Below are 51,719 nucleotides of genomic sequence, written 5' to 3'. Positions count from 1 at the left end.
TCGGCACAGGATTTTTTCTTCACCGTCATGCGGCTCCTTTTTTGACCTTCCGTCGGTCCGGTTCTGTACCGGCTGTGCGGAAGGAGAAACGTATGTATTTTGACGCAAAAGAGTTTGGTAAGAGACTTCACGATGTTCGCACTTCCCGTGGCATTACGCAGGAGGAACTGGCGGTTCGCCTGGGCCTGGCAAGCAAGCAGCATGTCAGCCGCATGGAGAACGGTGAACGCAGCTGCTCTATTGACTTGCTGATTGAACTGTCCTGCATCCTCCATGTCAGCACGGATTATCTTCTGATGGGCAGCGAGCCAAGCAAAGAGGAAGTCAAAAATGATCTTCTTAGTATTATTTCGGAGCTGTCTACGATTGCGAAGAAAATCTAAAAAGCATTAGGCGCAATATAACTGCTGACGGCGTAGAATCATGGTGGCTATCTTGGTGGATACCTTGATGGGTGTCATCCTCTAAGTTATCATGGGTTGCGTCATAGGACTTATCATTGGCTGTACCCATGATAGAGTGAGCATGAGTGATTTGAGCACCCTCACTGCCGTGGGCAATAAGGTGGATACAAAGATTCACAACTGTGTGTGGGATGTCCGGCGATTTATCTTGCTCACTAACTTGGTCATTGACTAAGTTTTTCTGACTAAGTTGGTAATTTACATTTTTCAAGATGACTCTGAAATCTGTTGCCGTTGAGAAAATTTTCGGATTATATGCCGCTGTATATCCAGGCGGCTTTTCGGTTTCCCTGACGATTTTGCGTAGGCCGCTTCCATGACGCTCCATGTATTTCATGCGGTGGAACGGGTCAGCAATCACAGGGCTTGCCATATTGAACGGATACTTTTTAGTGTCAAAAACAAATCAGAAAATAAAAACGGAAAATCCGTTGATATTTTCTTATTTGCGGCGTATAATAAGATTATAAGAAAATAAAAACGAAAAAACTGTTTTTAGAGGAGGACTACCTATGAAAATACTCCGCATCACCGCACAAGGACTCCCATTATTCAAAAAAGACTTGGATATTTGCTTTTATACGCAGCAACGTGTTTGCGAAGAGGACAAAGATAGTCTTTACCGTTTGACGGATAACTACTATCTCCACTCTGCCTGTGCTTTCATTGGAATTAACGCATCTGGCAAGACCTCGGTATTAAAGGTCATTAGCTTGGCCTTAAATATTGTGAAAAATGAGCCCATCAATCATGTGGAGGCAAAAAGCATTCTTGGCGGAGCGAAGAATGTTACAATCCGCACATATTTTTATGATAAGCGTAGCTACGTCTGCTGCTTGGAAACTGTAATTGCGGCAAAGAAGTCGAAAACAGGGGAATATGTGTATTCGATTCTGTCTGAAAGCCTTTGGGAAAAACCGATTGCAACCGTTAAGTCGAAAAAGTATCTGACAGATTTTACAGGAATGAAGCCTGTAGAGCAGCGCAATAGCGATGAAGCATACCTTTCTGATGATGTCAGCTTTGTCATTGCACATAATAAAAAAGCGAATGATACAGTGGAAATATTCAGCCTGCTTTCCTATACGAATGTGAATGTGCTTCCATTTACCGAAGATATTCCATTGGAGGTAATTGCATTTCTCGATCCGACCATTGAGAAATTGTGTTTTGAGCAGACAGAGGGAAAAACATTTATCCACTTGAAGTTTAAGGATGAAGAAGAGATTATCCTGAATAATCCGGCAGACCTTGAGCAGTATCTGTCCTCTGGTACGATTAAGGGTATTATTACATTCTCGATGGTAAAGGAAGTTCTTCATTCAGGTGGTTATCTTCTGGTAGATGAAATAGAGAATCATTTCAACAAGGAAATTGTAACGACCTTAATGCGCTTCTTTATGGACAGCCGACTGAACAAAAATGGCGGAACGCTTATTTTCACTACGCATTATCCGGAACTGCTGGACGAATATGACCGAAATGACGGGATTTGTATCGTTAGAAACCGTAATGGCATTACAGCAGAAAATTTGAGCTATATATTGAAACGTAATGATATTAAAAAGAGTGATGCTTACCAGAGCGGCTTCCTTGAGGGAACAACGCCAGCATATGAAGCGTATATGCGCTTGAAGAAAAGCCTGGCTGCTTCAATCAATTAAGGAGGCGGCAGAATGGAATTAGCAAAATACAAGGCGTGTATATGTGAAGGCTCTGCCGAAGAAGCTATTATCGACATACTGGTTGATAATGATCTTCTGATTTTCAACAGAGAAGAAATGTTGGAAGAACGTGTCATCCGTTGCAGAAGTGCTAAACGATTCGAGGAGCGATACTTACGGAAAGGATTCGATGAGCAGATTTCTGTGATACGGATTTTGGATTCTCGCAGAGAGGAATTTCGATTGAGTAAAGCATATGAGCAGAAAATTGACGTGGTAAATGTCATTACTGCTCCAGAAATTGAAATGCTGATTATTCATGCGGAAGGAGCATATGATCAGTTTAAGCGTTCTGGAAAAAAACCAAGCGAATTTTGTAAAATAAATCTTCGGATGCATGATGTGAAGTCGTATGATTTTGTGAAGCAGTATTTCAGTAATCCTCAGCTCTTGGTGAAAGCCATAAAAGAGTATCGCAGAACAGCAAATATCCCCAAAGGAGAATACAGCTTGTCTGATTTGCTGAGATGAGCGTTGCTTTTTTGATACATTGGCCGTGACTCAAATGGTCACCAGGAGATAAACGGGTACCAGTTTATAGAAAACAGAATAGAATCGTCTTTGATGCCTCGTTGGGAAACCAACGGGGTATTTTTTTGCCTCAATCCGGCTGTATAGAACACTGAAAAAGTCAAAACGAACCGTATGTAGTCCTGCAAGGACAACCAAAGTGCGCCTACGAGGCCAACGCGAAACCGGAGGATTCTTGTTAAACTTACTTTGTAAGGACGAAAGTCCGGATGTCCCTTGAAAACTGAATACTCATTCTTCAGGTACATTCCTGTTTGGTCGAGCCTTCGACTGCACGCCATGAAGCCCATCGGGGCGATAGCGGTTTCGCAGAAGCAAATGCCGGATTGCAACCGGCGGCGGTGTTAAAGCCGGACAGGGACAATGATACTTCCGTAATTCGCGGTCCGGCCATAAGGAAGGCGGGATGGTTAAATTCCAATGGAGCAGTGAAGCACACTGCCGCCTGTGAGAAATCCTACATCTCTGGGGTGATAAGAAAAAGTACAGAGAAACCATATTTTCAGAAAGCGCTGCCGGGTGCTGTATCAGCATGATACCTGGCAGGCTTTATCCATATCAGTGTATGGAGATTGGAGACAACAGCATATGAAAGAAAACTGGGTTTATCGGCGAGGTGATTTATATCTCGCCAATCTCGGTGTTCCGGTCGGATCAAAGCAGGGCGGTGTTCGTCCTGTTGTGGTTCTTCAGAATGATGTCGGCAATTATTATGCGCCGACGATCACGATTGCTCCGCTGACATCGAAAATTGAGAAGAAGCGAAAACAGCCAACGCATTTCTTTCTCCGTAAAGCAAAGGGACTGGCAAAACCGTCTATGGTATTGGCAGAACAGCTCGACACCTGCGACAAGATATGCGTGATTCGCTATCTTGGGCGGGTAAGTAAGGGGCAGATGCGTGGGATTGATGAAGCTGTAAGGATTCAACTTGGATACTACATTCCGGAACAAGCAGAGAAAAAAAGACAGGGCAAATGCCGAAAGGATGGCGAAGAAGGCGATGGATAAACTGATTACAAGGAAAGAAGCAGCCAGTATACTGGGAATCAGCGTAAAAACACTGGATGCTGCAAGAACAGACGGTTTGATCTCCTATGTTCAGTATGTGGAAAACGGCTGCGTTTATTTCACGGAAGTGGGGATTCAGGAGTACATTGCAAAATGTACGCACCGTGCAAAACCGATGGAACATGCTGCGACATATCGCAAACCTCGAAGCTTTCGGCGGTGAAAATCGACATCGTTGAGTATGGACGATGAATCCGCAATAATGAAAGCATCAACAGGATTGGAGGTAATGATATGGCGGCAAGAAGAATGATGCTTCCCGATTATGGTACGGTGAGTATGAAGGGAACGCAATATTATCGAACCCGTGTAACAGATCAGCAGGGACGGCGGGTTTCCTTATATGCAAGAACGAGAGAGGAACTGTACCAGAAGGAACAGGAAGCGATCCAGCAGATTGAGAACAAGACGTATTGCCGCAGTACACCTACAGTGGAGGAGTATTGCGAGAAATGGCTGCTGATGCAGTCGGCACAGATCAGGATGACAACGCTGATTGACTATACATCGAAAGTGAAGAACTACATCATCAAGCCATTGGGCGATATGCATATGGGAGATGTAACAGCAGATGACATTCGCCTGGCACTGTTGGCGGCATCGAAAAAGTCGGCATCCGTGTACAAATCAGTGAACGTTCTATATAAGTGTATTTTCACGGCAGCAATGGAGAGTAAGATCATTGATGAGAATCCGACCATCTATCTGAAGAAGAATGTGGGCGGGATTCCCCAGAAGGACCGCCTCCCGCTTACGGATGAGCAGGTGGATAAGCTGCTGGATGCCATTTACGGCTTACCGCCGTATGTGTTCGTGATGCTGGGGCTGTACGCAGGATTGCGGAGAGAAGAAATCCTCGGACTTCAATGGGATTCGGTGTATCTTGATTGCGAGGCTCCGTACCTTACCGTTCGGAGAGCCTGGCATACGGAGCATAATCGTCCGGTGATTCTGACAGAGCTGAAAACAAAGGCAGCGCATCGGAATGTCCCTCTGCCGGACAATCTTCTGGAATGTCTGAAAGAGGCGAAGAAGACATCGACATCGGATTTTGTGGTTGCAAACCGGGATGGAGACCCGTTGTCCTATACGCAGTTCAAGAGATTATGGCAGTATATCGTAACCCGTACCACCAAGGAACGCTGCTATTACCGCTATGAAGATGGCAAGAGGGTGAAGCATACGGTGAAGCCGGTTCTGGGGGAAAAGGCAGCACACAATGGAAATGTGGTTTACAGTCTGGACTTTGAGGTGACTCCGCATCAGCTGCGGCACACCTACATTACGAATCTGATTCATGCTTCGGTTGATCCGAAGACGGTTCAGTATCTTGCCGGTCATGAAAGCAGCAAGATCACCATGGATATTTACGCCAAGGTGAAATATAATCGCCCAGAGCAGCTCGCAGGAGTGCTGGAAGATGCTTTTGCATCGTGGGATTAAGAGTAAATCAGAAAGAAATTAGGGCAGGGATGGTCAAAAATCCCTGCCCTTTTTACATACATTCGACATCCTTGAAGGAAGTGCTGTACGCCATGATAATAAAAGTGACAACACGCAATGTATGAAGATAGATAGGATGAGAACACATGGCTAAAGGGAAAAAGCGTCCTGCTGAACTTCCGGAATACGGAACAGTGATGATGAAAGGGGTACAGTATTACCGCACCCGGATTACAGATGCAGACGGAAAGAGAGTGGCGATTTATGGGCTGACACGCGAAGAATTGTATGACCGGGTGGAAGATGCCCAGAAGAAAATCGCGGAAGTGGTTTTCCATAGAGAGAATCCGACCGTGGAAGAGTACTGTGAAAAGTGGTTGCTGATGCGGTCTGGAACGGTAAGAACTAATACGTTGGAAGGATACGCACGGATGGTGAATCGGTACATCGTGGGTCCGATTGGACAGATGTATATGGACGAGGTGACCACAGATGACCTGCGGCTGCTGATGGTTCCGTTATCAAAAGGTTCTTCCGGAATGTATGGTCAGCTCAATATGCTGATTAAGAACATTTTTAATTCAGCAGAAGAGAGCAAGGTGATTAAAGAGAATCCATCCAAAACGATTTGCGCAAGAGGCGGAAAGCCAGCGAAACGGCGCGAGGCTTTGACGGATGAACAGACTGCCATTTTGCTGGATAGCATTCGTGAGCTTCCACCGTATGTCTTCGTGATGATCGGTTTGTACGCGGGATTGCGTAGAGAAGAGATCCTTGGATTAAAATGGGACTGCGTATTCCTGGATGAAAAAACGCCGTACATTTCGGTAAGGCGTGCATGGCATGTGGAAGGCGGTGAGCCGGTAGTCAACACGCTATTGAAGACACCGGCAGCAAAACGAGATGTTCCGATTCCAAAATGCCTGGTAGCCTGTCTCAAGGAAGAAAGGGAAAAATCAGAATCGGAATATGTGATCTCGAATTCGAAGGGAACTGTTTTGACGGAAACACAGTTTGTGAGAGTCTGGAAGTACATAACAGTCCGTTCTACTGCAGAACGCTGTTATTACACTTATGTAAATGGACAGTCCATCAAGCATAGAATAAAGCCAAGGCTTGGTGAGCATCAGCCGAATAATCCCAAACTGGTGTATACGATGGACTTCAAGGTGACTCCGCACATGCTGCGGCACACCTACATCACCAATCTGATTTACAAAGGTGTTGATCCTAAGACGGTGCAGTATCTGGCAGGCCATGAGAACAGCAAAACGACTATGGACATCTATGCGAAAGTCAAGTATAATAAACCTGAGGAATTAAGCAGCGTTGTGAATGCTGCATTCGGGTTGCGTTAAACTGCACCAAAAATTTCGCGATTTCGTGGGTTTACCTATGGGTTTACTGAGAGAGGAAAGCCCGAAAAACCGCATGAATACTGGTCTTTTTGGATCAAGGTCAGGTGAGTACGGCCTCAAGGCTGCCCGTCGCGCTCCCCAGTTCAGCAAGCGCTGATTCTTTCCATATGCATCAAATATCCCTGGAGATTTTCGGATTTCCGGGGATATTTTTATATCAAGGCATTCTGATCAAGGAGAAAGCAGCTATGGACTATCATCTTCGCCCGGCGGCACCGGAGGACCATGATTGGATTTATGCTTGCAAGGCAGCGTCGGTCCGGCCCTATGTGGAGCCGGTCTGGGGTTGGGACGAATCCTTTCAGCGGCGGGATTTTGACAGCGACTTTGCGTCTATCGGACAGTTCCGCGTCATCGAAACACCGGAAAAGCCCATCGGATTTTTGCAGATACTGGACGGGAAAGACTATGTGGAGGTGGCAGAACTGCATCTTCAGCCAGACTGTCGGGGGCAGGGAATCGGTTCGTCCATTCTGCGCCGTTTGTTGGCCGATTGCCGGCAACAGGGACGACCCCTTCGACTGGGGTGCTTTAAGGACAATCACCGGGCCAAAGCTCTCTATCAGCGGCTGGGCTTTCGTCAGACTGCGGAAACGGAAACCCACTGCATTCTGGAAGCCTCTCCGGAACAGCGAATGCCGGATTCAGAAGATTGAGCACTGTTTTCCCCAGGTATTCAAAACGCCTCGGAACTGCGTCGGTTCCGGGGCGTTTTCTTATGGTTCAGATGCTGGCTTTGAGCTTCTCCAGCGCTGCGGTAAACACCGGATCGGCAAAGAGCGGGCGGTACTGTTCTTCCTCGGTGATGGCCTTGAGCAGCATCCGGCGCATCGGCTGCAAAGTGGCCTGGACGCCGTCCCGCTTCTGATAGTGCAGCCCCGGCGAGAAGAGCGCCTCGTCGGGGTACGCCACCGGCCCCACAGCAACATCCACATACCGGGCAAAGCAGGCGGCAGCCTCTTTGAGATTCCCCAGATGCAGGTAGACTTCCATCATCGGCGCATCGCTCATATCTTCCAGATGAAAAGCCTGTGCCACGGCACGGTAGGTCGAGCACAGTTTGCGCAGCTGTTCCGGTCCGGCAACCAGTTTGGGGTTCATCATCGTGATCAGACAGGTCTGCACCTGCCTTGCGAGTTTGTACAGTTGCTGCTGTGCCCGTTTGAGAGCTTCCTCGGGCTGGTTGCATTTCAGATCATACAGAACCCAGACCGGAGCCGGATCTCCGACATGATCGGGCAGTTCTTTGAGCAGTGCCGCGCCCTTTTCCGGCTCGTCCTCCGCAATGGCAAGACTCGCCAGCTGGATGGTGGCCACCTGCCAATACGCGGCGTTTCCGGAACAACGCACTTCTTCCAGCAAGGCGCGCTTTCGCGTCTGCCAGCGGGTGCGGGTTTCCTCGTCCGGTTCGGGGCAGAGCATCCGGAATGTGTCGTAGACCACGGCGGCGTTGTATTGCAGGGTTGTGCAGCTGGGATATTGGCGCAGCAGTTCCTGCAGCCGCTGTTCGGCTCCGGCGAGATCCTGCCGGAATGCCTGCTCCGCCACGGCGTTGATCTGTTCGAGGACCTGCTCATCGGACAGGGTCTCTTCAAATTGCAGCAGAGTGTCCACGTTGGTGTCCAAGGCCCGGGCCAGCGGACAGAGCAGGGTGATGTCCGGACAGGAGCTGCCGGTTTCCCACTTGCTGACGGCCGGAGCCGAAATCCCCAGCTTTGCAGCCAGCTGTTCCTGGGTCAGGCCTTTGGCTTTGCGCAGGGCGGCAATGTTGGCACCGAGATGGTTCTGAAGTTGTTCCATGGTGAAAGCCTTCCTTTCCCTGAAGTTCAGCGCTGCGCTTTGCTGTATCTGTATTGTACCGTACCGGCAGCCGCCGCGCAAGCGAGGCGTGGTTAAGCCGCAGGCAAGATTTTGTGAGCGCCGTTCAGATGTCCGTCATTGACGGGAAAACGGCCCCGGGGTATAATCATTTCGGAGAGCGGTGCATGTCCCGGCTGCCATACGCGTGCCGGAAACTGTCCGCCCGGTTGCTGCCGACCCAAGGACAGCAGGAAAGGATGCAGTGTTATGATTTTTTATTTTTCCGGCACCGGCAATTCCCGGTGGGCGGCAAAGCAGATTGCGGCTCTGACCGGGGATGAAGCCCGGGATCTTTCCCGGCTCAGCACGCGCCCCGATCTGACCGGAGAAAGCCGGATCGGCCTGGTGTTTCCCATCTACGCCTGGGGCGTGCCGGAACCGGTGCTTGCCTTTGCCGGATCGCTGGGAAAGCCCGATGCCTTCACCTTTGCGGTCTGCACCTGCGGGGAGGAGGCCGGCTATGCGATGAAAAAGCTGGCCGGGGTTTTTCCGCTGCAAAGCAGTTACAGCCTGGTCATGCCCAACAATTATATCATCGGTGCCGATGTCGATTCGGAACAGACGGCCCGCCGCAAGATCCGGGAAGCCGCTCAGGAGATCCGGCAGATTGCCCGGGAGGTCACCGAGTGCAAACCGGTCTATCGCGTGACGGAAGGCTCGCTGGCGGCCCTCAAATCCGGCCCGATCAACACCGGATTCAATCGGTTCGCCCGCAGCACCAAGTCCTTCTACGCCACCGATGCCTGCGTCGGATGCGGCCTCTGTGCCCAGAACTGCCCGGCCGGCACCATCACGCTGGTCAATGGCAGACCGGTCTGGGGCAAACGGTGTTACCAGTGCCTGCGCTGCCTTCATGAATGTCCCCAGCGGGCCATCCAGTACGGCAAGGGGACCGAAAAACGGGGACGCTACACGATCGAACAGTATGAACCGGAAGGCTGATGCCGACTGTTTGGACCCGGAAAATGCCGGAATCGGCCGAACGGGGATGGTATTACAACCTGCAGAATGGAAGAAAAACGCTCCGGGAGGGGTTTGCATGACACAGGAAGCCTATCGGGCCGCTGCCCGCTATTGGGAAGAAAAGGACGCCCACGGCATCAGAATGGAACCGGACGCACTGCACAGGGCGATGGAAGCCTACATTGCCGCCAACAATACCTGTGCCCTTGCGACCGGGGCGGGGGACTTCATCCGCTGCACGCCCATCGAGTACAGCTATCACGACGGCTGCTTCTGGATGTTCTCAGAGGGCGGTAAAAAGTTTGTGGGACTGGAGAAGAACCCGCGGGTCTGTCTGGCGATCTTTGACCACTATACCGGCTTCGGCAGCCTCCATGGCATGCAGGTCACGGGCCGAGCCGAACTTGTCGAGCCGTTCAGTGCGCGGTATTGTGCCCATGCGGAGTACAAGAAGATCCCGCTGGCCGCGCTGAAAAAACTTCCCGCACCGATGCACCTGATCTGTGTACGGCCGGATTGTATCGAATATCTCTGCTCGGATTTCAAGGAACAGGGCTATTCCACCCGCCAGACCTGGGTCCCGGAACGCTGATTTGCGGCCAATGAAGAAAAACGCCTTCCGGCGGAAGCAATCCGCGCCGGAAGGCGTTTTTTGAAACGAGGAATTATTTCAGGGCGGCACCATCCCGGAACGCGTTGCCGACCTTCTCACCCAGTTTGCGGTAGGTACTGTGGATGGGATCAAAGATGATGGGCTGCAGCTTGTCGGGATCAATCTTGCCGTCGGCATCCAGCACCGACTCGTCGGCGCTGACGTTGACGATCTCGCCCACCAGACGGCAGCTCTCGGCGTCATAGCTCACCAGACGGCATTCCACCGTCATCGGCAGTTCTTCAATGACGGGAGCGTCCACAAACTCCGAGCGGGTGGTGTGGAATCCCGCCTTGCTCAGCTTGTCCGGCACCGAGTTGCCCGAGACAATGCCCACATAATCGCAGGGGACAACCTGAGCCGCCGTGGCCATGCTGACCGTGAAAGCCTTGCGGGCCAGAATGTTGGCGGTGGTCTTGTGTCCGGCACTGATGCAGAGGGACAGCTGAGTGTCGTCGCTGATGCCGCCCCAGGCTGCGTTCATGGCATCAGGCGTTCCGTCCTCGCCATAGGTTGCCAGGATAAAAACCGGCTGCGGATAGGTCCAGGGTTTTGCACCAAAGTTCTTGCGCATCGAAATTACCTCCTGTAAATCAGTTCCCGGGTTCGGAACGGCCTGACGCCGCCGAACGGTTTCCGAGTCCATTGTACCATATTTTGCGCCGGATGGGGCAATTTGTGTTCTGTTTTGTTCTGCAAAAAGAAGAAAACGCCGTTCCGCGTCCCCGTTTGCAGAAACACAATGACGGAACACCGTCAAAAATCTTCCATACCTGGGAGAAAATCCAAATTTCTATAGACAACTGCGACAAATTGAAGTATAATAATGTTTAGCTGATTCTGACCAAATGCCGCCGGAGCGTGAAAAAACGTGTTGCAGGCGGGCAGAAAAGGCCATGCTTTCCGATCGGAAGGCGTGCCGAGCTCCCGTGCCGGAACCGCCGCGGAGCCAGGTCCCAGGTCCATTCCAGGTGCCGACCCGTCCGGGCCGGCACTTTTTATGGCCGGGATTGTAAACATTGTAACAGTTAGGAACAAGTATGCTATCCACCAAGACGAAAGAACATATCCGGCGCCGTGCATCCCGGGTGATTCCCCACTGGGGAACGCTGCTGGTCAGCCTGGCGGCCCTGGGAGGCTGTGTGGCCTTTACGGGCAGCGAGATGCGGGTGGTGGAGATCACCGATACCCACGGTGCGCAGGGAATGGCGATCACTTCCGCACAGGAGATCGACGTTCTGATGCAGCAGACCGGCGTGGAAGCACCCTCGACCTCGGATGAACTCGAGATCACCGAGGAGGACGGCCGCGACCGCATCCATATCCTGCGGGCCTATGCCGTGCCGCTGACGGCGGACGGGGAGACCCGCAACGTGGTGGTCACGGGCGGCACCGTGCAGGATCTGCTGAAAAAAGCCAATGTGACGCTGGCGGACACCGATGAGGTCAGTCCGTCGCTGGACACGGCACTGGCCCCCGGGTCCTCCGTGACGGTGCGCCGGATTCGCTATGAAGAGTACGAGCAGGAGGAAGTCATTCCCACCGAGACGATACGGGAAGAATCCAGCCTGTATTACCGCAACCAGAAGACCGAGGACCTGATGCAGCAGGGAAGTGACGGCCTGGACCGTGTGAGCTACCGTGCCACCTATGTGGACGGTGAGCTGACCGACACTGTCGAGACGGGCCGCGAGACCATCACCCCGATGGTTCCCACCATCCTCAAGGGATACGGGGAGGGGGCGCCGGTCTCCAGCTTTACCGGGCCGGAGATCGTGGACGGCAAGCCCTCCGAAGGGGTCGCCGCCGTGTACAGCGGACGGCGCTCCACCGGGTACTCGGCGTCCTCCACGGCGCGGGGCGCTTCGGGACGCCGCCTGACCTACGGTACCGTGGCGGTGGACCCCAGCGTGATTCCCTACGGCAGCCTGCTGTACATTACTTCGGACGACGGACGGTTTGTCTATGGATATGCCTACGCCGCCGATACCGGCACCGCCATGATGACCGGACACGCTTTCATTGACCTGTACTACGAAACCTACATCGAGAGTGTGCGCAACGCCGTCATCTCGGTGACGGTCTATGTGCTGGATGACGCGACCGCCGCCCAGTACAAAGAAGCCAACGACCAGATCCTGAGCGATGCCATCGCCGAAAAGGACGGAACCGGCGAATAAACCAAACACCCCTTCTCCGCAGCAGCGGGGAAGGGGCGTTTTCCTGTCCGGAAGTTATTCAATGCCTTTTTCGGCGGCGTATTCCTCAATCAGTTCCCGCTCCAGGAAGGGCGTCTTGACGCCCTGACGGTCGCGGTAAGCCTCGTGACCCTTGCCGATGACGGCAATCAGGTCGCCTTCCTGGGCATGGTCGATGGCATAGTGCAGCGCATCCAGACGGTCGGGAATCTCCACATACGGGGCATTGGGGTTGCCCTTGGCCATGCCGACCTTGATGTCGGCCAGAATGTCCTCGACCTTTTCAAAGCGGTTGTTGTCCTCGGTCAGAATGCAGAAATCCGCCATTTTCGCGCAGACTTCTCCCATGCCGTACCGGCGCAGCTTGCTTCGGTTTCCGCCGCAGCCGAACACCACCACCATCCGGTGGGGATGGTAGGCGCGCAGCGTCTCCAGCAGGCTTTCGGTGGCGGCCTCGTTGTGGGCATAGTCAATCAGGATGGTGAACCGCCGGCTGATGGGAACCAGCTCCACGCGGCCCTTGACCAGCGCCTTCTGCAGACCCTCGTGGATCGGCGCATCGGGCAGTCCCAGCGCCTTGGCCACGCCGATGGTGGCCAGGGCATTGTAGATGCTGAACAGACCCGGCATACCGACCTGGACATCCATGGAATGGCCGTCCGGTTCGGTCAGACGGAATGCCACGCCCAGCATTTCCTTGGTGCGCAGCAGACGGTATTCGCGGTCGGCGCGGTAATCGGCCGGATGCTCAATGCCGTAGGTGATCAGCTCACAGGTGTGGCCGTCCAGCAGGGCTTCGGTGTTGGGATCGTCGGCATTGACGACGCCCACATCGCAGCGCTTGAACAGCTCGCCCTTCCAGCTGCGGTACTCCTCAAAGGAGGAATGTTCGCCGGGGCCGATGTGATCGGGGTACAGGTTGGTGAAGACACCCACCTTGTAATGGATACCCGCCACACGGTCCATCATGATGCCCTGGCTGGACACTTCCATCACGCAGGTGTCGCACCCGGCATCCACCAGCTGGCGCAGGATCTTCTGCAGCTCGCAGCTCTCCGGCGTCGTGTTGTTCAGATCGTAATGGTGGCCGGGATAGTACACGCCGTTGGTGCCGATCATGCCGACCGAATGCCCGGCGGCTTCCAGAACGGCTTTGATCATGTGGGTGGTGGTCGTCTTGCCCTTGGTGCCGGTGACGCCGATCATCGTCATCTCGCGGGCGGGACGTCCGTAAAAGGCTGTGGAAAGCATGGCCAGGGCATAGCGGGTGCTCTCAAAGCGGAGCACCGTCACCTCCGGCATGGCGGCCAGGACTTCCGCCGGCAGATCATGCTGGATCACCACAACCGAGGCACCGGCCCGGGCAACGTCGGCGGCGTATTCGTGGCTGTCCCGCTGGGTCCCCACGATGCAGACAAACAGCCCGTTGGCCGTCACCTTGCGGGAATCGTAGTAGATGCCGGACACTTCGGTGTGCAGGTCGCCCTGCACCAGGGTAAAGTCAAGACCTTTGGTCAGTTGTTTCAGCAGCATTGTGTTCACCTCAGCGTTTGACAAAGTATTCATCATACCAGACCAGGAACATGAAGATGCACCAGATCTGACGCCAGTTGTCCCGCTTGCCCGAGATATGCTGTTCGAGCATCCGGTTCAGTTCCCGGGTGTTGAAGAACCGGGCCGCGGCAGGGGTGTTGAACGCCTGCCGGACCGTGGCGGCATAGTGTTCGTCCCGCAGCCAGGCACGCACCGGAACCGGGAAGCCCAGCTTTTTCTTGTCGGCGGTCTTGGCGGGAATGGTCTTTTCGGCGGCGCCGCGCATTGCGATCTTGGTCTGCTCGGCCGATACCTTGTGCCGGGTGGGAATATGGCTGGCCAGCTCAAACACGCGGCGGTCCAGGAACGGCACGCGCAGTTCCAGACTGTTGGCCATGCTCATCTTGTCGGCCTTGAGCAGAATGTCACCGACCATCCACAGGTTCAGGTCACAGTATTCCATCCGTGCCACGGCATCCTGTCCCTTGGTGTGCTCAAAGTAGGGCCGGGACAGGTCGGTGGGTTTGACGGTGCCGGTGTAATGGCGCAGCAGCTTCTTTTTGCGGCGCTCATCCATCAGGTTGGTGTTGCCGATATAGCGCTCCTCGAGCGGACGGGAACGCCGCACCAGGAAGTTCACGCCCCGCACCGGCGGCAGCAGCGACGCTGCGGCCCCCACGGCCCGGCGGACCGGCAGGGGAATGCGGTCATACCAGCTGACCGTGAACGGCTCCTTGTAAATGTTGTACCCGCCGAAAAATTCATCGGCGCCCTCGCCCGACAGGCAGACCTTGACCTGCTTGGAGGCTTCCCGGTTGACAAAGTAGAGGGCCACGCTGGCGGCGTCGGCCAGCGGCTCATCCATGTGGTACTGGATCTTGCCCAGGTTGGCCCAGTATTCTTCCGGCGTGATGCGGTAGGCATAGTTCTTCACGCCGATGTGCTCGGAAAACTCCTTGGCATAGTCCGTCTCGTCGTACTGTTTGTTGGCAAACCCGACGGTGAAGGTCTTATCCACCTTGGCCAGTGCGGCCATATAGCTGGAATCCACGCCGGAAGAGAGGAAGCTGCCCACCTCCACATCGGCGATCTTGTGGGCCTCAACGCTCTCTTTCATCGCGTCGCTGATGGCCTGCTCCCACTCCTCCAGCGTCTTGGAGTCGTCGGGATCAAACTCGGGCCGCCAGTACCGCTGCACGGTCAGCACGCCGTTCTTCCACTCCATCCAGTGGGCGGGCATCAGTTTTTTCACACCCTTGAAAAAGGTGTTCTCGCCCGGGGAATACTGGAAGGAAAGATACAGCGGCAGCTGTTCCTCGTTGAGCTCCTTGTGGAAGCCCGGATGCGCCAGAAAACTCTTGATTTCGCTGCCGAACATCAGCTCGCCGTTCTCGCTGCAATAGTAGTACAGCGGCTTGATGCCGAAATGGTCGCGGGCGCAGAACAGCGTCTGGGCCGCGCGGTCCCAGATGGCAAAGGTGAACATGCCGCGCAGACGCTGCAGCATCTCCTTGCCCCACTGCTCATAGCCGTGCAGCAGCACTTCGGTGTCCGACCGGGTCGCAAAGGTGTGGCCGGCCTGCTCCAGCTCGGCGCGCAGGTCCTGGAAATTGTAGATTTCTCCGTTAAAAATGACGGCCAGATTGCCGTCCTCATTGAACATCGGCTGTTTGCCGCCCTCCAGGTCAATGATGGAGAGCCGGCGCTGTCCCAGCGCCACGGGCCCTTCGATGAACTGCCCCTGCCCGTCGGGGCCGCGGTGGGCGATGGCATCCATCATGCCCTGCAGGATCTCCTGCATATCGGCCCGCGCGCCGACAAAACCAACGATTCCACACATAGATACTTTCCTCGTTCCTGTTTGGTTCCACGGTTTTCATGAATATTCCTTATTATACACGGTTTGAAGGGGAAAGAAAAGCGTTTGCGTCGGATTCTTCTTGTAAATTTCCACCCCTTTGCCCGGCGTACAAACTTTGCCGCGGGGTTTGACAGGAACCGGGAATGGAAGTACAATAAGGAATACATCAAAGCGGCACACCCCGGGCCCGGTTTGCAGCCGGATTCTGTCGGAACAGGACAAAAAAGCGTGGTGCGCCGTGTTTTCTTGCAAAACATGATGGAAAAGGAAAGAAAGGTCAATCATTATGAAGGAGTTCCTTCCCGTTCTTCTGGGCAGCGATGCCAACGTGTACGGCATGGCGCGCAGTTTTTATCAGCAGTACGGCGTGCACAGTGTGGCCGTCTGCAAGGGGGCGCTGGTCGCCACCGCCAATTCCCGGCTGGTCCGCATTGCGGTGCTGGAACCCAGGCTGGAGGAGGACGCAGTCTTTGAAAAGACCCTGATCGAGTTTGCCAAGGCGCATGCCGACCGGCCGCTGGTGCTGGTTTCCTGTGCGGACGGCTACACCGTCCTGATGGCCCGCCACCGCGAGGCACTGCGCCCTTACTACCATTTCGCCTGCCCGGACCTGCAGACCGTTCTGGATCTGGACATCAAGGAAAATTTCTACCGTGCCTGCGAAGCACACGGCCTTTCCTATCCGCGCACGGCTTCCTGCACGGCGCAGAATTACAAAACCGTGGAACTGCCCTTTGCGTTCCCGGTCATCATCAAGGCGAGCAATTCGCCGGCCTACTGGAACTGTACATTCCCGCATAAGAAAAAGGTGTTCCTGGCCAATGACCGTGCCGAGTTCGATGCCATCACCGCCGCGATCTATGGCAGCTCCTATCAGGATGACCTGATCTTGCAGGAGTATATTCCCGGCGATGATAACTGTATGCGCGTTGTGAACGCCTACTGCGGCCTGGACCACAAGGTCAAGCTGATTGCCCTGGGCCGCCCGCTGCTCGAGGAACAGACGCCGGAAGGCATCGGCAACTATGCGGCGATCCTCTCCGACCCCGCCTACAACGATGCCGCGTTGCTGGAAAAGCTGCGCAGCTTCCTTGAGGATTTCGGCTGGGAAGGCTACGCCAACTTTGACATCAAATACGACGCCCGCACCGGGGAATACAAGATGTTCGAGATGAATCCCCGCCAGGGCCGTTCCAGCTATTTCGTGACGGCGGCCGGGTACAACCTGGCCAAATGGCTTGTGGAGGATGTGCTGGAACACCGGGACCTCGGCCTGACCGTTGCGGACTCCCGGAGCCTGTGGATGATTGCCCCTTACGGCGTCATCCGCAAATATCTGCGCGACCCTGACCTGCTGGCCCGGGCTGCCGAGCTCAAACGTCAGGGCCGCTGTGCCCATCAGCTCTACTGCCGCGAGGACCGCAGCCTCAAGCGGGGACTGTGGTATCTGCGCAGCCAGCTGAACTATTATCGCAAGACAGCCCGCTACTATGGCAACAAGGGCCTCAGGGACTGACAGAGGGGAGAAGTGAGCCTATGTGTGGAATTACCGGCTTTGCCGAACGCAGACATGACGCCGAACAGGCGCGCCGCATCGTGAAGGGGATGGCGGACCTGATCGCCTACCGCGGACCGGACGGCGAGGGCTATTATGTGGATGAGTGCGTGGCGCTGGGCCACCGCCGCCTTTCCATCATTGACCTGGAGGGCGGCAAACAGCCGATGTTCAATGAGGACGGCAGCCTGGTGGTCATCTTCAACGGCGAGATCTACAACTTCCAGGACCTTCGCGCCGAGCTGGAACAGGCCGGCCATACCTTTGCAACCCGGTCGGATACCGAGGTGCTGCTCCATGGCTATGAGCAGTGGGGCAAGGAACTGCCCGGCAAGCTGCGCGGCATGTTCACCTTCGTGATCTGGGACAAGGCCAGACGGACCATGTTCGGTGCGCGGGACATCTTCGGCATCAAGCCGTTCTACTACTACAACGTGGACGGACTGTTCCTCTTCGGCAGTGAGATCAAGAGTTTCCTGGCCCATCCGGGCTTCCACAAGGAACTCAATGAGGAGCGCCTGCCCGAGTACCTGAGCATCGAGTATATCCCCAATGAGGAGACGATGTTCCGCAACGTCTACAAACTGCCCAGCGGCTGCATGTTCACCTGGCAGGACGGAGACCTGCAGGTTGAACGGTACTACACCATCCGCTATCATGTGGATGAGTCCAAGACGCTGGAAGAGTGGGAACAGAAGATCACCGAGACCTTTGCCGAGAGCGTTGCGGCGCACCAGATTGCCGATGTGGAGGTGGGCTGCTTCCTCTCCTCCGGCGTGGATTCCAGCTTTGTCGTCAACGAGGTTGCCAAGGGCACGCCGCACGTCAAGAGCTTCTCGGTGGGCTACGCCGAGGAAAAGTATTCCGAGCTGCCCTATGCCCAGGCCTTCAGCAAGGAGATCGGCGTTCCCAGCATTGCCAACAAGGTGGACGCCGACCAGTTCTTTGCGGCTAACCGGGTCATCCAGTGGTATCTCGATGAGCCGATGCCCAACCCCGCCGAGGTGCCGCTCTATTTCCTTGCCCAGAACGCCCGCAAGTATGTCAAGGTGGTGCTGTCCGGCGAGGGCGCCGACGAGCTGTTCGGCGGCTATCCGATGTACTGCCAGGCCGTCCATTTCATGGACTACGCCCACAAAGTGCCCCGCCCGCTGCGCCGGGCCATCGGAAAGGTAGCCTCCCACCTGCCCGAGGGCGTCAAGGGCAAGCATTTCCTGGTGCGCGGCGGCGAGGAGCCGTGGCAGCGCTATATGCGCGCCAACTATGTGTTCCTGGACCCGGCGGACCGCGACCGCTACCTCAAGAAGAACTATCACAGCCCGCGTCCCGAGACCTTCTTCAAGCCCTACTTTGACAAGGTCGCCGGCCTGGACGAGCCGACCCAGCTCCAGTGGGTGGATATGCACACCTGGATGCTCTATGACATCCTTCTCAAGGCAGACCGGATGAGCATGGCCAACAGCCTGGAACTGCGCGTGCCGTTCCTGGACCGCGAGATGCTGGATGTGGCACTCTCCATCCCGCAGCGGTTCCGTTCCGGCAAGGAACAGACCAAGATCGCGCTGCGCGGCGCCGCGCTCAAACAGCTGCCCGCCAGTGTGGCCAAGCGCCGCAAACTCGGTTTCCCGGTTCCCCTCAACGATTGGCTGCGGCAGGACAAGTACTATGCCATGGTCAAGGAAAAGTTCACCGGCCCCGTGGCGGAAAAGTTCTTCCGCACCGATGAGCTGGTCCGGCTGCTGGATGACCACAAGGAGGGCCGTGCCAAAAACATGACCAAGATCTGGAGTTTCTACTCCTTCATCCTGTGGTATGAGCTGTATTTTGTAAACAGCAAAGCGCCTGCCGAAATTTATCAAAAATAATGGGAAAATCCTATTGACAAACTGCGCCCGGTGTGGTAGTATAATCCACGCAGCATGTTCCCAACACAGGAACTGACCCATGCGCGCCCGTAGCTCAGGTGGATAGAGCAACTGCCTTCTAAGCAGTGGGCCAGGGGTTCAAGTCCCTTCGGGCGCATTGTATGGTGCCTATGGCGCAGTTGGTTAGCGCGCCAGATTGTGGCTCTGGAGGCCGAGAGTTCGAATCTCTCTAGGCACCCCACCAAAGACCGCACAGTAGTTTGCTGCGCGGTCTTTTTTCTTGCTGGGCCGTCGCCAAGCGGTAAGGCAGAGGACTTTGACTCCTCCATCCGTCGGTTCAAATCCGGCCGGCCCAACCAAAAGCTCCCCGGGCAATTTGCCCGGGGAGCTTTTTTGCATCTTCAGAAAAACACGGCCGGTTCAGTCGGTCCGCACCAGTTTGGGATAGATCTGCTTCATTCTGGCGTCGTCAAAGTGTTCGTCCAGCAGCACCTCCACCCGGTTCGCGGCGGGCGCACCGCCGGAACGGCTGTCGTAGCGGATCAGGGCGGCAGCGCTGACCAGCATATTGGCAGTCATAAAGACGACCAGCACGGCGGTCAGCAGCTGGCCGGGCAGGCGAGGAATGCGCTCGATCAGACGATCCAGCGGGGGCAGCAGGACCTTGAACCAGACCACGGCGGCCAACCCCCAGAAAAAGCAGTACAGCAGGTTGATGCGTCCGCCCAGGTTGAAGGGCAGGGCACTGTAATCCCAGAACACGGCGCCGAACACGATCTCGGTAAAAACGCTGCACAAATACTCGTACGCGCCGCCCAGCAGTGTGCCCACACCGAACAGCCAGAAGGCCGGCCGGTCCTTGTATTTGTACAGCAGCAGCGTGACCAGCCCGATGGCCAGGCCCCAGACGATGGAGAAGGGACCCCAGACCAGGCTGGACCGGCTCATCCAGTACCCGGCCGTCAGACGGCAGAAGATCGTCTCGGTCAGGTCGCCGGCCAGGGCGCCGATGACAAAGAGCAGAAAAATCTTGGAAAAGCAGCAGCCTTCGGCAAAGACGGCGCTTTTGACCCGGCGCTGCCTTGCCAGGTCGGCGGCCGGGGCAATGTTGCGAATGTGGTGCTCGGTCCTGTCAAGAATCCACAGCCCCAACCGCAGCGTGACACCGGCCAGACGGTTGTTGACGGCATCCAGCTGGGGCAGACGGTCCCGGGTGCCGGTCAGGGCCAGCAGCGTGCCCAGGATATCCGCCGCCAGAATTGCGCCCACAATCCAGAGCAGAACGGGCATCACACCGGCCGGCGGCAGCGCATACAGACGCAGCAGCAGCGGAACGAGCCACTTGACGCTCACCACGCCCAACACGCCCCAGATCAGAGAGGCCGTCAGACTGATGTAGCCGTCCAGGTTGAACCGTTGGCCCGAATAGTCCCACCAGCGTGTGCGGGTAAAGCGCTCCAACAGATGGCCGGCCACCCACTCGATCACCGTCGCATACAGGGCGCTGCCGACAAACAGGAAAAACCAGCTTCCGGTCAGATCACGCAGGCCGACGGTGACAAGACAGCCCGCAAAGCCGTAGACCAGACACAGCGGCCCGTGCAGGACGCCGCGGTCCTGATACCGGTGCCGCCGCAGCGCCACAAAGGACACCTCGATCAGCCAGCCCAGGAACGAGAAGGCCAGAAACAGCCAGAACAAACGGTACAGCATAACATCCCCCAATCGAATTTTGTAAGGTATTGTTTCATTATAGGGGATAGACCGTCAGGATGCAACGGGGGTTATACGCCGCGCTCCTGTTTGCTGAAAATACAGCCGCAGTAATCCTGACGGTACAGCCCGTACTGGGCGCTGAGCGCCAGGCTGCGCTTGTAGCCGTCCTTTTTGCGGAATTCGCTCTGCAGATAGTGCAGACCATACCGTTCGGCCAGCTCGCAGCCGATCGTGTTGAGCCGGACCGGGTCCTTGACCGGCGAGATGGAGAGCGTTGTCGTGAACCAGGGAAATCCGTGCTCGCTGGCATAGCGCGCTGCCTGTTCCAGCCGCAGCCGGTAGCAGACGGTGCAGCGCTCGCCGCGCTCCGGCTCGTTTTCCAGGCCGCGCACGGCGTCGTAGAATTCCTGCGGGTTGTAGGACAGTTCCACGACCCGGATGCCCAGCTCCGCATAGCCCGCATCCCGGACAAAGCGTTCCAGCTCGGCTTCCCGGCGATGATATTCCTCGGGCGGCGCAATGTTGGGGTTGTAATACAGGATGGTCACCTCAAAATGCCGGACCAGCCGTTCCAGCGTCGCACTGGAACAGGGGGCACAGCAGGCGTGCAGCAGCAGCGCCGGGTGCTGGCCGTCGCGCTCCAGTGCCTCGATGGTCTTTTCCATGACCAGTTCATAGTTGATTCGGTTGGGCAAATTCAACACCTCCAGGGGAAAAATGCAGACAGGAAATTGTGAAGATATTTTCTCAAAATGTTGAAAAAAACGTCATTGTTTTTTCACATGTTTTCGGTATCCTAAGATTGTTCCCAAAAGGAACACCGGACCGGACAAAGAACAGGGACTTTGCCCGGACACACCGGCCGGAGGGAACAACGCAGACTTTTTTTCATCCACTCCTCTTTCTCTTTTTCTTCTTTTCAGAAACCCCCGCACAGGAACAGGGACCTGTGCGGGGGTTTGTTGTTTTCGGAAGATCAGTGCCCGTTCTTGATTTCCAGCAATCTCCGATACAGGGCAGGGTTGTTCAGCACAATGATCTTGAGCTCACTCACTGCGCGGGTGAGGAGCTGATACAGCATCCCGGCCCCGCTGTAATAGCCGTCCGAAACCATCAGCTGGTTGCCGTTATACCAGAAATGCTGATCCAGCACCACCGCAACCCTGGAAAACTCCTGCCCGATCACCTGATGGGCAGTCTCATTGCAGAAGGTGGACAGCAGATGATACGGGTCCTTGCAATCCACAGCCGACGCGGTGAAGGTCAGCGGCATCCAGCCGGAGGACCGCAGAAATCCCAGATACTGCCGGCAGGTCTGCTCATCGTTCAGATACTCGATGGTGACGCACCGGTAATCCGCAGAATCGGCAGAAGAGCCGACGCTGCGCATATTCTGAATGAAGGAGGCCAGGTTCCGGTTGGTGCGTATCGTCGAAGTCAGGTGCCTGGAACAGCAGGGAACACCCGGATACTGGACGGCGAGATACTGCGCAATGTCGGTGGTCTCTCCGGTTTTGAGGAACTGCTTCACATCATAGGAGAAAAAGACCGGGATGGAATGGAGGCGGGATTCCTGAATCAGCAGCTGCAGCTGGATGGTCCGGATTCGCTGCGCTTCGTCCACCAGCAGAAGATCGCAGGAGCCGTTTTTCAGCGCGGGAACCACGCTTTGCAGAATGTCCTTGACAGGAAAAATCTGCCACCCGGCCTGACACAGTGCCAGATGCCCCTGGTTCAGAATGCCGCAATGCACGATGATGACTTTTTTGCCGGCCGCCATCCTCTCCTTGGCAATGTCATACAGAAGCAGGGTCTTGCCGGTGCCGGCATCCCCCGACAGCGCGGCAAAACAGAAGGGCGCCTGTGCCAGAAGCTTGTAGAAATCGGCCTTGAAACTCTGCTGGCCGTCGGTGAGAAAATAGTCGTTCTTGAGGAATTGCTGCGTGGCGTTGAACGGCGAAACCAGGTATTTGGACGGAACGAACTCCCGGTCGGGGTCAACCGCATAGTCGACGGTCTGACTGCGCAGACACTGGGCCAGTGCGGCAACGCTCACCGTGTTCAGCTGATCGGCATCCGGGTCATATTCGTAGCATTCGCCCTCCTGCTGTTTGTCCTGCGGTTCGACATAGCAGAACAGCCGGACCCCGCGCTGCAGGAATTGCAGGTAATACTGGTTGCGTCGGAGCTGGCTGCGGATCTTTTCCATCTTTTCCTGCGGGGAAAGATCGTTGATCAGATGGCATTTCAGTTCCACATCAAGGACCAGATGCTCCCCGAAGCGCAGCAGATCGAACTCCCGGCTGATCTGCGGGATCGAATAGCCCGCAAAGAAACCGTCGAGATCCTTGATGCCACATTGATGATTCCGCAGATCGGTGCACAGGGAATCCAGGCAGTTCACCTCCTGGGGCTTCATGGTGGTGAGTCCCTTCAGACGGTGGTTCTGATTCAGTTGTTCCAGGGCGCGGTCCCCCTGATAGAGCGAGAGAAGATTCTTCGGCTTCATCGGATCACCTGAGCTTTCGGTCTGGGATCAGTACGAGAAAAGCCTTCCGGAATCATCCGATTCCGGAAGGCTTTTGGTCCGAGTGACACGATTCGAACGTGCGGTCTCCACATCCCAAATGTGGCGCGGTACCAGCTCCGCTACACCCGGAAATCCGGCACGGTGAACAGCATCCGTCAGAGAATGCTGAACAACAGTCTCATTATACCTGTCCGTTCCGCCGGAGTCAAGAACAAACTTTCCCCTGCAAAAATCCCCGCAGCCGTCAAGGCTGCGGGGATATCCGAATCAGCGTTTGCTGCTCTTATGCCACAGGCCCAGCTTTTCCGCTTCGGCAATCAGCCCTTCGCGGAAATCGGGGTGTGCAATGTTGATCAGCGCCTCGGCGCGCTCCCAGGCGGTCAGGCCCTTCATGCGGGCGACGCCGTACTCGGTCACGAGATAATCCACATTGGCGCGGGTATCGGTGACGATGCTGCCGGGATGCAGGGTGGGACGGATGCGGCTTTCCAGATGGCCGGTCTTCTTGTTCATGAAGGTGGAGCTCAGGCAGATAAAGCTCTTGCCGCCGTTGGAAAGGTAGGCGCCCAGCACAAAGTCCAGCTGGCCGCCGGCGCCGGAAATCGCGCGGGTGCCGCTGCTCTCGGCATTGACCTGACCGTACAGGTCAACGTCGATGGCGTTGTTGATCGAGATGAAGTTGTCCAGACTGCTGATGACCCGCACATCGTTGGTGTAGTCCACCGGGGCGGCCATGCACTCGGGGTTGTTGTCCAGATAATCATACATCTTCTGGGTGCCGGCACCGAAGGCGTAGGTCTGACGGCCGGTGTCCACCTTCTTGTAGCGTCCGGTGATGCGTCCGGCCAGTGCCATGTCCACGAAAGAGTCCACATACATCTCGGTGTGGACGCCCAGGTCCTTCAGATCACTGTCGGCAATCATTGCGCCGATTGCGTTGGGCATACCGCCGATGCCCAGCTGCAGGCAGGCGCCGTTGGGGATGCGTTCCACGACCATCTTGGCCACGGCCTGATCCACCTCGGTGGGGGCTCCGCCGCCGCCCAGCTGATCGATGGGCGGGTTGTCGCCCTCGATGATGCCGGCAATCTGGGAGATGTGCAGGCAGTTGTCAAAGCCGCCCAGGCAGACCGGCATGTTGCGGTTGATCTCCACAAAAACCTTGTCGGCCTTGCGGGCTGCGTCGGCCAGATGGCTGGCGTTGGGGCCCAGGTTGAAGTAGCCGTGATTGTCCATCGGCGCGGTCACAAAAACGGCGATGTTCAGATCGTCCGGGCTCTCGCGGTAGTAGCGGGGCAGCTCGGAGTAGCGCAGTGCCGAATAGTAGGCGTAGCCGGCTGCCACGGCCTTGCGCTCAATGCCGCCCATGTGCCAGCTGTTCCAGCAGAAATGGTCGGCGGGGGAGTCGATCTTGAAGATCTCGGGAACGTGGCAGAGAATACCGCCACGGAGTTTGATGTCATGCAGCTCGGGCATACGCTTGGCAAGTGCGGCGTCAAAGGCGACCGGCGTGCCGGTGCACCAGCCGTAGTCAACCCAGTCACCGTCTTTGACCAGAGCGGCAACGGCGTCGGCCGTGGTAAGCTTCTGCGCGTATTCGGCTTTATAATCCATAACGAACAGCTCCTTTGTGTGTCGAGGGTCTACCTCTTTATAATAGACAGAGAATGCAGGCTGTACCCGTGCGGGACGGGGAAAATTCTGCCCGGCAGGGGGGCAGAGGTCTCCGTCATTGATATTATTTTAACATTATCTGAGCGCTTGTCAACCGATTCTGCGCAATTTTAGACCTGCGACGGTAAAATTCGGACGGATTTTGTGTATACCATCCAATATGCTTTGAAATATTTGTAGGATTTTTCACAATTCATCCATTGACAAAACCTTAACAAGAGTGTAAAACTATAAGTAAGGTCAGGAAAAAGAAAACAACATCCTTCCTGACCGCGCAAGCACCAGCAACAGGCAAACGGGTTCCGGGCGGTGTGCCGCCCTAACACACGCGCGCAAGGCGCCGGGTGCTTTTATTTCCGCCCGAAGCTGTTAGATTTTTAACAGCATGCGCGGCAAGAAACGAGAAGGGAAGCACATGCCCATTGCAATGTATCCGGGCAGTTTTGATCCGGTCACCCGCGGTCATCTCGACATCATCCGGCGCAGCGCCAGGATGTTTGACAAGCTGATCGTGGCGGTTCTCAACAACAGCGCCAAGACGCCGCTTTTCACCGTGGAAGAACGGGTGGAGATGCTGACGGAATGCTGCAAGGATCTGCCCAATGTGGAGGTCAGAAGCTTCAACGGCCTGACAGTCAACTTTGCCAGACAGACACATGCAACGGTCATGGTCAGGGGACTGCGCGCCGTTACGGATTTTGAAAACGAGATCCAGCTCGCCCACACCAACCACGCGCTGATGCCGGGGATCGAGACGGTCTTTCTCGCCACCTCCATCAAGTGGAGTTACCTCTCTTCCACGATCGTCCGGGAAGCCGCCCACTACAACCACGATGTCTCCAAGTTCGTGACGCCCAATGTGGAAGCCGCTCTCAAGCGGAAGATCGAAGAGGGCAAAGCCTGAAAACGCATTCCGGCCGCGAGGCCTGAAGTATAGAATGGAATCCAAAAACAACTGAAATATTTTTAGGAGGCTGTTTTATGAAAAAGATTGTTATTGCATCTGCCTGCCGTACTGCCATCGGCAAATTCGGCGGCACCCTGTCCAACGTCCCCGCTGCCGAGCTGGGCTCCATCGTCATCAAGGAAGCCATCAACCGCGCCGGCATCACCCCCGAGCAGGTTGACCATGTGTACATGGGCTGCGTCATCCAGGCCGGTCTGGGCCAGAACGTCGCTCGCCAGGCTTCTCTGAAGGCCGGCCTGCCCGTCACCACCCCCGCCGTGACCGTCAACGTCGTCTGCGGTTCCGGTCTGAACTGCGTCAACATGGCCGCCCAGATGATCGAGGCCGGCGATGCCGACATCGTGGTTGCCGGTGGTACCGAGAACATGGACATGGCGCCGTTTGCCATGATGAAGGGCCGTTACGGCTACCGCATGGGCTATCCCATGGGCAAGAGCGAGCTGGTTGATACGATGGTCAACGACGCTCTGTGGGATGCGTTCAACAACTACCACATGGGCATCACCGCTGAGAACGTTGCCGATCAGTGGGGCCTGACCCGTGAGGATCTGGATAACTTCGCTTACAACAGCCAGCTGAAGGCGGATGCCGCCATCAAGAGCGGCGCCTTCAAGGATGAGATCGTCCCCGTCGTCATCAAGACCAAGAAGGGCGAGATCGTCTTCGATACCGATGAAGGCCCGCGTCTGAGCGCTCCCGAAGTTCTGGCCAAGCTGAAGCCCGCCTTCAAGAAGGACGGCAAGGTGACCGCCGGCAACGCTTCCGCCATCAACGACGGCGCCGCTGCTCTGGTCATCATGAGCGAGGACAAGGCCAAGGAACTGGGCATCACCCCGATGGCCACCTGGATTGCCGGCGCCCTGGGCGGCGTTGATCCCTCCATCATGGGTGTCGGCCCTGTTGCCGCCACCAAGAAGGTCATGGCCAAGACCGGCATGACTGTTGCCGATATGGACCTCATCGAGGCCAACGAAGCCTTCGCTTCTCAGAGCCTGGCCGTTGCGCATGACCTCGGCTTCGATATGAGCAAGGTCAACGTCAATGGCGGCGCCATCGCTCTGGGCCATCCCGTCGGTGCTTCCGGTGCCCGTATCCTGGTCACCCTGCTCTACGCCATGAAGCATCGCGGCGCTCACAAGGGCCTGGCCACGCTGTGCATCGGCGGCGGCATGGGCTGCGCCACCATCGTCGAAATGTAAGGAACGGAGGAAACTGGAATGTCCTTTGTTACGACCGAAGTTCAGGGCGCCGTTGCGATCGTCACGATCGATCGTCCCAAAGCCCTGAACGCACTGAATCCCGAAGTTCTCGCGGACCTCAAGGCCGCGTTTGAAGCCATCGATCAGAACACCGTCCGCTGCGTGGTTCTGACCGGCGCAGGGGACAAGAGCTTTGTCGCCGGCGCGGACATCGGTTCGATGTCCACCATGACCAAGGCGGAAGGCGAGGCCTTCGGCAAGCTCGGCAACGACATCTTCCTGATGATCGAGAGCTTCCCGCTGCCCGTCATCGCGGCGGTCAACGGTTTCGCCCTGGGCGGCGGCAATGAGCTCGCCATGAGCTGCGACATCCGCATCTGCTCCGACAACGCCGTCTTCGGTCAGCCCGAGGTCGGTCTGGGCATCACCCCCGGCTTCGGCGGCACCCAGCGTCTGGCCCGTCTGGTCGGCATGGGCATGGCCAAGCAGCTGGTCTACTCCGCACTGAACATCAAGGCGGACGAGGCCCTGCGCATCGGTCTGGTCAACGCGGTGTATCCGCAGGCCGAGCTGATGGAGAACGTCATGAAGCTGGCCAACAAGATTGCCAAGAACGCCCCGATCGCGGTGCGTCACTGCAAGAAGGCCATCAACGAGGGCATCAGCCTTCCGATCAGCCAGGCCGTTGAGGTGGAAGAGAAGCTCTTCGGCGACTGCTTCGAGACCCACGACCAGGTCGAGGGCATGGGCTGCTTCCTGAGCCGCGAGAAGCCGAAACCCAAACCGGTCTTCACGAACAACTGAGTTACATTTCTTCCAATTTCGGAAATCAAAACATACAGGAGGCTACTACTATGAAAGTTGGCGTTATTGGCGCTGGCACCATGGGCCAGGGCATCGCAAAGGCATTTGCGCAGACTCCGGGTTACACCGTCGCTCTGTGCGACATCAAGCAGGAATGGGCCGACGGCGGCAAGGATAAGATCGCCAAGGGCTACTCCAAGCTGGTTGCCAAGGGCAAGCTGGATCAGGCGGAAGTCGATCGCCGTCTGTCCGTCATCACCACCGGCCTGAAAGAGGACCTGTGCGCGGACTGCGACCTCATCGTTGAGGCTGCGTTCGAGGATATGAAGGTCAAGCAGACCACCTTCGGCGAGCTGGACAAGATCTGCAAGCCGGAATGCATCTTTGCTTCCAACACCTCTTCTCTGTCCATCACCGAGATCGGCAAGGGCCTGAGCCGTCCTCTGATCGGTATGCACTTCTTCAACCCCGCTGACCGCATGAAGCTCATCGAAGTCATCGCCGGCTGCAACACGCCCGCCGAGACCGTTGAGGCCATCAAGAAGATCAGCGCCGAGATCGGCAAGACCCCGGTCCAGGTCAACGAAGCTGCCGGCTTTGTTGTCAACCGCATCCTGATCCCGATGATCAACGAAGCTGCCTTCATCAAGATGGAAGGCGTTTCCGACATCGCCGGCATCGACACCGCCATGAAGCTGGGTGCCAACCATCCGATGGGCCCCCTGGAGCTCGGCGACTTCATCGGCCTGGATATCTGCCTGGCCATCATGGACGTGCTCTACAAGGAGACCGGCGACAGCAAGTACCGTGCCTGCCCGCTCATCCGCAAGATGGTCCGCGGCGGCAACCTGGGCTGCAAGTCCGGCAAGGGCTTCTATGTCTACAACGCTGACCGCACCAAGACCCCGGTTGACGCGCTGTAAAATTTGAACAATATCCCTCCTGGCGGCGCCCGATCGCACTGTCAGGAGTGATTTGTTGATTAAGGAGGAATACCGTTATGGATTTTACCCTGTCCAAACAGCAGGCCATGGTACAGAAAATGTACAAGGAATTTGCTGAGAACGAAGTCAAACCCCTGGCCAAGAAGGTCGACGCTGAGGAATACTTCCCCAAAGAGACTGTGGAAAAGATGGCCAAGCTGGGCATGATGGGCGTTTATTTCCCCAAAGAATACGGCGGAGCCGGCGGTGACGTGCTGTCCTACGTCATGGCCGTCGAAGAGATGTCCAAAGTCTGCGCCACCACCGGCGTTATCCTGTCCGCTCACACCAGTCTGTGCGCTGCGCCCATCTACGAGCACGGCACTGAGGAGCAGAAGCGCAAGTACCTGCCCAAGCTGTGCAGCGGCGAGTGGCTGGGTGCCTTCGGCCTGACCGAGCCCGGCGCCGGCACCGACGCCCAGGGCCAGCAGACCTTCGCGGTTGACGAGGGCGACCACTGGAAGCTCAACGGCTCCAAGATCTTCATCACCAACTCCGGCTTTGCCAATGTCTTCATCATCATTGCCGTCACCGGCATTGTGCTGGACAAGCGCGGCCGCAAGACCAAGGAAATCTCCGCCTTCATCGTGGAGCGCACCGACCCCGGCTTCAAGGTCGGCAAGCCCGAGGACAAGATGGGCATCCGTGGTTCTTCCACCTGCGAACTGATCATGGAAGACTGCATCATCCCGAAGGACCGTCTGCTCGGTGTCAAGGGCAAGGGCTTCCAGCTGGCCATGGGCACGCTGGACGGCGGCCGTATCGGCATTGCTTCCCAGGCTCTGGGCATTGCCGAGGGGGCCATCGACGAGACCGTTGCCTACGTCAAGGAACGTAAGCAGTTCGGCCGTTCCATCGCCCAGTTCCAGAACACCCAGTTCGAGCTGGCCGAGATGAAGGCCCGTGTGGATGCCGCCAAGTACCTGGTGTATGCTGCTGCCCTGAAGAAGCAGCAGGCCATGGACGGCGCCAAGATCCGTTACAGCGTCGAGGCTGCCGAGGCCAAGCTGATTGCCGCCCGTACCGCCAGCGACGTGACCCGCCGCTGCCTGCAGCTGTTCGGCGGTTACGGCTACACCCGTGACTACCCCATCGAGCGGATGATGCGCGATGCCAAGATCACCGAGATCTACGAGGGCACCAGCGAAGTCCAGATGATGGTCATTTCCGGCGCGCTGCTGAAGTAAGGAGGCAAGACGTACAATGAAAGCTATTGTTTGTGTCAAACAGGTACCCGATACGCAGGGTAAGGTAGCGGTCAAGCCGGACGGCACGATGGACCGTGCCGCCATGGCGACCATCACCAACCCCGACGACCTGAACGCCGTTGAGGCTGCCCTGCAGCTCAAGGACGAGACCGGCTGCGAAGTCGTCGTCGTCACCATGGGCCCGGCCCCGGCCGAAGGCATGCTGCGCGAGCTGATGGCCCGCGGCGCTGACCGCGGCGTTCTGGTTTCCGCCCGTGAGTTCGGCGGTTCGGATACCTTCGCTACTTCCCAGATCCTGGCTGCCGCCATCAACAAGATCGGCGTCGGCCCCGACGACATCGTCTTCTGCGGCCGTCAGGCCATCGATGGCGATACCGCCCAGGTTGGCCCGCAGATCGCTGAAAAGCTGCATCTGCCCCAGGTCACCTATGTCACCGAGATCCAGAAGAACGGCAACGATCTGGTTGTCAAGCGTCAGCTGGAAGACGGCTACATGGAAATCAAGGTTCAGACTCCCTGCCTGCTGACCTGCATCAAGGAACTGAACACGCCGCGTTATATGAGCGTTTCCGGCATCTTCGAGTGCTACGACAAGCCCCTCGAGGTCTATGACTACAATGCTCTGAAGGATGACCCGCTGATCGAGACCGACACCATCGGCCTGAAGGGCTCTCCGACGAACGTTTATAAGTCTTTCGCTCCCCCGGTCAAGGGCGCCGGCATGATGGTCGAGAGCGTCGGCCAGCTGGTCGGTATCCTGAACGACAAGCACCTGATTTGAGAGAGGAGAGAAGTACAATGGCTGAATTCAATGCGATGGACACCGCCGCCTTCAAGGGCGTGTGGGTCTTTTGTGAACAGCGCGAAGGCGCAATCCAGACCATCAGCTACCAGCTGCTCAGCGAAGGCCGCAAACTGGCCAACGACCTGGGCGTCGAGCTGTGCGGCGTTGTGATGGGCAGCGAGCTCAATGAGCAGTACATCAAGGCTCTGGGCGGCTACGGTGCCGACCGTGTCTACTACGTCGACAGCCCCCTGCTGAAGGACTACACCACCGACGGCTATGCCAAGGTTCTGTGCGACCTGGTCATGGAGAAGAAGCCCGAGATCGTTCTGATCGGCGCCACCAACCTGGGCCGTGACCTCGGCCCCCGCTGCGCAGCCCGTCTGCACACCGGCCTGACCGCCGACTGCACGCATCTGGATGTGGATGTTGAGAAGTACAAGAACTTCCTGCGCACCACCTCCACCATCGATGTGGACAACACCAAGTTTGAGCAGAACACCAACCTCAAGATGACCCGTCCTGCTTTCGGCGGCCACCTGATGGCCACCATCATCTGCCCGCGCTTCCGTCCGCAGATGTCCACCGTCCGTCCCGGCGTCATGCAGACCCAGCCGTACGACGAGGCCGGTGCCGAGAAGGTTGTCGTTGAGAAGATCACGCCCGCTCTGACCGCTGACGATATCCATGTTCAGATCCTCGACATCAAGAAGAGCGCCAAGAAGCTCGTCGACCTGATCGGTGCTGACGTGGTTGTTTCTGTCGGCCGCGGCATCAGCGCTGACCCCGAGAAGGGCATTGCCCTCGCGGAAGAGCTGGCCGGTGTCCTGGGCGGCGTCGTGGGCGCTTCCCGTGCCGTCACCGATGAAGGCTGGCTGTCCAGCGATCATCAGGTCGGCCAGACCGGCAAGACCGTCCATCCGCGCATCTACGTCGCGCTGGGCATCTCCGGTGCCATCCAGCACATCGCCGGCATGCAGGATTCCGACACGATCATCGCCGTCAACAAGAACGAGAACGCTCCCATCTTCGATGTGGCGAGCTACGGCATTGTCGGCGACCTGTTCAAGGTCGTGCCCGAGATGATCAAGGAAATCCGCGCTGCCAAGGCTGCTGACTGATTCCGCTGATCGGATTCATCTCCGGTAATACAAAAGGCACATTCCCGATTCGGGAATGTGCCTTTTTCTATGATTTTATTCCGCAGCGGACTGTGCAGCCTCGGACTCGGGCTGTTCGGCGGCAGGCTGGTCAAACTCCACCTGCCAGGCAGTACCGCCCTCACCGGCAGCAGCCAGGAAGGCGTCGGTCAGCTGCTGGCCCGTCACACCCAGCTGGGTGTCCACCATCGCCAGCATGGCCAGGTCGCCGTCCTGGGCGACCCACACGTCATCGGCCGTCACGCAGATCCACTTGGTGGGATCGGCGTTGTCCGCCATGGCCTGGGCGATCTCCTGGGTGTTGGCTTCATCCTTGACCCGGACAATCACCAGGCTGTAAGCCTGACTGCCGATCATCGGGGTGGACAGCACGCCGGCGTCAATCATCTCGCTCTGCACGGCGTCCAGACCCGTGTTGTAGAGCATCCATTCGGAATCCCCAAGGTCGAGGGGCTGGGTGGCCAGCGTGGGCAGATTGGGCTGGACGGTGTCGTTGATCTGGTTCAGCAGATCGTTCAGGGCGGCATCCACTTCGGGCTCGGCCGTCTGCTCGGTGCCGTCGGACGACCCGGAGGCCGCGGGCTCTGCGGTGGGTTCGGCGGTCGGCGCGGCCGAGGAGGCGGACGACGAGGAACCGGCGCTGCCGCAGGCAGTCAGCCCTGCCGCCAGGACGACGGCGCAGAGAAGTGCGTACAGTCTTTTCATACAATACTCCTTATCGTTGATGAGATCCAAAGGCGGCACAGCGACCGCCGCTTGTCTTAGCATTCCCCGGATTCGGTCAGGATTTCCCCGGGAGCGAAGGAAATGTCCCAGCTGTCGCGGGGCAGTTCGTCCAGCACCAGCGCCGCGGGACAGAGCAGCCGTTTCGGGACAGAAGACCCTGCCAGACTGGCCAGAAACCGGTCATAGTACCCGGCACCGCGCCCCAGCCGTGTGCCGTGGCGGTCGGCGGCCAGACAGGGAACCAGAATCAGGATGTCCGGCGAAGCCAGCACCGGGCGGGGGAGTGCCGCGCCGTCCGGCTCAGGAATTCCGTACCGCCCTGTGTGAAGGGACCCCGCCGGTGCAAACTCCAGCGTTCCGCCCTCAAGACAGCGGGGCAGATACAGGTCTTTCCCCTCCGCCGCCGCAAGGGCGAGGATGGGACGGGTGTCCGGCTCATCGGGCAGCGAGACAAACCCCAGCACCCGCCGGGCATCCCGCCAGCAGGGCAGGGAAGAGAGCTGCTTTGCCATCGCAGCGCCCACCGCCCCAAGATCCAGCTCGGCCCGGCGCGCTCTGGCCAGGCTGCGTGCCTGCTGCTTGGTCATCGCAATCACCTCCCCCGTATTGTACCACATGCGGCCCCCACTTACAACAAACGTTTTTTTTCTGATTTTGCAACACTTCCTGCCAAACTCTTGCGAAAAGGGCCCAAACAGAGTACAATATACTTGCATTTTTCTGTAATGAATTCAAAGGAGCAGATACCATGGGTAAGTTTACGTTTCTTCCGACCGAGATCCCCGGCGTTGTGGTGATCGAACCCACTGTGTTCGGTGACGACCGCGGTTATTTTATGGAAACCTATCAGATCGACGATTTTGCGGCGGCCGGCATCGACAAGCCGTTCGTCCAGGACAACCAGAGCCGTTCCACCAAGGGCGTGCTGCGCGGTCTGCATTTCCAGAAAAACCACACCCAGGGCAAGCTTGTCCGGGTAACGATGGGCGAAGTGTACGATGTGGCGGTGGACTGCCGTCCCAACTCCGCGACCTTCGGCAAATGGGTCGGCGTGACCCTCTCGGCTGAGAACAAGAAGATGTTCTACATCCCCGAGGGTTTTGCCCACGGCTTCCTGGTGCTGTCCGATGTGGCGGAGTTCTGCTATAAGTGCACCGATGTCTATGACCCCACCTCCGAGGGCGGCATTCCCTACGATGATCCGACCGTCAATGTCCAGTGGCCGGACTGCGGCTGCCCGCACAAGACCAGCGCCAAGGACAAGGAACATACGCCCTTCGCCGACCAGAAATTTGAGTACTTTGAAAAGTACGGAATTTGAGGCCTACCGTGCAGAATTTGAAACAATCGTTTGTGGGTTTCTGGAAGTATCGCTATCTGCTGCAGAACCTCATTACCCGGGATTTTAAGCTCAAATACCGCCGCAGTGTGCTGGGCGTGGCCTGGAGCGTGCTCAACCCGCTGCTGACCTGCCTGGTCATGTTCATGGTGTTCGATTCCATCATGCGGGGCCTGCGCGGGGAAGGCATCCCCAATTTTGCCGCCTTCCTGATCATCGGCCAGCTGCTGTTCAACTTCTTCCGGGAATCCACCTCGATGGCCATGGAAAGCGTTCTCAAGAACGCACCGCTGCTGCGCAAGGTTTATATCCCCAAATATATTTTCCCGCTGGAAAAGGGCTGCTTTGCCTTTGTGAACTGTCTGTTCAGCTTTGTTGCGCTGGCGCTGGTGCTGATCGTCACCTGGACGCCGGTCAGCTGGTCAACCATGCTCCTGGCCCTCTATCCGCTGGTCATGCTCTTTTTCTTCGGGCTGGGCATCGGACTGGTGCTCTCGGCGCTCTATGTTTTTGTGCGGGACATCATGCACCTGTGGGAGGTATTCTGCACACTGCTCTCCTATGCCAGTGCCATCTTCTATGACCCGTCGATGATGTCCGGCACCATGCAGAAACTCATCGCCCTCAATCCGCTCTACTGGTATATCACGGCCTTCCGCAGCTGCGTGCTGTGGGGAACCGGCCTGTCGGTATCCATGCTGGTGGTGTGCTTCCTGTGGGCCGTGTTCAGCATGGGAATCGGCATCGCCGTGTTCAAGAAAACGCAGGACAAGTTTGTCCTGTATATGTAAGGGGGCTGCTATGAGCAACGTACAGAACGGCCGGCCCATCATCTCGATCGAACATGTCTCGATGCGGTTCAACCTGGCCAAGGAAAAGCACGAGAGCCTCAAGGAATATTTTGTGGCGCTGCTCCACGGCGGCGTCCGTTTTGATGAGTTTTTCGCCCTGTCCGATGTCAGCTTTGACATCCAGCCCGGCGACTTTTACGGCCTGATTGGACTCAACGGATCGGGCAAATCCACCCTGCTCAAGATCATCTCGGGCGTCTACAAGCCCAGTTCCGGCAGGGTCGTGGTCAACGGCACGATTGCGCCGCTGATCGAGCTGGGCGCCGGCTTCGATATGGACCTGACCGCGCGGGAGAACATCTACCTCAACGGCACGGTGCTCGGCTATACGCCCAAATATATCGACTCCAAATTCAACGATATTGTGGAATTCTCGGAGCTGCAGGAATTTCTTGACGTTCCGCTCAAAAACTATTCTTCGGGCATGGTGGCGCGCCTGGCCTTTGCCGTGGCAACGATGACCAAGCCGGACATCCTGATCGCTGACGAAATTCTGTCGGTGGGAGACTTCCTGTTCCAGCAGAAATGCGAAAAGCGGATGGCCGAGCTGATGAGCGGCGGCACCACGGTGATTCTGGTCAGCCACTCCATTGACCAGATCGAGCGGATGTGCAACAAGGTGGCCTGGCTGGACCATGGACATCTGCGCCGCAACGGCCCCACCGCCGAGGTGACGGCGGAGTACCGCAAATTCCAGCGCAAAGACGCCATGAAGGCAGACAAGGTGGAAGGCTGATGGCAGAACAAACGAACCGTCCGGCCGATGTGGCCGCCCAGGACAGCGTCGGCGGGATGGCCCGCCGGCTCCTCAATCCGGCCCATCTGCGGGATCTGGCGCATCGCAGCGCCGTCACCCTGCGGGAGCAGGGGGCCCAGCAGCTCTGGCGGGATGTTGTTTTCCGGGTGGGACTGGCGTTCCATCACGATTCCTGGCAGCACCGTGCCGACCTGCCGCTGCGGCGGGAACTGCGCGCCCAGCGTGCCGATGCCCGTCCCGGCCCGCGGATCAGCATTGTGGTGCCGGTGTACAATACGCCGGAGTCCTTCTTCCGTCAGATGCTGAACAGCGTCCGCAAACAGACCTACGCCAACTGGCAGCTGGTCCTGGTGGACGCCTCCGATGCCGCCCATCCCGCACCGGGAACACTGGCCCGGCGGGCCGCGGCCAAAGACAGCCGGATTCTCTACCGCAAGGTGGAAAACGCCGGCATTGCGGGCAACACCACGGCCGGCTTTGCCGCGGCCAGTGGGGAATATCTGGCACTGCTCGATCATGACGATCTGCTCTACCCCAATGCCCTGTATGAGTGTGTGCAGGCCATCCGCCAGGGGGCGGAACTTGTCTACAGTGACGAGATCGTTCTCTCGGCGGACCTGCGCCATCTGGGCGGCTACCATTTCAAACCGGATTTTGCGCCGGACTATCTGCGGGGCGTCAACTATATCACCCATCTGGCGGTGTTTTCCCGCCCGCTGCTTGAGCGGGCCGGTGCCTGGGAATCCAGCGACTTTGACGGCGCGCAGGACCATGACCTGCTGCTGCGCCTGACCGAGAACACAACGCCCGACCGGATCACCCATATCAAAAAGGTGCTGTATATCTGGCGTAGCCACGCAGGGTCCACGGCGTCCGGCATGGAGGCCAAACCCTACGCCCTGGCCGCCGGCGTCCGCGCCATCGACGCCCAGCTGGAACGGCTGCAGATGCCCGGCAAGGCCATGGAGGTCCCCGGCGCGCCCGGCGCCTTCCAGGTCCGGTATGAGCTGACGGGCCACCCGCTTGTCAGCGTGCTGATCCCCAGCAAGGACCATACCGAGGATCTCGAACGCTGCCTGCACAGCCTCTATGCCAATGCCGGCTATGACCGCTTTGAGGTCCTGGTATTGGAAAACAACTCCACCGATCCCGACACCTTCGCCTATTACCGCACCCTGGGGCAGCGGTATCCCAACTGCCGGGTCCTGACCTATACCGGCGCGTTCAACTTCTCCGCCGTCAACAACTTCGGCGCCAGACAGGCGGCAGGGGAGCACCTGCTGCTGCTCAACAACGATATTGAAATTCTATCCCCGGACTTCCTGCGGGAATTGCTCTCCTATTCGCAGCGCGACGATGTGGGAGCCGTGGGCGCCAAACTCTACTACCCCGACGATACCATCCAGCATGCCGGCGTCATCATGGGCATCAACGGCTCGGCCGGACACAGCCATAAGAGCTACCCCCGCAAGGCGGTGGGCGATCTGTATCGCCTTGTGACGACCCAGAACTATATGGCCGTGACCGGTGCCTGCCTGATGACCAAGGCGTCGCTCTACCGCGAGGCCGGCGGTCTGGATGAGGAAAAGTTTGCCGTCGCGTATAATGATGTCGATTACTGCCTCAAGCTGTGGAAACGTGGTCTGCTCAACGTCTTTACCCCGCGGGCCGAGGCATATCATTATGAGAGCAAGAGCCGCGGCCTTGACACCACGCCGGAGAATGCGGCCCGCTATGCCCGGGAGAAGGCCAACTTCTACGAGAAGTACCGGGAATATATCGACAACTACGATCCGTACTATAACCCCCATTTCAACAACCTGTTTGAAAATTTCGGACTCAAATAAAGAGACTGCCCGGTGAAGAATCGTTTTGACACCCGGTGGCAGGACCTGGACGAGGACAGCATCCGGGAGGGTATCCTCCGCTGTGCCGAGGGGGACGAGGATGCGTATCATACCGACACACCGTGGAAGGTGCTGGAATATGCCGCCGGTCCGGGAGATCTCCACACGATCCTCCTGGACAATATGGAGCGGCAGGCCAAGGGGCTGTACGGCTGATCCGCCGCCCCGCATAAGAAGGAGCCTAGGCGATGAATCTGCAAGCAAAACGCATCAAGGAACTGTTCGGGTATGCCCGGACGCTGACCCGGGAAGAGGGCGTCGGGCCGATGATGCGCCGTGCGGCGGGCTTTTTCAGCCGCCGCCTGCTGGGCCGGCGCAGCCGGTATCTGCCCTGTGCCAAAGTGCTGGATGCCGAGCGGATGGACCTGGAAGCCGCCGCGTTCCCGACCATCTCGATCCTCACGCCGCTGTACAATACGCCGGAACGCTTCCTGCGGGAATTCCTGGACAGCGTCCAGAACCAGACCGCGCCCAACTGGGAGCTCTGCCTGGCGGATGCCTCCGACGAGGAGCACGCCGCGGTCGGACAGCTGGCGCGCCAGCGCGCGGCGGAGGACCCCCGCATCCGCTACTGCAAGATCTCCAACCGCGGTATTGCCGCCAACACCAACGAGGCCGCCAAACTGGCCACCGGAACCTATCTGGCACTGGCCGACCATGACGACCTGCTGGCACCGCATGCCATCTACTGCATGGGCCGCCTGCTGGCTAGGACCGGGGCGGATTTCGCCTACAGTGACGAGGCATTGTTCCGCAAGTCTCCGCGCACGGCCCATGTTGCGCATTTCAAACCGGACTATGCGCCCGAGTACCTGATGGCCTGCAACTACATCTGCCATCTGGCGGTGTTCCGCCGCACCCTTTTCGAGGAGGTGGGCGGCGAGCGCAGCGAGTGCGACGGTGCACAGGACCATGACCTCTTCCTGCGGATGATCGACGCCATGCAGCGCCGTGATCCCGATGCCGCACCGCTTCATCTGCCGCAGGTCCTGTACTATTGGCGGGTCCATGCGGCCTCCACCTCGGGCGGCACCGGTGCCAAACCGTATGTTGTCCAGGCGGCGCAGCGCGCTGTGGCCGATCATCTGGCCGCCACCGGACGCAGCGGCACCGTGGAGGAGGGGCGGTTCCCCGGAACCTGCCATGTGAACTGGACGCTGCCCGATCCGCCGCCGCTGGTCTCCATCCTGATCCCCAACAAGGACCACACCGACGATCTGGAAAAATGTCTGTTCAGCCTGTATTCCCGTACCTTCTATGACCGGTTCGAGGTCCTGGTGCTGGAAAACAACTCCACTGATCCCGCCACGCCCGCCTACTACAAGACGCTGCCCGACCGGTATGAAAACTGCCGCGTTGTGGCCTATACCGGCAGCTTCAATTTCAGCCGCATCAACAACTTCGGCCGCAAGTTTGCCCACGGACGGCTGCTCCTGCTGCTCAACAACGATATTGAGATCCTCAACGGGGACTGGCTGACCCAGATGGTGGCCGAGACCATCCAGCCCGGCGTGGCGGCCTGCGGTGCGATGCTCTATTATCCCGACGATACCATCCAGCATGCCGGCATCATCACCGGGCTGGGCGGCTATGCGGGCCACAGCCACAAGTACCACAAGCGCGGCGGCAGCGGCTATATGTTCCGGCTGGCGACGGTGCAGGACTACTCCGCCGTGACGGCGGCCTGCCTGATGGTTCGCACCGAGGCGTATGACGCCGTGGGCGGTATGGATGAAAAGTTTACCGTCGCCTTCAATGACGTGGACTTCTGCCTGCGTCTGCGCCGGAAAGGCTGGCGCATTGTCTGGACACCCTACGCGGAACTGTGCCACCACGAGAGCAAATCCCGCGGCTCGGATGAGAAGGACCCGGCCAAAAAAGCGCGCTTTGCCGGCGAGCAGGCCCGCCTGTACGAGGTCCACGGCAAACAGACCATCCTGCATGATCCCTACTACAATCCGTCGCTGAGCCTCGATTACGAGGATTTCCGCGAAAGCGCCGATCTGCGCAACCTGAAAAACGTGACGCTGTAAAGTTTCCGGCTTGTCCGTGTAAAATTCTTCTTGTCAAGTGTGCCCGGATGTGCTATACTCTAAGATGTTACCGCGGCCCGGCTTTGGGTGTATGCCCCGTGTCGGGGAGCCTTGATTGCCCTTTGCTGCGCCGTTGGCAAATATTATAAAAGCGAGGTATTACTACTATGAGCCAGAAGTCTGCTATCGAAAAACAGCCGATCATCACCAAGGCCGCCATCCATGAGGGCGATACCGGTTCTCCGGAAGTCCAGGTTGCGCTGCTGACCGCGCGCATCAACCACCTGACCGAGCACCTGAAGACCAACAAGAACGACAATCACAGCCGTCGTGGTCTGTTCAAGATGGTCGGCCGCCGTCGTAACCTGCTGGCCTATCTGCAGAAGAAGGACATCAACCGTTACCGTGCCCTGATCGCTGAACTGGGTCTGCGCAAGTAATTCGCAAAAACGGGCAGGGCGCACCAAGCGCCTTGCCCATTTTTTGTTTTGTACAACAAGCTGCCTGCATGATTTGTGCAGTAAATCGAGCGCCCCGGCCGGGACCCGGACGTTGGATTTATTGCTCAAAGCATGCCGTGCGCTTCGTAAATACAGCAAAAGCAAAAAAGAAGGAGAATCCCTATGGCACTGGAATTTGCATCCCGGAAAGAAACTTTCCCCCACTACCGCAAATTTGAGACCACCTTTGCCGGCCGCCCGTTCGTGGTGGAAACCGGCAAACTGTGCGGCCTTTCCAACGGCAGCGCTTTGATTCGCTACGGTGAAACCTGTGTCCTCTGCAACGTCACCATGAGCGAAAAACCGCGTGAAGGTGTGGACTTCTTCCCCCTGAGCGTCGAATTTGAAGAAAAACTCTATGCCGCCGGCCGCATCCCCGGCAGCTTCATGCGCCGCGAAGGCCGCCCCGGCGAGCATGCGATCCTGTCCTCCCGCGTGGTGGACCGTCCGATCCGCCCGCTCTTCCCCAAGGATATGCGCAACGACGTCTGCGTCACGATGACCGTCATGAGCCTGGACCCCGACAACTCCGCCGAGATCGCCGGCATGAACGGTGCGTCGCTGGCCATTGCCATGTCGGACATTCCCTGGAACGGACCCATCGCCGGTGTGGCTGTCGGCTATGTGGATGGCGAGATTGTCCTCAACCCCACCAAGGAGCAGCGTGAGCGCTCCGACCTGGCCCTGACCCTGGCCGCCAGCATGGACAAGATCGTCATGATCGAGGCCGGCGCCAACGAGGTCAGCGAGGAAGTCATGATGGACGCCATCAAGACCGGCCATCAGGAAATCAAGAAGATGCTGACCTTCATCAACGGCATTGTGGCCGAGATCGGCAAGCCCAAGAAGACCTTCACCCCGGTCGAGCTGGACCATGCGCTGCTGGCCGATGTCTATGAGAAGCACCTCGACGAAGTCAAGGCCGCCATGGACACCGATGACAAGAATGTCCGTGACGCGGCGCTGCTGCCCATCATGGATGCCATCGCCCAGGAACACCCCGAGCTCTCCGCCTCCGACCTTGACCTGATCAGCTACAAGCTGCAGAAAAAGGTGGTCCGCACCTGGCTGCTGGAGGAAGGCAAGCGCGTGGACGGCCGCGGCATCAATGAGATCCGCCCGCTGGCCGCCGAAGTCGGTCTGCTGCCCCGGGTTCACGGTTCCGGCCTGTTCACCCGCGGCCAGACCCAGGCCCTGACCATCTGCACGCTGGGCTCCACCAAGGATGCCCAGACGATGGACGACCTCAGCGATACCCCCACCAAGCGGTATATCCATCATTACAATATGCCGCCGTACTCCACCGGCGAAGCCCGCGCACCCCGCAGCCCCGGCCGCCGCGAGATCGGCCACGGCGCCCTCGCCGAGCGTGCGCTGCTGCCCGTCCTGCCCTCCATGGAGGAATTCCCCTACACGATCCGCTGCGTCTCCGAGATTATGAGCTCCAACGGCTCCACCTCCCAGGCCTCCATCTGCGGCTCCACGCTGGCCCTGATGGATGCCGGCGTGCCCATCAAGGCCCCCGTTGCCGGCATCTCCTGCGGCCTGATCACCGACGGTGATCCCCTCAAGGGCGGCCGCTGGATGACCATGCTGGACATCCAGGGTGTCGAGGACTTCCACGGCGACATGGACTTCAAGGTCGGCGGCACCCGCCGCGGCATCACCGCCATCCAGATGGACATCAAGGTGGACGGCCTGACCTACGACATCATCGCCGAGGCGCTGGAAAAGTGCCGCAAGGGCCGTCTGTATATCCTGGACGAGATCATCAAGCCCTGCATCGCCGAGCCCCGTCACGAGCTCTCCAAGTATGCGCCCAAGATGTTCAGCATGCAGATCCCCGTGGACAAGATCAAGGACGTCATCGGCAAGGGCGGCAAGGTCATCCAGGAGATGTGCGCCAACTTCAACTGCAAGATCGACGTCGAGGAGGACGGCCACGTCTTCATCTCGGCTGTGGATCAGGAGGACGCCAAGCGTGCCATCGCGACGATCAAGACCATCGTCGAAGATCCCGAGGTCGGCGCGATCTACAAGGGCCGCGTGACCCGTCTGATGAACTTCGGCGCATTCGTGGAGATTGCTCCCGGCAAGGAAGGCCTGGTCCATATCTCCAAGCTGGATGATCACCGCGTCGAGCATGTGGAGGATGTCGTGGCCGTGGGCGATCCCATCATCGTCATGGTCACCGACATCGATCAGCAGGGACGGATCAATCTGTCCCGCAAGGATGCGCTGGCTGCCATGGCAAAGAAGCGCGCCCAGAAGCAGAACTAAAGGTATCAAGGCAGGGTCCCCCCTTCGCGGGGGACCTCGCTTTGCTTTCCGATACCGGATGCCATGCTTCGTTGCTGCGGCAACATCGTGCGCCGGGCCCGGAATGATAGAATGTCCGTGTAAGAAGTTTGGAGACTCACAGCAATACAGGAGGTTACTTATGGTAGAGTTTGAACAGTGGGACGGGTTTGAAGGACGGATCTGGAAAGAGGAAATCAACGTCCGGGATTTCATCCAGAAAAACTATACGCCCTATGACGGCGACGAAAGTTTTCTGGCAGGCCCCACCGAAGCAACCGATCGTCTCTGGACCGCACTGCAGGCTTTGCAGAAGGAGGAGCGCGCCAAGGGCGGCGTTCTCGATATGGAGACCGAAGTGGTTTCCGGTATGACGGCCTACGGCCCCGGTTATATCGACGAGAATCTGAAGGATCTGGAAAAGATCGTCGGCCTGCAGACCGACAAGCCGCTCAAGCGCGCCTTCATGCCCTACGGCGGCATCAAGATGGCGGAGCAGGCCTGCACGACCTACGGCTATACCCCCAACCCGCGCCTGCATGAGATTTTCACCAAGTATGCGCGTACCCATAATACGGCGGTGTTTGACGCCTATACGCCGGAAATGAAGAAGGCCCGCCACAGCCACATCATCACCGGTCTGCCGGATACTTACGGCCGCGGCCGCATTGTCGGCGACTACCGCCGTGTGGCGCTGTACGGTGTGGACTTCCTCATCCGGGAGAAGGAACATGACTTCGCCAACTGCGGCGACGGCACGATGACCGATGACATCATCCGCCTGCGGGAGGAGATCGCCCTGCAGATCCGTGCCCTCAAGGAAATGAAGGAGATGGCCCAGATCTACGGCTTTGACATCTCCCAGCCCGCCGCCAATGCGCGTGAGGCCGTCCAGTGGCTTTACTTCGGCTACCTGGCCGCCATCAAGACCCAGAACGGCGCCGCAATGAGCGTCGGCCGCATCTCGACCTTCCTGGACATCTACCTCCAGCGTGATCTGGACCGCGGCCTCCTGACCGAGACCGAGGCACAGGAACTCATCGACCATCTGACGATGAAGTTCCGCATGGTCAAGTTTGCCCGCATCCCGAGCTACAACCAGCTGTTCAGCGGCGACCCCGTCTGGGCCACCCTGGAAGTGGCCGGCATCGGTATGGACGGCCGTTCGATGGTCACCAAGACGGACTTCCGTTTCCTGCACACGCTGGAGAACATGGGCCCGGCTCCGGAACCCAACCTGACGGTGCTGTACTCCTCCGCGCTGCCCGAGACCTTCAAGAAGTACGCCGCCAAGATCTCCATCAACACGTCCAGTGTCCAGTACGAGAACGACGACGTCATGAAGCCGGTCTGGGGCGACGACTATTCCATCTGCTGCTGCGTCTCGGCCACCCAGACCGGCAAGGAGATGCAGTTCTTCGGTGCCCGTGCCAACCTGGCCAAGTGCCTGCTCTACGCCATCAACGGCGGCGTGGACAGCAAGCTGCATGAGCAGGTCGGCCCCGCCTATGCGCCGATCACCAGCGAGTACCTGGACTATGACGAGGTCATTGCCAAGTATGATGTGATGATGGACTGGCTGGCCGGACTGTATGTCAACGTGCTGAACCTGATCCAGTACATGCATGACAAGTATTACTATGAGGCCGCCGAGATGGCCCTCATCGACACCGATGTGCGCCGCACCTTTGCCACCGGCATTGCGGGCTTCTCCCATGTGGTGGACTCCCTCAGCGCCATCAAGTACGCCCATGTCAAGACTGTGCGTGACGAGACCGGCCTCGTCGTGGATTATATCACCGAGGGCGATTTCCCGCGCTACGGCAACGACGATGACCGTGCCGACTCCATCGCGGTCTGGCTGCTCAAGACTTTCCTTGAGAAGATCAAGCGCCGCCACACCTACCGCAACTCCGAGCCGACGACTTCCATCCTGACCATCACCTCCAATGTCGTCTACGGCAAGGCCACCGGTGCAATGCCGGACGGCCGCAAGGCCTACACGCCGTTCGCGCCGGGTGCCAACCCCGCCTACGGCGCCGAGCAGAACGGTCTGCTGGCCTCGCTGAACTCGGTGGCCAAGCTGCCCTATCACTGGGCACTGGACGGCATCTCCAACACCCAGACCATCAGCCCCGACGCGCTGGGCCACAGCAGCGGCGAGCGGGTGGACAACCTGGTGCAGGTGCTGGACGGCTACTTTGACCAGGGTGCCCATCACCTGAACGTCAACGTCTTCGGCACCGAAAAGCTGATCGACGCGATGGAACATCCCGAGAAGGAAGAGTACGCCAACTTCACCATCCGCGTTTCCGGCTACGCGGTCAAGTTCATCGACCTGACCCGCGAGCAGCAGATGGATGTCATTGCCCGTACCTGCCACAAGAAACTGTAAGATTTATGGAACAACACAACAGACTGCTCGGCCGGATTCATTCGGTCGAAACCTTCGGCCTGGTGGACGGGCCTGGCGTCCGGTACGTCCTGTTTCTGCAGGGCTGTGCCATGCGGTGCCAGTACTGCCACAACCCCGAAACCTGGGCCTGCGGGGTAGGGGAGGAGCAGACGCCGTCCCAGGCACTGCAGAAGGCGCTGCGCTACAAACCCTACTGGAAGAACAACGGCGGACTGACCGTCAGCGGCGGGGAACCGCTGCTCCAGGCGGAATTTACCGCCGAGCTGTTCCGACTCGCCAAGGCCAAGGGCGTTCATACCGCACTGGATACCGCTGGCCAGCCCTACACCGAGGCGGAACCCTGGCACAGTACCTTTGAGTGTCTGATGCAGAACACTGACCTCGTGATCCTCGACCTCAAGGCGTTCGACGCAGAACTCCACCGCCGTCTGACCGGCCATGACCCGGCGTCCATCCAGGCGATGGCACGCTGGCTCTCCGACCACGGCAAAGCCCTCTGGATTCGCCATGTGCTGGTCCCCGGCCTGACCGACGGCGAGGAGGACCTGCGCCAAATGTCGGAGTTTATCCATGGCCTTGCCACGGTGCGGCGGGTGGAAGTCCTGCCGTACCACACGCTGGGCGTCTACAAATGGGAGAAACTCGGCGTCCCGTATCCGCTGCAGGACGTGCCGACCCCGGATGGCCGGGCGGTCCGCCGCGCGGAAGAACTGCTGCAGGTCTGGGCCTATCCCGACGCCACCCCCGAACAGCGCGAACTCAAACCCCAATAATCTGCAAACCACCCTTCCGATCCTCGCCGATCGGGAGGGCGGTTTTTTGTGGTGCGAATTGCAAAAACGCGCAGATTTTGCCGCCGGAAACACAATTTGTGCCACCAGTGACAAAATGAGTTTGCCACTGCAAAATCTGCACGTTTTGCAACATGAATTGGTAAAAATACGCGCTTTTTGTTCCGGGCAATACCGTACAAAAACAGGGAAAATTCTTTGTGAAAAACGCTATTTTTACAAAAAATATCCCGCTTCAGCTTGATATATGTGAAAAATGGCGTACAATGAAAGCTGAAATTGACCCGAAACCATTTTTTGAAAACGTGCAAAAATTGCTGCCTGCGCACGGGCAAAAAGAGGACTTCGGGGGAAGGAGAGAAAAGATGAAGCAAAAGACTCACCACAATGGCAGTCGCAAAATTGTTTCGGCGCTCCTCTCGGCGGCGCTGGTGTTCGGTACACTGCCGACCGCCGTCCTTGCCGAGGAAGCCCCTCCGGCGGAGCAGACGTACACTGAGATTGCGACGGCAGAGACAGCGGACAGCGAATCCACCGGCACGGAATCCCCCGTGCAGCAGGATGCTGCGCTGTATGGAGGAAGCACAGTGGATTATACGCAGGGATTTGAACTGTGGTTCAATCCTGATGGCGCCACCGGCATTTCGGCGGGCCAGCAGGGAGAGTATCCCGTGTACGCCATGGAGAACATGGCCGCCAAGCAGAACAAGGTTTCCTATAACGGGGTGGAGTATTGCACCGTGCAGGGAACCACCAATCCCACGCTGGAAGGCTCCAAGCCCAACGGCGCCGTGCCCGATACCGGTGCCGTGCTGTATGTGACGGCGCCGGCCGACGGCAAGGTGACGGTCTACGGCAAGAACGGTGCCGGCAAGCAGTTCTATGCGGTCAAGGCCGGAACGGACGGCACGCAGCAGACCGTTGCGGATGGGGTGGGAGAATCCGTGTTCCCCTGCACCGTCACCTGTGCGGCGGGGGAGACCATCTACTTCTACGCCCAGGGTTCCAAGGCCGAGTTTGCCGGCGTTGTCTTTGAAAAGGGCAGCGAGTCCGGCGGCGATGAGGAACCGACGCCCACCGAACACGACTGGCAGTTTATCGCGTTCGGCACCTCCACCAGCTCTTCGGTCAATACGATCGGCGAAAACTCCGACATCAACGGGGAAGTCCGTCTGAATTCCGCAACCTTCAATGCGGACGGCACGATCAAGAGCAAGGGCGGCAAGTTCGTGGCAGACTCCCCGGCCGACGGTGTGAGCTTCTACTACACCACCATTGACCCGACCCGGGAGAACTTCTATCTGCAGGCCGATGTGACTGTGGATCAGATGAACCCCAATCCGGACGGCCAGGAAGGCTTCGCCCTGCAGGTCCGTGACTCGATCAGCGGTTCCGGCTCCTACTTCTCCAACCAGGCTTCGGTGACCGGCACCAAGCTGCCCAGCGATGCGATGAACGGCACCAACGAAGTCAAGGACATGGTCGGCGTGCGCGATTATACCGGCATCGTCAGCAATGAGACGGCGGCCGACAACGCGGTCAATGCCTACCGCTGGGGCTTTGACGCCGACGGCAAACAGATCGAGGTGGGCCAGACCTACCGCGTCAGCCTGGAAAAGACCGCCAACGGCTATGTCTCCACCCAGTACGCCATCCAGGAGGATGGCTCCACCGGCGAGGTGCTGGGCAGCTATACGCTGTACATCCCCGCCAAGGACGCCGACGCGCAGACCGTCTCGTCCTACAGCGAGCTCAATGACCCGATGACTGTGCAGGAGAGCAATACCGCCTATGTGGCCCTGGCAGTGGCCCGCGGCATGAACTGCACCTTCCGCAATATCGTATTCCGCACGTCGGAGTGGAAAGCGTCGGACTGGACGCCGCAGCCCACCAACTATGTCGACCCGGATTACAGCATCACCAGCCCTGCCACCTGCGCCGAGGACAGCTATACGCTGGTCTTCCGTGCCAATGCGGACGGCACGGCCAAAATCTCGGCGGACGGCACCGTGCTGGATGAAGCGGTCGAGATTACCCATGATACGCCGTTCAGCAAGGCCTATCCGATCTCCGGTCAGACCACCTTCACGGTGGAATTCACCCCCGATCCGGAGTATGTCATCAGCGCCTATGAGAAGCTGAGCGATTACAGCACAAAACAGATCAGCAAGACCATCAGCCACCGGACTCTCGGCAGCGACAATACCGTGTATGTGGCGCCGGACGGCTCCTCCCAGAACGGCGGCACCTCGATGGAGGATGCCGTGGATCTGCAGACGGCGCTGTGCTATGCCTCTGCCGGCCAGACCGTTCTGCTGAAGAGCGGCACCTATCCGATCGACGGAGCGCTGAATATTGAACGCGGCCGGGACGGCACCGAGGAAGCCCCCATCACGATGACGACGGAGGACGGCAAGTATGCCACGCTGGACTTCGGCGGCACGGGCACCGGCTTCACGGTTTGGGGCAACTACTGGCATATCAGCAAGATCAACATCACCAACACCGCAGACGGCAGCAAGGGTATGCAGCTTTCGGGCAGCCACTGTGTGCTGGAGCGGATGAACTTCTTCAACAACGGCAACAGCGGCCTGCAGGTCAGCGGCTCTTCCACCGAGACCATCGCCATGTGGCCGAGCTACAACACCATCAAGGACTGCACCTCGATGAACAACGCGGACCGCGCGATGGAGGATGCGGACGGCTTTGCCGCCAAGCTGACCACCGGCGAGGGCAACGTGTTTGACGGCTGCATCTCCGCATATAACGCCGACGACGGCTGGGATCTCTTCGCCAAGGCGGCCACCGGTTCCATCGGTTCGGTGACCATCCAGAACTGCGTGACCTACCGCAACGGCTACCTGATGCTCAAGAGCGAGCCGGTCACCGGCAATCCGTTTGATTTCCCCGATGTCACCTGTGACGACAACGGCAACCTGAGCTTCTCCGGCGTGAACGTCACGATCCCCGCCGGCAACGGCAACGGCTTCAAGATGGGCGGCACCAACCTGCCGGGCGATCACCACCTGATCAACTCCATCTCCTACGACAATGCCGCCAAGGGCATCGACTCCAATTCCTGCACCGACATCAAGGTCTGGAACTGCACCTCCTACAACAACGAAAGCTACAACGTCGCCATGTACACCGGCAACAAGTCCGCCGTGACGGATTACCTTGCCAGCGGTGTGCTCTCCTTCCGTCAGGGAACCAGCATCCGGGAACAGCTGGAACCGCAGGGCCAGAGCAGCTCCGATCTGTACGGCGCCAACAACTTCTACTGGGATACCTCCAGCAAGACCAGCCACAACACCGCCTCCAAGCCGGTCACGGTGCAGGCCAGCTGGTTTGAAAGCCTGGATACCTCCGTCCAGCCCACCCGCAACGAGGACGGCAGCATCAACATGCACGGTCTGCTGCTCCTGACCAGCGAGGGCCTGGCCTATGAAGCCGGTGCCCGCGGCGCGGCCTGGGGCCAGGAAGAGCCCAAGAAGGCCACCATCTGGGTGGTGGGCGACTCGACGCTCTCCGGCTTTGACGACAGCTACTACCTCCCGCGGGAAGGCTACGGCGAGGAACTGTCCAGCTACCTGAATGCCGATGTCTACAACCTGGCCATCTCGGGTACTTCCAGCAAGGATTTCACCACCAAATCGAACTACACCACGCTGCTCTCGGGCAGCGACACGGTCCCGGCCATGGGCAGCGTTACCGATACCGACCAGTTCCTGATCATCGGTTTCGGCCACAACGACGAAAAGACCGAGGAAGCGCGCTACACCAACCCCAACGGAGATTATCTGACCGAAGGCAGCTTCGCCAACAGTCTGTACACCAACTACATTCTTCCCGCGCAGCAGGCCGGTGTGACGCCGATCCTCTGCACGCCGATTGCCCGCCTGACGGACGCCAACACGACCGAGAGTTACCAGGGCGAGTCCGGCCACATCACCTCGGATACCGTGATCGGCGATGTGACCTTTGAGGGCGGCGACTACGCGCAGGCCATCCGCAATATGTGCCAGGCACTGGATCTGACCTGCCTGGATATGACCGCGCGCACGATCGAGGAGAACGTGGCGCTCGGCGATGGTGCCCAGTGGCTGCATGCCTGGACCGGCGCCAAGAAGGATGCGGAAGGCAATGTGACCCCGACCGGCCTTGACAAGACCCATACCAATGCCTACGGCGCCAAGTTCAATGCCTGGCTCGTGGCGGATCTGGCCCAGGGCACGGCGCTCGGTGCATACAGCAAGAACAAGGAAAAGCCGACCTATGAGGCCTGCTTTGCCGATTCCGTCAACCCGGATTTCGTGTTCAGCGACTATACGGCTCCCACGACGACCAGCACGGTATGGCCCGCTTTCACCGATGAGAGCGGCACCACCTGGAACGGCACCGTCTTCGGCGATGTGGGCGGCCAGAGTAACATCCCCGATACGCCCACCGGCGGCGACTTCACCGCTGCCATTGATGGGCAGAGCCTGACGCTGGAGGTTGCCAACAACCGCGGCAAGATTGCCTCCGCGACCGACGGCCTGATGATGTACTATGTCAAGCTGCCCGCCGGCACGCCCTTCACGCTGACGGCCAAAGCGACCATCAACAGCATTGCGGCCAACAACCAGGTTTCCTTCGGTCTGATGGCCCGCGACGATCTGTACATCGATACCGATACCAAACAGCTTCTCGGCGACTATGTGGCCGCCGGTACCCGCAACCAGGGCGCTGTCAACGGCTTCGGCCGCAAGAGCCAGGCCCTCTATGACGGCCCCGCCGCCACGGCGGTGTACAACACCGGCGATACCGTCAGCCTCAAGCTGGTCGGCACCGCCGACGGATTCACGCTGACCTACGGCGATAACGAACCGGTTTCCGCCGGCTTTGACTACGCCCTGACTGCCATCGATCCCGACAATATCTATGTCGGTCTGTATGTGGTCCGCAACGTGAATGTGACCTTCTCGGATATTCATCTCGAGGTGGAAGGCTCCGTCGAGCCCGAACCGACGGCCGCGCCCACTGCAGAGCCCACCGCCGAACCGACGGCCGTGCCCACTGCTGAACCCACCGCCGAGCCGACGGCAGAGCCCACTGCCGAGCCGACCGCCAAGCCGACGGCTGAGCCCACCGCAGAGCCGACCGCCAAGCCGACGGCTGAGCCCACTGCAGAGCCGACCGCCGAACCGACGGCAGAGCCCACCGCAGAGCCGACCGCCGAACCCACTGCCAAGCCGACCGCTGCGCCTACCGCAAAGCCGACCGCTGAACCCACGGCAGAACCCACCGCTGCCCCGACGGCTGCTCCCACCGAGGAGCCTGTCCTGAACGGCTGGGTCACCGAGGACGGTAAGGAATACTGGTACGAGAACGGCGTCAAGCAGGGTACCGAGGGCCGCGGCAAGGAGATCTATGATCCCGAATCCGATGGCTGGTACTGGCTGGATGCGATCCAGGGCGGCGCCAAGGCTGTTGCCAAGGATGTCTATCAGGAATCCGACGGCGGCAAGTGGGTCCGCTACGATGCCAATGGCAAGATGGTCAAGGGCTGGGATAAGACCGAGGCCGGCAACTACTACTTCGATCTGATCACCGGAGCCATGTACAAGGGCCAGGTAGAGATCGGCGGAATTCCGTGCTGGTTCGACGATGTGACCGGTATCGGCAAAGACCTTGTCTGGCTGCATGAGAACGGCAAGGATTACTGGTACGAAGGCGGCATGCGTCAGGGCCTGGTAGGCCGCGGCAAGGAGATCTATGATCCCGCCACGGATGCCTGGTACTGGCTGGATTCGATCCAGGATGGCGCGAAGGCCGTGTCGAAGGATGTCTATCAGGAATCCGACGGCGGCAAGTGGGTCCGCTATGATGCCAATGGCCAGATGGTCAAGGGCTGGCAGATCACCAAGGAAGGCCGCTGCTACTTCGATCCGATCAG

43 protein-coding genes and 4 tRNA genes are annotated in these 51,719 nt (G+C 58.1%); 35 read left to right on the top strand and 12 right to left on the bottom strand.

The window, feature by feature from the left end; translation table 11 throughout:
• Positions 1 to 383, top strand: a 383-nt coding sequence (locus tag U0L91_RS07825; RefSeq protein ID WP_330045832.1) for a helix-turn-helix domain-containing protein, incomplete at its 5' end; no start/stop codon positions are given.
• On the opposite strand, the gene U0L91_RS12575 is transcribed toward U0L91_RS07825, so the two are convergent.
• On the bottom strand, positions 361 to 837 hold the full coding sequence (locus U0L91_RS12575) for an ATP-binding protein (protein WP_148337304.1): 477 nt from the start codon (positions 835 to 837) through the stop codon (positions 361 to 363). The genes U0L91_RS07825 and U0L91_RS12575 overlap by 23 nt on opposite strands.
• Before the next feature lie 139 nt (positions 838 to 976).
• On the opposite strand from U0L91_RS12575, the gene U0L91_RS07815 reads away from it, so the two are divergent.
• The 7 genes from U0L91_RS07815 (at position 977) to U0L91_RS07785 (ending at position 7,307) form a co-directional block, all read left to right on the top strand.
• Complete coding sequence (locus U0L91_RS07815) at positions 977 to 2,128, top strand: AAA family ATPase (RefSeq protein ID WP_022272668.1); 1,152 nt, start codon at positions 977 to 979, stop codon at positions 2,126 to 2,128.
• A 12-nt stretch (positions 2,129 to 2,140) separates the two neighbouring features.
• Positions 2,141 to 2,659 carry a hypothetical protein gene (locus tag U0L91_RS07810; RefSeq protein WP_002576365.1) on the top strand — a complete coding sequence of 173 codons (519 nt, stop codon included), beginning with the start codon at positions 2,141 to 2,143 and terminating at the stop codon, positions 2,657 to 2,659.
• Between the two features lie 648 nt (positions 2,660 to 3,307).
• Complete coding sequence (locus tag U0L91_RS07805; protein ID WP_002576364.1) at positions 3,308 to 3,730, top strand: type II toxin-antitoxin system PemK/MazF family toxin; 423 nt, start codon at positions 3,308 to 3,310, stop codon at positions 3,728 to 3,730.
• Complete coding sequence (locus U0L91_RS07800; protein WP_257321414.1) at positions 3,723 to 3,953, top strand: helix-turn-helix domain-containing protein; 231 nt, start codon at positions 3,723 to 3,725, stop codon at positions 3,951 to 3,953. Before U0L91_RS07805 ends, U0L91_RS07800 begins: the two co-directional genes overlap by 8 nt.
• Before the next feature lie 71 nt (positions 3,954 to 4,024).
• Positions 4,025 to 5,233: a tyrosine-type recombinase/integrase gene (locus U0L91_RS07795; protein WP_330045826.1), complete on the top strand. Its 1,209-nt coding sequence runs from the start codon at positions 4,025 to 4,027 to the stop codon at positions 5,231 to 5,233.
• Positions 5,234 to 5,379: 146 nt separating this feature from the next.
• Entirely contained in the window at positions 5,380 to 6,591 is a 1,212-nt protein-coding gene (locus U0L91_RS07790) for a tyrosine-type recombinase/integrase (protein WP_055222189.1), read from the top strand.
• 248 nt (positions 6,592 to 6,839) lie between these two features.
• Complete coding sequence (locus tag U0L91_RS07785) at positions 6,840 to 7,307, top strand: GNAT family N-acetyltransferase (RefSeq protein WP_330045824.1); 468 nt, start codon at positions 6,840 to 6,842, stop codon at positions 7,305 to 7,307.
• A 67-nt stretch (positions 7,308 to 7,374) separates the two neighbouring features.
• On the opposite strand, the gene U0L91_RS07780 is transcribed toward U0L91_RS07785, so the two are convergent.
• Positions 7,375 to 8,451 carry a helix-turn-helix domain-containing protein gene (locus U0L91_RS07780; protein WP_330045822.1) on the bottom strand — a complete coding sequence of 359 codons (1,077 nt, stop codon included), beginning with the start codon at positions 8,449 to 8,451 and terminating at the stop codon, positions 7,375 to 7,377.
• 267 nt (positions 8,452 to 8,718) lie between these two features.
• Between U0L91_RS07780 and U0L91_RS07775 the strand changes: the two genes are divergently transcribed.
• Positions 8,719 to 9,453, top strand: a complete 735-nt coding sequence (locus U0L91_RS07775; RefSeq protein WP_330045820.1) for an EFR1 family ferrodoxin — start codon at positions 8,719 to 8,721, stop codon at positions 9,451 to 9,453.
• Positions 9,454 to 9,550: 97 nt separating this feature from the next.
• Positions 9,551 to 10,066 (top strand): pyridoxamine 5'-phosphate oxidase family protein, encoded by a 516-nt coding sequence (locus tag U0L91_RS07770; RefSeq protein ID WP_330045818.1) that lies wholly within the window; start codon positions 9,551 to 9,553, stop codon positions 10,064 to 10,066.
• A 73-nt stretch (positions 10,067 to 10,139) separates the two neighbouring features.
• Here U0L91_RS07770 and U0L91_RS07765 read toward each other — a convergent pair whose 3' ends face one another.
• Positions 10,140 to 10,700 carry a flavin reductase family protein gene (locus tag U0L91_RS07765; protein ID WP_330045816.1) on the bottom strand — a complete coding sequence of 187 codons (561 nt, stop codon included), beginning with the start codon at positions 10,698 to 10,700 and terminating at the stop codon, positions 10,140 to 10,142.
• 466 nt (positions 10,701 to 11,166) lie between these two features.
• Between U0L91_RS07765 and U0L91_RS07760 the strand changes: the two genes are divergently transcribed.
• The gene (locus U0L91_RS07760; protein WP_330045814.1) at positions 11,167 to 12,306 is read left to right on the top strand and encodes a ubiquitin-like domain-containing protein; all 1,140 of its coding nucleotides are present in this window, start codon (positions 11,167 to 11,169) and stop codon (positions 12,304 to 12,306) included.
• A 54-nt stretch (positions 12,307 to 12,360) separates the two neighbouring features.
• Here U0L91_RS07760 and U0L91_RS07755 read toward each other — a convergent pair whose 3' ends face one another.
• Together U0L91_RS07755 and asnB (U0L91_RS07750) are read right to left on the bottom strand one after the other, a co-directional pair.
• The gene (locus tag U0L91_RS07755; RefSeq protein ID WP_330045812.1) at positions 12,361 to 13,857 is read right to left on the bottom strand and encodes a UDP-N-acetylmuramoyl-L-alanyl-D-glutamate--2,6-diaminopimelate ligase; all 1,497 of its coding nucleotides are present in this window, start codon (positions 13,855 to 13,857) and stop codon (positions 12,361 to 12,363) included.
• A 10-nt stretch (positions 13,858 to 13,867) separates the two neighbouring features.
• Positions 13,868 to 15,697: an asparagine synthase (glutamine-hydrolyzing) gene (gene asnB / locus U0L91_RS07750; protein WP_330045810.1), complete on the bottom strand. Its 1,830-nt coding sequence runs from the start codon at positions 15,695 to 15,697 to the stop codon at positions 13,868 to 13,870.
• A 307-nt stretch (positions 15,698 to 16,004) separates the two neighbouring features.
• Here asnB (U0L91_RS07750) and U0L91_RS07745 point away from each other — a divergent pair, with 307 nt between their 5' ends.
• The 5 genes from U0L91_RS07745 (at position 16,005) to U0L91_RS07725 (ending at position 19,497) form a co-directional block, all read left to right on the top strand.
• Complete coding sequence (locus U0L91_RS07745; protein ID WP_330045809.1) at positions 16,005 to 17,234, top strand: carboxylate--amine ligase; 1,230 nt, start codon at positions 16,005 to 16,007, stop codon at positions 17,232 to 17,234.
• Between the two features lie 20 nt (positions 17,235 to 17,254).
• The gene (gene asnB / locus U0L91_RS07740) at positions 17,255 to 19,138 is read left to right on the top strand and encodes an asparagine synthase (glutamine-hydrolyzing) (RefSeq protein WP_330045807.1); all 1,884 of its coding nucleotides are present in this window, start codon (positions 17,255 to 17,257) and stop codon (positions 19,136 to 19,138) included.
• 83 nt (positions 19,139 to 19,221) lie between these two features.
• A tRNA-Arg gene (locus U0L91_RS07735) sits at positions 19,222 to 19,295 on the top strand.
• A 7-nt stretch (positions 19,296 to 19,302) separates the two neighbouring features.
• Positions 19,303 to 19,379: transfer RNA gene (locus tag U0L91_RS07730), tRNA-His, on the top strand.
• 43 nt (positions 19,380 to 19,422) lie between these two features.
• Positions 19,423 to 19,497, top strand: a tRNA-Gln gene (locus U0L91_RS07725).
• A gap of 61 nt (positions 19,498 to 19,558) precedes the next feature.
• On the opposite strand, the gene U0L91_RS07720 is transcribed toward U0L91_RS07725, so the two are convergent.
• From U0L91_RS07720 to U0L91_RS07700, 5 genes are all read right to left on the bottom strand, one after another.
• A complete protein-coding gene (locus U0L91_RS07720; RefSeq protein WP_330045806.1) occupies positions 19,559 to 20,851 on the bottom strand; it encodes a putative ABC transporter permease in 1,293 nt (430 codons plus the stop codon).
• Positions 20,852 to 20,922: 71 nt separating this feature from the next.
• Entirely contained in the window at positions 20,923 to 21,549 is a 627-nt protein-coding gene (locus U0L91_RS07715) for an epoxyqueuosine reductase QueH (protein WP_330045805.1), read from the bottom strand.
• Between the two features lie 281 nt (positions 21,550 to 21,830).
• Positions 21,831 to 23,363 carry an ATP-binding protein gene (locus U0L91_RS07710; RefSeq protein WP_330045803.1) on the bottom strand — a complete coding sequence of 511 codons (1,533 nt, stop codon included), beginning with the start codon at positions 23,361 to 23,363 and terminating at the stop codon, positions 21,831 to 21,833.
• 74 nt (positions 23,364 to 23,437) lie between these two features.
• Positions 23,438 to 23,513 (bottom strand) — tRNA-Pro (locus U0L91_RS07705).
• Positions 23,514 to 23,651: 138 nt separating this feature from the next.
• A complete protein-coding gene (locus tag U0L91_RS07700; RefSeq protein ID WP_330045801.1) occupies positions 23,652 to 24,998 on the bottom strand; it encodes a butyryl-CoA:acetate CoA-transferase in 1,347 nt (448 codons plus the stop codon).
• A gap of 475 nt (positions 24,999 to 25,473) precedes the next feature.
• Between U0L91_RS07700 and coaD the strand changes: the two genes are divergently transcribed.
• The 7 genes from coaD to acrA all read left to right on the top strand — a co-directional run bounded on the left by coaD (position 25,474) and on the right by acrA (position 32,124).
• Entirely contained in the window at positions 25,474 to 25,962 is a 489-nt protein-coding gene (coaD, locus tag U0L91_RS07695) for a pantetheine-phosphate adenylyltransferase (RefSeq protein ID WP_330045798.1), read from the top strand.
• A gap of 77 nt (positions 25,963 to 26,039) precedes the next feature.
• Positions 26,040 to 27,224: an acetyl-CoA C-acetyltransferase gene (locus U0L91_RS07690; RefSeq protein ID WP_330045796.1), complete on the top strand. Its 1,185-nt coding sequence runs from the start codon at positions 26,040 to 26,042 to the stop codon at positions 27,222 to 27,224.
• 18 nt (positions 27,225 to 27,242) lie between these two features.
• Complete coding sequence (locus U0L91_RS07685; protein ID WP_330045795.1) at positions 27,243 to 28,028, top strand: enoyl-CoA hydratase-related protein; 786 nt, start codon at positions 27,243 to 27,245, stop codon at positions 28,026 to 28,028.
• A gap of 50 nt (positions 28,029 to 28,078) precedes the next feature.
• The gene (locus U0L91_RS07680; RefSeq protein ID WP_330045793.1) at positions 28,079 to 28,951 is read left to right on the top strand and encodes a 3-hydroxyacyl-CoA dehydrogenase family protein; all 873 of its coding nucleotides are present in this window, start codon (positions 28,079 to 28,081) and stop codon (positions 28,949 to 28,951) included.
• Positions 28,952 to 29,028: 77 nt separating this feature from the next.
• The gene (locus tag U0L91_RS07675) at positions 29,029 to 30,198 is read left to right on the top strand and encodes an acyl-CoA dehydrogenase family protein (protein WP_330045791.1); all 1,170 of its coding nucleotides are present in this window, start codon (positions 29,029 to 29,031) and stop codon (positions 30,196 to 30,198) included.
• A 16-nt stretch (positions 30,199 to 30,214) separates the two neighbouring features.
• Positions 30,215 to 31,000 carry an acryloyl-CoA reductase electron transfer subunit gamma gene (acrB, locus tag U0L91_RS07670; protein WP_330045789.1) on the top strand — a complete coding sequence of 262 codons (786 nt, stop codon included), beginning with the start codon at positions 30,215 to 30,217 and terminating at the stop codon, positions 30,998 to 31,000.
• Positions 31,001 to 31,017: 17 nt separating this feature from the next.
• On the top strand, positions 31,018 to 32,124 hold the full coding sequence (gene acrA, locus U0L91_RS07665) for an acryloyl-CoA reductase electron transfer subunit beta (protein ID WP_330045786.1): 1,107 nt from the start codon (positions 31,018 to 31,020) through the stop codon (positions 32,122 to 32,124).
• 75 nt (positions 32,125 to 32,199) lie between these two features.
• Here acrA and U0L91_RS07660 read toward each other — a convergent pair whose 3' ends face one another.
• Both U0L91_RS07660 and U0L91_RS07655 read right to left on the bottom strand, forming a co-directional pair.
• Positions 32,200 to 32,868 carry a hypothetical protein gene (locus U0L91_RS07660; protein ID WP_330045784.1) on the bottom strand — a complete coding sequence of 223 codons (669 nt, stop codon included), beginning with the start codon at positions 32,866 to 32,868 and terminating at the stop codon, positions 32,200 to 32,202.
• Positions 32,869 to 32,924: 56 nt separating this feature from the next.
• Positions 32,925 to 33,476 (bottom strand): 5-formyltetrahydrofolate cyclo-ligase, encoded by a 552-nt coding sequence (locus U0L91_RS07655; RefSeq protein WP_330045782.1) that lies wholly within the window; start codon positions 33,474 to 33,476, stop codon positions 32,925 to 32,927.
• A gap of 161 nt (positions 33,477 to 33,637) precedes the next feature.
• Here U0L91_RS07655 and rfbC point away from each other — a divergent pair, with 161 nt between their 5' ends.
• The 12 genes from rfbC to U0L91_RS07595 form a co-directional block, all read left to right on the top strand.
• Positions 33,638 to 34,210, top strand: a complete 573-nt coding sequence (gene rfbC / locus U0L91_RS07650) for a dTDP-4-dehydrorhamnose 3,5-epimerase (RefSeq protein ID WP_330045780.1) — start codon at positions 33,638 to 33,640, stop codon at positions 34,208 to 34,210.
• An 8-nt stretch (positions 34,211 to 34,218) separates the two neighbouring features.
• Positions 34,219 to 35,019, top strand: coding sequence for an ABC transporter permease (locus tag U0L91_RS07645; protein ID WP_330045778.1), 801 nt, complete (start codon positions 34,219 to 34,221; stop codon positions 35,017 to 35,019).
• 10 nt (positions 35,020 to 35,029) lie between these two features.
• The gene (locus U0L91_RS07640; protein ID WP_330045777.1) at positions 35,030 to 35,815 is read left to right on the top strand and encodes an ABC transporter ATP-binding protein; all 786 of its coding nucleotides are present in this window, start codon (positions 35,030 to 35,032) and stop codon (positions 35,813 to 35,815) included.
• A complete protein-coding gene (locus U0L91_RS07635) occupies positions 35,815 to 37,683 on the top strand; it encodes a glycosyltransferase family 2 protein (RefSeq protein ID WP_330045775.1) in 1,869 nt (622 codons plus the stop codon). The genes U0L91_RS07640 and U0L91_RS07635 overlap by 1 nt, the downstream gene beginning before the upstream one ends.
• 12 nt (positions 37,684 to 37,695) lie before the next feature.
• On the top strand, positions 37,696 to 37,899 hold the full coding sequence (locus tag U0L91_RS07630; RefSeq protein ID WP_330045773.1) for a kinase to dihydroxyacetone kinase: 204 nt from the start codon (positions 37,696 to 37,698) through the stop codon (positions 37,897 to 37,899).
• 32 nt (positions 37,900 to 37,931) lie between these two features.
• Entirely contained in the window at positions 37,932 to 39,776 is a 1,845-nt protein-coding gene (locus U0L91_RS07625) for a glycosyltransferase family 2 protein (RefSeq protein ID WP_330045771.1), read from the top strand.
• Between the two features lie 167 nt (positions 39,777 to 39,943).
• On the top strand, positions 39,944 to 40,216 hold the full coding sequence (rpsO, locus tag U0L91_RS07620; protein ID WP_330045769.1) for a 30S ribosomal protein S15: 273 nt from the start codon (positions 39,944 to 39,946) through the stop codon (positions 40,214 to 40,216).
• 183 nt (positions 40,217 to 40,399) lie between these two features.
• Positions 40,400 to 42,556, top strand: coding sequence for a polyribonucleotide nucleotidyltransferase (locus U0L91_RS07615; RefSeq protein WP_330045767.1), 2,157 nt, complete (start codon positions 40,400 to 40,402; stop codon positions 42,554 to 42,556).
• 160 nt (positions 42,557 to 42,716) lie between these two features.
• Complete coding sequence (pflB, locus tag U0L91_RS07610) at positions 42,717 to 44,969, top strand: formate C-acetyltransferase (protein ID WP_330045766.1); 2,253 nt, start codon at positions 42,717 to 42,719, stop codon at positions 44,967 to 44,969.
• 5 nt (positions 44,970 to 44,974) lie between these two features.
• Positions 44,975 to 45,763: a pyruvate formate-lyase-activating protein gene (gene pflA, locus U0L91_RS07605; RefSeq protein ID WP_330045764.1), complete on the top strand. Its 789-nt coding sequence runs from the start codon at positions 44,975 to 44,977 to the stop codon at positions 45,761 to 45,763.
• A 46-nt stretch (positions 45,764 to 45,809) separates the two neighbouring features.
• Positions 45,810 to 46,025 (top strand): hypothetical protein, encoded by a 216-nt coding sequence (locus U0L91_RS07600; RefSeq protein ID WP_330045762.1) that lies wholly within the window; start codon positions 45,810 to 45,812, stop codon positions 46,023 to 46,025.
• Positions 46,026 to 46,146: 121 nt separating this feature from the next.
• A partial coding sequence (locus U0L91_RS07595; RefSeq protein ID WP_330045760.1) for a right-handed parallel beta-helix repeat-containing protein occupies positions 46,147 to 51,719 on the top strand: 5,573 nt, incomplete at its 3' end.

Source organism: Gemmiger sp., from assembly GCF_036306485.1.
Lineage (GTDB): Bacteria > Bacillota > Clostridia > Oscillospirales > Ruminococcaceae > Gemmiger.
The sequence above is the reverse complement of the archived record's forward strand: the minus strand, read 5'-3'. Positions and strand labels throughout refer to the sequence as shown.

What these genes read in the sequence shown, in the direction of transcription:
- U0L91_RS12575 (WP_148337304.1), bottom strand. Translation starts at nt 837, where the DNA reads ATGGCAAGCCCTGTGATTGCTGACCCGTTCCACCGCATGAAATACATG.
- U0L91_RS07795 (WP_330045826.1), top strand. Translation starts at nt 4,025, where the DNA reads ATGGCGGCAAGAAGAATGATGCTTCCCGATTATGGTACGGTGAGTATG.
- rpsO (WP_330045769.1), top strand. Translation starts at nt 39,944, where the DNA reads ATGAGCCAGAAGTCTGCTATCGAAAAACAGCCGATCATCACCAAGGCC.
- U0L91_RS07675 (WP_330045791.1), top strand. Translation starts at nt 29,029, where the DNA reads ATGGATTTTACCCTGTCCAAACAGCAGGCCATGGTACAGAAAATGTAC.
- asnB (WP_330045807.1), top strand. Translation starts at nt 17,255, where the DNA reads ATGTGTGGAATTACCGGCTTTGCCGAACGCAGACATGACGCCGAACAG.
- U0L91_RS07775 (WP_330045820.1), top strand. Translation starts at nt 8,719, where the DNA reads ATGATTTTTTATTTTTCCGGCACCGGCAATTCCCGGTGGGCGGCAAAG.
- U0L91_RS07615 (WP_330045767.1), top strand. Translation starts at nt 40,400, where the DNA reads ATGGCACTGGAATTTGCATCCCGGAAAGAAACTTTCCCCCACTACCGC.
- U0L91_RS07685 (WP_330045795.1), top strand. Translation starts at nt 27,243, where the DNA reads ATGTCCTTTGTTACGACCGAAGTTCAGGGCGCCGTTGCGATCGTCACG.
- U0L91_RS07800 (WP_257321414.1), top strand. Translation starts at nt 3,723, where the DNA reads ATGGATAAACTGATTACAAGGAAAGAAGCAGCCAGTATACTGGGAATC.
- U0L91_RS07755 (WP_330045812.1), bottom strand. Translation starts at nt 13,857, where the DNA reads ATGCTGCTGAAACAACTGACCAAAGGTCTTGACTTTACCCTGGTGCAG.
- acrA (WP_330045786.1), top strand. Translation starts at nt 31,018, where the DNA reads ATGGCTGAATTCAATGCGATGGACACCGCCGCCTTCAAGGGCGTGTGG.
- pflB (WP_330045766.1), top strand. Translation starts at nt 42,717, where the DNA reads ATGGTAGAGTTTGAACAGTGGGACGGGTTTGAAGGACGGATCTGGAAA.
- U0L91_RS07720 (WP_330045806.1), bottom strand. Translation starts at nt 20,851, where the DNA reads ATGCTGTACCGTTTGTTCTGGCTGTTTCTGGCCTTCTCGTTCCTGGGC.
- U0L91_RS07780 (WP_330045822.1), bottom strand. Translation starts at nt 8,451, where the DNA reads ATGGAACAACTTCAGAACCATCTCGGTGCCAACATTGCCGCCCTGCGC.
- rfbC (WP_330045780.1), top strand. Translation starts at nt 33,638, where the DNA reads ATGGGTAAGTTTACGTTTCTTCCGACCGAGATCCCCGGCGTTGTGGTG.
- U0L91_RS07770 (WP_330045818.1), top strand. Translation starts at nt 9,551, where the DNA reads ATGACACAGGAAGCCTATCGGGCCGCTGCCCGCTATTGGGAAGAAAAG.
- U0L91_RS07680 (WP_330045793.1), top strand. Translation starts at nt 28,079, where the DNA reads ATGAAAGTTGGCGTTATTGGCGCTGGCACCATGGGCCAGGGCATCGCA.
- U0L91_RS07635 (WP_330045775.1), top strand. Translation starts at nt 35,815, where the DNA reads ATGGCAGAACAAACGAACCGTCCGGCCGATGTGGCCGCCCAGGACAGC.
- pflA (WP_330045764.1), top strand. Translation starts at nt 44,975, where the DNA reads ATGGAACAACACAACAGACTGCTCGGCCGGATTCATTCGGTCGAAACC.
- U0L91_RS07710 (WP_330045803.1), bottom strand. Translation starts at nt 23,363, where the DNA reads ATGAAGCCGAAGAATCTTCTCTCGCTCTATCAGGGGGACCGCGCCCTG.
- U0L91_RS07700 (WP_330045801.1), bottom strand. Translation starts at nt 24,998, where the DNA reads ATGGATTATAAAGCCGAATACGCGCAGAAGCTTACCACGGCCGACGCC.
- U0L91_RS07785 (WP_330045824.1), top strand. Translation starts at nt 6,840, where the DNA reads ATGGACTATCATCTTCGCCCGGCGGCACCGGAGGACCATGATTGGATT.
- asnB (WP_330045810.1), bottom strand. Translation starts at nt 15,697, where the DNA reads ATGTGTGGAATCGTTGGTTTTGTCGGCGCGCGGGCCGATATGCAGGAG.
- U0L91_RS07790 (WP_055222189.1), top strand. Translation starts at nt 5,380, where the DNA reads ATGGCTAAAGGGAAAAAGCGTCCTGCTGAACTTCCGGAATACGGAACA.
- U0L91_RS07745 (WP_330045809.1), top strand. Translation starts at nt 16,005, where the DNA reads ATGAAGGAGTTCCTTCCCGTTCTTCTGGGCAGCGATGCCAACGTGTAC.
- U0L91_RS07765 (WP_330045816.1), bottom strand. Translation starts at nt 10,700, where the DNA reads ATGCGCAAGAACTTTGGTGCAAAACCCTGGACCTATCCGCAGCCGGTT.
- U0L91_RS07815 (WP_022272668.1), top strand. Translation starts at nt 977, where the DNA reads ATGAAAATACTCCGCATCACCGCACAAGGACTCCCATTATTCAAAAAA.
- acrB (WP_330045789.1), top strand. Translation starts at nt 30,215, where the DNA reads ATGAAAGCTATTGTTTGTGTCAAACAGGTACCCGATACGCAGGGTAAG.
- U0L91_RS07690 (WP_330045796.1), top strand. Translation starts at nt 26,040, where the DNA reads ATGAAAAAGATTGTTATTGCATCTGCCTGCCGTACTGCCATCGGCAAA.
- coaD (WP_330045798.1), top strand. Translation starts at nt 25,474, where the DNA reads ATGCCCATTGCAATGTATCCGGGCAGTTTTGATCCGGTCACCCGCGGT.
- U0L91_RS07640 (WP_330045777.1), top strand. Translation starts at nt 35,030, where the DNA reads ATGAGCAACGTACAGAACGGCCGGCCCATCATCTCGATCGAACATGTC.
- U0L91_RS07660 (WP_330045784.1), bottom strand. Translation starts at nt 32,868, where the DNA reads ATGAAAAGACTGTACGCACTTCTCTGCGCCGTCGTCCTGGCGGCAGGG.
- U0L91_RS07655 (WP_330045782.1), bottom strand. Translation starts at nt 33,476, where the DNA reads ATGACCAAGCAGCAGGCACGCAGCCTGGCCAGAGCGCGCCGGGCCGAG.
- U0L91_RS07810 (WP_002576365.1), top strand. Translation starts at nt 2,141, where the DNA reads ATGGAATTAGCAAAATACAAGGCGTGTATATGTGAAGGCTCTGCCGAA.
- U0L91_RS07625 (WP_330045771.1), top strand. Translation starts at nt 37,932, where the DNA reads ATGAATCTGCAAGCAAAACGCATCAAGGAACTGTTCGGGTATGCCCGG.
- U0L91_RS07805 (WP_002576364.1), top strand. Translation starts at nt 3,308, where the DNA reads ATGAAAGAAAACTGGGTTTATCGGCGAGGTGATTTATATCTCGCCAAT.
- U0L91_RS07760 (WP_330045814.1), top strand. Translation starts at nt 11,167, where the DNA reads ATGCTATCCACCAAGACGAAAGAACATATCCGGCGCCGTGCATCCCGG.